The organism is Blautia sp. OM07-19 (genome assembly GCF_003481595.1).
Taxonomy (GTDB): Bacteria; Bacillota; Clostridia; order Lachnospirales; family Lachnospiraceae; genus Blautia_A; species Blautia_A intestinihominis.
Map to the genome: position 1 here is coordinate 1 of NZ_QULA01000005.1, position 57,671 is coordinate 57,671.

At 44.5% G+C, this 57,671-nt stretch carries 51 protein-coding genes and 1 pseudogene (1 of these 52 running past the window's edge); 44 read left to right on the forward strand and 8 right to left on the reverse strand.

Annotated elements, in window-relative coordinates; all coding sequences use genetic code 11:
* Positions 1–390 precede the first annotated feature (390 nt).
* The 4 genes from DXC01_RS05200 to DXC01_RS05215 all read left to right on the forward strand — a co-directional run bounded on the left by DXC01_RS05200 (position 391) and on the right by DXC01_RS05215 (position 2,600).
* The gene (locus DXC01_RS05200; protein ID WP_118698448.1) at positions 391–798 is read left to right on the forward strand and encodes a DUF5300 family protein; all 408 of its coding nucleotides are present in this window, start codon (positions 391–393) and stop codon (positions 796–798) included.
* Between the two features lie 120 nt (positions 799–918).
* Positions 919–1,623: an HAD family hydrolase gene (locus DXC01_RS05205; protein ID WP_118698449.1), complete on the forward strand. Its 705-nt coding sequence runs from the start codon at positions 919–921 to the stop codon at positions 1,621–1,623.
* A gap of 36 nt (positions 1,624–1,659) precedes the next feature.
* Positions 1,660–2,079, forward strand: coding sequence for an SseB family protein (locus DXC01_RS05210; protein ID WP_022214110.1), 420 nt, complete (start codon positions 1,660–1,662; stop codon positions 2,077–2,079).
* A gap of 62 nt (positions 2,080–2,141) precedes the next feature.
* Positions 2,142–2,600: a ferritin-like domain-containing protein gene (locus DXC01_RS05215; protein WP_022214109.1), complete on the forward strand. Its 459-nt coding sequence runs from the start codon at positions 2,142–2,144 to the stop codon at positions 2,598–2,600.
* 62 nt (positions 2,601–2,662) lie between these two features.
* Here DXC01_RS05215 and DXC01_RS05220 read toward each other — a convergent pair whose 3' ends face one another.
* Positions 2,663–3,625 carry an aldo/keto reductase gene (locus DXC01_RS05220; RefSeq protein ID WP_118698450.1) on the reverse strand — a complete coding sequence of 321 codons (963 nt, stop codon included), beginning with the start codon at positions 3,623–3,625 and terminating at the stop codon, positions 2,663–2,665.
* 220 nt (positions 3,626–3,845) lie between these two features.
* On the opposite strand from DXC01_RS05220, the gene DXC01_RS05225 reads away from it, so the two are divergent.
* From DXC01_RS05225 to DXC01_RS05250, 6 genes are all read left to right on the forward strand, one after another.
* On the forward strand, positions 3,846–4,709 hold the full coding sequence (locus tag DXC01_RS05225; protein ID WP_118698451.1) for a substrate-binding domain-containing protein: 864 nt from the start codon (positions 3,846–3,848) through the stop codon (positions 4,707–4,709).
* A gap of 83 nt (positions 4,710–4,792) precedes the next feature.
* A complete protein-coding gene (gene pstC / locus DXC01_RS05230) occupies positions 4,793–5,650 on the forward strand; it encodes a phosphate ABC transporter permease subunit PstC (RefSeq protein WP_022214106.1) in 858 nt (285 codons plus the stop codon).
* A gap of 31 nt (positions 5,651–5,681) precedes the next feature.
* Positions 5,682–6,545, forward strand: a complete 864-nt coding sequence (gene pstA / locus DXC01_RS05235; protein WP_118698500.1) for a phosphate ABC transporter permease PstA — start codon at positions 5,682–5,684, stop codon at positions 6,543–6,545.
* A gap of 6 nt (positions 6,546–6,551) precedes the next feature.
* Positions 6,552–7,310 (forward strand): phosphate ABC transporter ATP-binding protein PstB, encoded by a 759-nt coding sequence (pstB, locus tag DXC01_RS05240; RefSeq protein WP_118698452.1) that lies wholly within the window; start codon positions 6,552–6,554, stop codon positions 7,308–7,310.
* Between the two features lie 2 nt (positions 7,311–7,312).
* Positions 7,313–7,975, forward strand: a complete 663-nt coding sequence (gene phoU, locus DXC01_RS05245; protein WP_118698453.1) for a phosphate signaling complex protein PhoU — start codon at positions 7,313–7,315, stop codon at positions 7,973–7,975.
* Entirely contained in the window at positions 7,972–9,645 is a 1,674-nt protein-coding gene (locus DXC01_RS05250; RefSeq protein ID WP_118698454.1) for a sensor histidine kinase, read from the forward strand. Before phoU ends, DXC01_RS05250 begins: the two co-directional genes overlap by 4 nt.
* 50 nt (positions 9,646–9,695) lie before the next feature.
* Here the strand turns inward: DXC01_RS05250 and DXC01_RS05255 are convergent, their stop codons facing one another.
* Positions 9,696–9,884: a hypothetical protein gene (locus tag DXC01_RS05255; RefSeq protein WP_022214101.1), complete on the reverse strand. Its 189-nt coding sequence runs from the start codon at positions 9,882–9,884 to the stop codon at positions 9,696–9,698.
* Positions 9,884–10,744 (reverse strand): class I SAM-dependent methyltransferase, encoded by an 861-nt coding sequence (locus DXC01_RS05260; RefSeq protein WP_118251883.1) that lies wholly within the window; start codon positions 10,742–10,744, stop codon positions 9,884–9,886. The genes DXC01_RS05255 and DXC01_RS05260 overlap by 1 nt, the downstream gene beginning before the upstream one ends.
* 317 nt (positions 10,745–11,061) lie before the next feature.
* Here DXC01_RS05260 and DXC01_RS05265 point away from each other — a divergent pair, with 317 nt between their 5' ends.
* From DXC01_RS05265 to DXC01_RS05290, 6 genes are all read left to right on the forward strand, one after another.
* A complete protein-coding gene (locus DXC01_RS05265; RefSeq protein WP_022214099.1) occupies positions 11,062–12,351 on the forward strand; it encodes a transcriptional regulator in 1,290 nt (429 codons plus the stop codon).
* Between the two features lie 24 nt (positions 12,352–12,375).
* The gene (locus DXC01_RS05270) at positions 12,376–13,788 is read left to right on the forward strand and encodes a L,D-transpeptidase family protein (protein WP_118698455.1); all 1,413 of its coding nucleotides are present in this window, start codon (positions 12,376–12,378) and stop codon (positions 13,786–13,788) included.
* Between the two features lie 77 nt (positions 13,789–13,865).
* Positions 13,866–14,900, forward strand: a complete 1,035-nt coding sequence (locus tag DXC01_RS05275; RefSeq protein WP_022214097.1) for a D-alanine--D-alanine ligase family protein — start codon at positions 13,866–13,868, stop codon at positions 14,898–14,900.
* A 13-nt stretch (positions 14,901–14,913) separates the two neighbouring features.
* Positions 14,914–16,284 carry a UDP-N-acetylmuramoyl-tripeptide--D-alanyl-D-alanine ligase gene (locus DXC01_RS05280; RefSeq protein ID WP_118698456.1) on the forward strand — a complete coding sequence of 457 codons (1,371 nt, stop codon included), beginning with the start codon at positions 14,914–14,916 and terminating at the stop codon, positions 16,282–16,284.
* Between the two features lie 237 nt (positions 16,285–16,521).
* Positions 16,522–17,142 carry a hypothetical protein gene (locus tag DXC01_RS05285; protein ID WP_118698457.1) on the forward strand — a complete coding sequence of 207 codons (621 nt, stop codon included), beginning with the start codon at positions 16,522–16,524 and terminating at the stop codon, positions 17,140–17,142.
* Between the two features lie 190 nt (positions 17,143–17,332).
* Positions 17,333–18,403, forward strand: a complete 1,071-nt coding sequence (locus DXC01_RS05290; RefSeq protein ID WP_022214094.1) for an acyltransferase — start codon at positions 17,333–17,335, stop codon at positions 18,401–18,403.
* Positions 18,404–18,464: 61 nt separating this feature from the next.
* On the opposite strand, the gene DXC01_RS05295 is transcribed toward DXC01_RS05290, so the two are convergent.
* Both DXC01_RS05295 and DXC01_RS05300 read right to left on the reverse strand, forming a co-directional pair.
* Entirely contained in the window at positions 18,465–18,731 is a 267-nt protein-coding gene (locus DXC01_RS05295; RefSeq protein WP_022214093.1) for a hypothetical protein, read from the reverse strand.
* Positions 18,732–18,830: 99 nt separating this feature from the next.
* Complete coding sequence (locus DXC01_RS05300; RefSeq protein ID WP_118251851.1) at positions 18,831–19,334, reverse strand: DUF6548 family protein; 504 nt, start codon at positions 19,332–19,334, stop codon at positions 18,831–18,833.
* A 199-nt stretch (positions 19,335–19,533) separates the two neighbouring features.
* Here DXC01_RS05300 and DXC01_RS05305 point away from each other — a divergent pair, with 199 nt between their 5' ends.
* The 3 genes from DXC01_RS05305 (at position 19,534) to DXC01_RS05315 (ending at position 25,030) form a co-directional block, all read left to right on the forward strand.
* Positions 19,534–21,792 carry a hydratase gene (locus DXC01_RS05305; protein WP_022214091.1) on the forward strand — a complete coding sequence of 753 codons (2,259 nt, stop codon included), beginning with the start codon at positions 19,534–19,536 and terminating at the stop codon, positions 21,790–21,792.
* 1,270 nt (positions 21,793–23,062) lie between these two features.
* Positions 23,063–23,767, forward strand: a complete 705-nt coding sequence (locus DXC01_RS05310; RefSeq protein WP_118698458.1) for an RluA family pseudouridine synthase — start codon at positions 23,063–23,065, stop codon at positions 23,765–23,767.
* Between the two features lie 141 nt (positions 23,768–23,908).
* Complete coding sequence (locus DXC01_RS05315; RefSeq protein WP_118698459.1) at positions 23,909–25,030, forward strand: substrate-binding domain-containing protein; 1,122 nt, start codon at positions 23,909–23,911, stop codon at positions 25,028–25,030.
* Positions 25,031–25,116: 86 nt separating this feature from the next.
* Here DXC01_RS05315 and DXC01_RS05320 read toward each other — a convergent pair.
* A pseudogene (locus DXC01_RS05320) lies at positions 25,117–25,958 on the reverse strand (IS982 family transposase).
* Positions 25,959–26,234: 276 nt separating this feature from the next.
* On the opposite strand from DXC01_RS05320, the gene DXC01_RS05325 reads away from it, so the two are divergent.
* From DXC01_RS05325 to DXC01_RS05340, 4 genes are all read left to right on the forward strand, one after another.
* The gene (locus DXC01_RS05325) at positions 26,235–26,486 is read left to right on the forward strand and encodes a helix-turn-helix domain-containing protein (RefSeq protein ID WP_118251850.1); all 252 of its coding nucleotides are present in this window, start codon (positions 26,235–26,237) and stop codon (positions 26,484–26,486) included.
* 31 nt (positions 26,487–26,517) lie between these two features.
* Positions 26,518–26,697 carry a hypothetical protein gene (locus DXC01_RS05330; protein ID WP_118251849.1) on the forward strand — a complete coding sequence of 60 codons (180 nt, stop codon included), beginning with the start codon at positions 26,518–26,520 and terminating at the stop codon, positions 26,695–26,697.
* Between the two features lie 102 nt (positions 26,698–26,799).
* On the forward strand, positions 26,800–28,290 hold the full coding sequence (locus tag DXC01_RS05335) for a sodium-dependent transporter (RefSeq protein ID WP_420314286.1): 1,491 nt from the start codon (positions 26,800–26,802) through the stop codon (positions 28,288–28,290).
* Between the two features lie 62 nt (positions 28,291–28,352).
* On the forward strand, positions 28,353–29,546 hold the full coding sequence (locus DXC01_RS05340; RefSeq protein ID WP_118251848.1) for a pyridoxal phosphate-dependent aminotransferase: 1,194 nt from the start codon (positions 28,353–28,355) through the stop codon (positions 29,544–29,546).
* 145 nt (positions 29,547–29,691) lie between these two features.
* Here the strand turns inward: DXC01_RS05340 and DXC01_RS05345 are convergent, their stop codons facing one another.
* Positions 29,692–30,393, reverse strand: coding sequence for a GTP pyrophosphokinase (locus tag DXC01_RS05345; protein WP_022214085.1), 702 nt, complete (start codon positions 30,391–30,393; stop codon positions 29,692–29,694).
* A gap of 506 nt (positions 30,394–30,899) precedes the next feature.
* Here DXC01_RS05345 and adhE point away from each other — a divergent pair.
* The 3 genes from adhE (at position 30,900) to add (ending at position 36,146) form a co-directional block, all read left to right on the forward strand.
* Entirely contained in the window at positions 30,900–33,509 is a 2,610-nt protein-coding gene (gene adhE / locus DXC01_RS05350) for a bifunctional acetaldehyde-CoA/alcohol dehydrogenase (RefSeq protein ID WP_118698460.1), read from the forward strand.
* A gap of 264 nt (positions 33,510–33,773) precedes the next feature.
* Positions 33,774–35,078 carry an AI-2E family transporter gene (locus DXC01_RS05355; protein WP_243111553.1) on the forward strand — a complete coding sequence of 435 codons (1,305 nt, stop codon included), beginning with the start codon at positions 33,774–33,776 and terminating at the stop codon, positions 35,076–35,078.
* A gap of 90 nt (positions 35,079–35,168) precedes the next feature.
* Complete coding sequence (add, locus tag DXC01_RS05360) at positions 35,169–36,146, forward strand: adenosine deaminase (protein WP_118698461.1); 978 nt, start codon at positions 35,169–35,171, stop codon at positions 36,144–36,146.
* Between the two features lie 136 nt (positions 36,147–36,282).
* Here the strand turns inward: add and typA are convergent, their stop codons facing one another.
* Positions 36,283–38,115 carry a translational GTPase TypA gene (gene typA / locus DXC01_RS05365; protein WP_022214081.1) on the reverse strand — a complete coding sequence of 611 codons (1,833 nt, stop codon included), beginning with the start codon at positions 38,113–38,115 and terminating at the stop codon, positions 36,283–36,285.
* 196 nt (positions 38,116–38,311) lie between these two features.
* On the opposite strand from typA, the gene DXC01_RS05370 reads away from it, so the two are divergent.
* From DXC01_RS05370 to DXC01_RS05455, 18 genes are all read left to right on the forward strand, one after another.
* Complete coding sequence (locus tag DXC01_RS05370) at positions 38,312–38,938, forward strand: single-stranded DNA-binding protein (RefSeq protein ID WP_022214080.1); 627 nt, start codon at positions 38,312–38,314, stop codon at positions 38,936–38,938.
* Between the two features lie 115 nt (positions 38,939–39,053).
* Positions 39,054–39,566 (forward strand): cob(I)yrinic acid a,c-diamide adenosyltransferase, encoded by a 513-nt coding sequence (locus tag DXC01_RS05375; RefSeq protein ID WP_022214079.1) that lies wholly within the window; start codon positions 39,054–39,056, stop codon positions 39,564–39,566.
* A gap of 57 nt (positions 39,567–39,623) precedes the next feature.
* The gene (gene dapA, locus DXC01_RS05380; protein WP_022214078.1) at positions 39,624–40,517 is read left to right on the forward strand and encodes a 4-hydroxy-tetrahydrodipicolinate synthase; all 894 of its coding nucleotides are present in this window, start codon (positions 39,624–39,626) and stop codon (positions 40,515–40,517) included.
* Positions 40,518–40,541: 24 nt separating this feature from the next.
* On the forward strand, positions 40,542–41,300 hold the full coding sequence (gene dapB / locus DXC01_RS05385) for a 4-hydroxy-tetrahydrodipicolinate reductase (protein ID WP_118698462.1): 759 nt from the start codon (positions 40,542–40,544) through the stop codon (positions 41,298–41,300).
* A 368-nt stretch (positions 41,301–41,668) separates the two neighbouring features.
* Positions 41,669–42,664, forward strand: a complete 996-nt coding sequence (locus tag DXC01_RS05390; RefSeq protein ID WP_022214076.1) for a BMP family protein — start codon at positions 41,669–41,671, stop codon at positions 42,662–42,664.
* A gap of 84 nt (positions 42,665–42,748) precedes the next feature.
* Positions 42,749–44,278, forward strand: coding sequence for an ABC transporter ATP-binding protein (locus tag DXC01_RS05395; protein ID WP_022214075.1), 1,530 nt, complete (start codon positions 42,749–42,751; stop codon positions 44,276–44,278).
* Positions 44,275–45,345, forward strand: a complete 1,071-nt coding sequence (locus tag DXC01_RS05400) for an ABC transporter permease (RefSeq protein ID WP_022214074.1) — start codon at positions 44,275–44,277, stop codon at positions 45,343–45,345. Before DXC01_RS05395 ends, DXC01_RS05400 begins: the two co-directional genes overlap by 4 nt.
* 2 nt (positions 45,346–45,347) lie before the next feature.
* Entirely contained in the window at positions 45,348–46,268 is a 921-nt protein-coding gene (locus DXC01_RS05405; protein WP_022214073.1) for an ABC transporter permease, read from the forward strand.
* A 129-nt stretch (positions 46,269–46,397) separates the two neighbouring features.
* Complete coding sequence (locus DXC01_RS05410) at positions 46,398–46,841, forward strand: hypothetical protein (RefSeq protein WP_022214072.1); 444 nt, start codon at positions 46,398–46,400, stop codon at positions 46,839–46,841.
* 161 nt (positions 46,842–47,002) lie between these two features.
* A complete protein-coding gene (hisA, locus tag DXC01_RS05415) occupies positions 47,003–47,770 on the forward strand; it encodes a phosphoribosylformimino-5-aminoimidazole carboxamide ribotide isomerase (RefSeq protein ID WP_022214071.1) in 768 nt (255 codons plus the stop codon).
* Positions 47,771–47,910: 140 nt separating this feature from the next.
* Positions 47,911–48,999, forward strand: a complete 1,089-nt coding sequence (locus DXC01_RS05420; protein ID WP_022214070.1) for a class II aldolase/adducin family protein — start codon at positions 47,911–47,913, stop codon at positions 48,997–48,999.
* 12 nt (positions 49,000–49,011) lie between these two features.
* Complete coding sequence (locus tag DXC01_RS05425) at positions 49,012–49,533, forward strand: nitroreductase (protein ID WP_022214069.1); 522 nt, start codon at positions 49,012–49,014, stop codon at positions 49,531–49,533.
* A gap of 211 nt (positions 49,534–49,744) precedes the next feature.
* On the forward strand, positions 49,745–51,136 hold the full coding sequence (locus tag DXC01_RS05430) for a radical SAM protein (RefSeq protein ID WP_118698463.1): 1,392 nt from the start codon (positions 49,745–49,747) through the stop codon (positions 51,134–51,136).
* Positions 51,137–51,314: 178 nt separating this feature from the next.
* Positions 51,315–52,091 (forward strand): glucose-1-phosphate cytidylyltransferase, encoded by a 777-nt coding sequence (rfbF, locus tag DXC01_RS05435; protein ID WP_022214067.1) that lies wholly within the window; start codon positions 51,315–51,317, stop codon positions 52,089–52,091.
* A 17-nt stretch (positions 52,092–52,108) separates the two neighbouring features.
* Positions 52,109–52,288, forward strand: coding sequence for a DUF6472 family protein (locus DXC01_RS05440; protein WP_022214066.1), 180 nt, complete (start codon positions 52,109–52,111; stop codon positions 52,286–52,288).
* 15 nt (positions 52,289–52,303) lie between these two features.
* A complete protein-coding gene (locus DXC01_RS05445) occupies positions 52,304–53,137 on the forward strand; it encodes a DNA-3-methyladenine glycosylase family protein (RefSeq protein ID WP_118698464.1) in 834 nt (277 codons plus the stop codon).
* A gap of 11 nt (positions 53,138–53,148) precedes the next feature.
* Complete coding sequence (locus DXC01_RS05450; RefSeq protein WP_118698465.1) at positions 53,149–54,738, forward strand: inositol monophosphatase family protein; 1,590 nt, start codon at positions 53,149–53,151, stop codon at positions 54,736–54,738.
* 218 nt (positions 54,739–54,956) lie between these two features.
* A protein-coding gene (locus DXC01_RS05455) for a penicillin-binding Tp47 domain C-containing protein (protein WP_118698466.1) crosses the window boundary here: on the forward strand, positions 54,957–57,671 show its 5' portion. It continues 1,002 nt past the right edge of the window; only the first 2,715 of its 3,717 coding nucleotides appear in the window; its start codon is at positions 54,957–54,959; its stop codon lies off the right edge, out of view.

Below are 57,671 nucleotides of genomic sequence, written 5' to 3' on the forward strand. Positions count from 1 at the left end.
AAAAGGCGGTATCCCGCCAGATTTCAGATGCTCTGGTAACTTGTTGCCGAGTAGTTCACCATAAGGGAAATATAGTAAAAATGTAATGAAACTGGAAAGATACACAGGCCTGATTGTTCGTTCACAGTTGACGCTGTGAAGTATAACACTGCAATTTTCAGAAAACAATAGCATTTACTGAGGTTTGACGGACATTTTACAGAATCTTAAAAATACTTCATGTTTACGATTTTCTGTGATATTTGGTGTGGGATTTTGTCTATTTCGTGAATAGGAAAATGTTCTGTGAAGTGTTATGATAGTACATGTAGCATGTATAATGATTTTTTGATTCAATACAAGTATCAATAAAACAAAAAATTAAAATAATAGAAGGAAAGATGAGTATTCATGAAGAAAAATTCAAAGATTTTAGCATTACTTCTGGCAGTTGCATTCATTGCTTTCTGTACAGTAAGTACAAGGGAATCCAAGGTCGTTCAGGCATTTGACACAGAAGCATCTTATATCACGATCAAAAACAGTACAGCTTTTACCCTGGAAAATATACACGTAACCTACAATGGGGATAAAGAACTTGAGGTTGGAGACATCCGAACAAGCAGTTCAGAAACAGCAGAAATCCTTCCAGATGACAGACAGATCACAGAGGTAAAGATTTCAGGAGAGATCTTTAATGGAAGGAAATTCAGCGGTACATTCAGTGGACTTGTAAACAATGATACTCTTCTGACAGTAGATATGGACGAAGATTTTTCCCTGTTTGTAACATCCAATATTGATAATTTTGATTATTGATTTAGAAAGGAGCTGACGCTTCAACGATTAAAAAATCGTGAAGCGCCAGCTCTTTTTTTTCTTGGAAACATAGAGGATATATGTTATGGTAAATGTAAAAAAGTCAAGAGGAAAGACAATATGAACCATGAGATAAAAGTCCTCTTTCTGGACATTGACAATACGCTGCTGGATTTTGACGCGGGGGCTGCGTGGGGGATGGAGCAATGTTTTCAGAAGGCAGGACTGGAATACAGAACGGAAATGTTTTCTGTTTTTACAGAGGAAAATAACAAGATCTGGCAGAAGATTGAGCGTAGAGAACTGACAATGGATGATCTTTTTTATGTACGTTGGCAGGCGATCCTTGCACATCTTGGATTGCAGGCGGATGGTGTAGAGATGGAAAAAGAATTCCGCAGACTGCTTCATCTGACCGCCGTTCCGGTAGAAGGTGCGAAAGAAATTCTGGAATATCTATATAAAAAGGATTACTTCTTATGTGCCGCAAGTAATGGCCCTTATGATCAGCAGATCAACCGTCTCAGAAGCGCAGATATGCTCAGATATTTTTCTCATTGTTTTGTATCAGAAAAGATTGGTGCGGATAAACCGGGGAAGCAGTTTTTTGATGGATGCATGAAAGATTTTTCCGGAATTCATCCATCAGAATGTATGATGATCGGAGATTCTCTGACAGCAGATATTGCCGGTGGACAGGCATATGGAATGTCCACATGCTGGTTTGTGCACTCTGGGGATAAGTCCATGAATACGAGAGAGAATGGTGGAAAAGTGGCAGATCACATCATTTACAAACTGGAAGAATTAAAAAATATTTTGTAACTACCAGGTAATTATATAAAAAGAAGGAAAAGAAACATGAACAACAACACAGACAAAGGCTTACAGGGCAACGAAAAAATAGAAGAGGCAATTGCAGGGCTTCAAAAGGAAACCACGCAGGAGATGCTGGCGCATGCTCTTACCGTGATCCGCCGCCGAATGAAAGAAGGCGGCCAGCTCATCATCGCGGTAGAACCGCCAAAAGGCGACGACCAGATCCGCCTGGAAGCGATCAAAACAGATGATGGCAGAAACTGGTGGGCAGCATTTACCAGCTTTGAAGAAGAACTGAAAGGCGGCGGCAGCGTCAAATCCACATTTCTGACGGACATCGACAAATTGTTTGAGACCGCACTCCGGACTGATGGGATCGAAGGTGTGATCCTCAACCCATGGAACCGCACGATCATGCTGGATAAGCTTCTTATTAAAATTATCCTTGGAAAAAACGCATAAAATCTCCCATCACGGCAGATACTGTCATCGTATTGCAAAATGAAAGAGAGGAAGCAGATACGATGATATTAAAAGAAAAAGAACGCACAACGATCCAGGATCTACAGACACAGGAAAAAAGCTGTATTGAGAAATACGGAAGATATGCACAGCAGGCCAAAGATCCTGAACTGAAAAATCTTTTCCAGACGCTGCAGCAGAAGGAGAGAGAGCATTACGATTCACTGGAACGTGTACTGAACGGCGAAGTGCCGCAGTGCAACTGCAACGACAGTGACGGAAGAGATTACCAGCCAAAAGCAACCTACACAGCCATGAGTTCCCCGGAGGACAAACAGCAGGATGCTTTTCTGGCAACAGACTGTATTGCAACAGAGAAACTGGTATCAGGAGAATATAATTCAGAAGTTTTTGCTTTCGGTGACAGCGGCGTGCGTAAGCTGCTTGCTGATATCCAGGTAGAAGAACAGAATCACGCAGAAATGCTGTATAAGTACAAAACAGTAAACGGTATGGTCTGAAATAAAAGAACAGAGCCCGCAGTTCAGAAGAGAATGGAACTGCGGGCTTTCTTTCTATATTATTATACTTCCGGATAATATTCTTTAAGGAATGGAATAGAGAAGGTTTCCATTGCTTCCCTGAGGTCCTCTGCATTTCTCGGTCCATAGAGCGGCAGGCAGGTGAAATCACGGCAGGTGAGATAACCAAGGACTGCCTGTGTAAGAGAAATCTGGTATTCCTCCATCAGTCCGTGGAGCCCTTCAGCAGCCTTAAGATTCTCAGAAGTGTAGTATTCAGAATTTCTCACAGCATCAGCCCCGCCTGCATATAATTTGTGGAAAAATCCACTGCAAACGGACATATACGGCATAGCCAGATTCTGCGGATTTTCGACATGATATTGCTGCATTTCCTGATTCATGACAGCCAGGGTATCATCTGCGAGCGGACGCATGGAAGCAGAACCAATGTTGAACAGAGCTTCGTTTGCGACAAATCCACGATATCCTTTGGAAGCGGCGTAAGCATCTGCTTCTTTCATGCGGGCAGTGCTCCAGTTAGAGCATGCGTAGTAGCGGATTTTGCCTTCTTTGCGGAATTCTTCCATGATCTCGATCAGTTCTCCGGCAGGAATCGCCTCATTATCTCTGTGATAAAAATAAATATCAATATAATCTGTACCAAGTGCAGTAAGAGAAAGTTCCAGATCCTTACGCATATTTTCGGCAGAAATCCTGGAAGCGTGCATATCCGGGACAGAAGGAGTCATATCCGGATGACCGCCCTTGGAGAGAAGGACGATGTCGTGACGCTTTTCACTCTGGCGGAGCCACTGACCAAGGACACGTTCGCTGCGTCCGATCTCAGATGGGATCCAGTCAGAATATACACGGGCAGTATCGTAAACAGTACCGCCCATATCAAGAAAAGCATCAAAAATCCTGAAAGCATCCTCGCCATCCCATTTGATCCCGGCATTCACACATCCCATTCCCATAGGTGAAAGTTCAAGGTCTGTGTTCATAATCGTTATTTTTCTCATAATAATAAGTACCTTTCCTGTTATTTCATTAAAAGTAGAATCAGATATAGCTTCATTATAACGATATTTGAGATGCAGGTCAAAGATTTTTACCCGGAGCTTTTTACAAAGATTTTACAAGGTTACGATTTTGCATTTTACTTTGCGTTCATATAATTGCAGTTGTCAATGAGGAAAACAAAAAATTAAATAAAGCAAAATAAAGAGGAGATTTATTATTATGAAGAAAAAATTTCTCGCAATCGTAACAGCAGCACTTATTGGAACAACCGCATTTGCATCTGTAGCAAGCGCAGCAAGCGGAACAATTGATGTAATTTCCCGTGAAGACGGTTCAGGTACAAGAGGAGCATTTATCGAACTGTTTGGAATTGAAGAAAAACAGGGCGATGAAAAAGTAGATATGACAACAGAGGATGCAAGCATCACAAACAGCACTTCCGTTATGATGACAACAGTAGCTGGTGATGAGAATGCGATCGGATACATTTCCCTTGGTTCTCTGAATGACACAGTAAAAGCAGTCAAGATCGACGGTGCAGAAGCATCCGCAGAAAACGTTGCAAACGATACATACAAAGTATCCCGTCCGTTCAATATCATAACAACTGACAGCCTCAGCGATGCAGCTCAGGATTTCGAAAACTACATCATGAGCTCTGACGGACAGCAGATCGTAGAAGACAACGGATACATCAAAGTAGCAGATGATGCAGCAGCTTACGAGCAGAGCGAGGCAGAAGGTAAAGTTGTTGTAGCTGGTTCTTCTTCTGTAACACCGGTTATGGAAAAACTGAAAGAAGCATACGAAAAAGCAAACGGCGGAAAGATCACTGTAGAAGTACAGCAGAGCGATTCCACAACAGGTATCACATCCGCAGCAGAAGGAATCTGCGACATCGGTATGGCATCCCGTGACCTCAAAGATGAAGAGACAAGCGAAAACCTTACAGCAACTGAGATCGCAAGAGACGGTATCGCAGTTGTAGTAAACACTTCAAACGATATTGATGATCTGACCAGTGATCAGGTGAAATCCATCTTTACAGGTGAAACCACCACTTGGGAAGACCTGGCTAAGTAAGACAGAAGATACAGAGTGACAGAACAGAGGCTCGGTTTGCCGGGCTTCTTGTATGTTTATTTAGGAGAGAGGAAGAGTCCTGTATGAATAAATTTAAAGAACAGGCTATGAAAGTCGTATTTATGGTCGCAGCCTGTGCATCCGTTCTGGCAGTATTTCTGATCTGTCTGTTCCTGTTTGCGAACGGACTTCCTGCCATCGCAAAGATCGGACCAGTGAAGTTCCTTCTTGGAACAACCTGGAAACCATCCAACGATAAATTCGGAATTTTCCCGATGATCATCGCCAGCATTTATGTAACAGGCGGAGCAATCCTGATCGGTGTTCCGATCGCATTGTTTACATCCGTGTTCATGGCACGCTACTGTCCACAAAAAATTTACCGGCCGCTGAAATCAGGAATTGAACTGATGGCAGGTGTTCCATCCATCGTATATGGTTTCTTCGGTCTGGTACTGATGGTACCGCTGATCCGAAACACCTTCGGTGGAACAGGAACAAGCTGGCTGGCAGCGTCCCTTCTTCTGGCGATCATGATCCTTCCGACGATCATTGGACCTACAGAATCTGCACTCAGAAGTGTACCGGAAAGCTATTATGAAGGCTCCCTGGCACTGGGTGCAACAAAAGAAAGAAGCATCTTTATGGTCATGCTCCCGGCAGCAAAATCCGGTATTCTCGCAGCAGTTGTCCTTGGAATCGGACGTGCGATCGGTGAGACAATGGCGGTCATCATGGTAGCCGGAAACCAGGCAAGAATGCCTGCAGGACTGCTCAAAGGACTTCGAACAATGACTGCAAATATCGTAACAGAAATGGGTTATGCGACAGGCCTTCACAGAGAAGCACTGATCGCAACAGGAGTGGTACTTTTTGTATTCATTCTGATCATCAACCTGAGTCTTTCTCTGCTGAACAGGAGGTCAGAACATGCAAACTAATGCAGCAGCAATAGATCCGACGGTGGAAAATATGAAAAAAAGAAATCAGACATCAACAGCGGACCGTATCCGTTCCTACCTGCGTCATCCAGGCTCAGGAGTGCTTGCACTTCTCACTGTAGGAGCAGCAATCGTTACTTTTTCCGTGCTGATCTTCCTGGTGGCATACATCCTTGTCAAAGGTATTCCATATCTGACACCAAGCCTTTTCAGCCTGGAATATACTTCTGATAATGTTTCTCTGATGCCGTCTCTGATAAATACCTTTATCATGACTGCTTTATCCCTCGTGATTGCCGCACCGCTTGGAATCTTCGCAGCAATCTACCTGGTAGAATATGCAAAAAAAGGAAACAAACTGGTACAGATCATCCGTATCACAGCCGAGACACTTTCCGGTATTCCGTCTATCGTATTTGGTCTGTTTGGTATGCTGTTTTTTGTAACAGCACTCCACTGGGGAATGTCACTCCTGGCAGGCGCATGTACCCTGGTCATCATGGTGCTTCCACTTATCATGCGTACTTCTGAAGAAGCATTAAAAGCTGTTCCGGACTCCTACAGAGAGGCAAGTTTCGGACTTGGAGCAGGTAAACTCCGTACTATTTTTACGATCGTACTTCCTTCCGCAGTACCGGGAATCCTTGCCGGTATCATTCTTGCAATTGGACGTATCATTGGTGAAACAGCAGCACTCCTCTATACTTCAGGAACGGTTGCACAGGTTCCGAATCTGATGGGATCCGGACGTACACTGGCACTTCATATGTATGTACTTTCCAGCGAAGGTCTTCATATGAACCAGGCATCTGCGACAGCAGTTGTGATTCTCTTATTTGTACTGCTCATCAACGGTTTATCCGGTATGGTGGCAAAATGTATCGCGAAAGGATAACAGAAAATGAGTGATAATATTAAACTTTCAATCGAAGATATGAACCTTTTTTATGGAAAATTTCATGCGCTGAAAGACATCAATATGCATATTCCGGAAAAAGAAATTACTGCTTTTATCGGACCGAGTGGATGTGGTAAATCCACACTTCTGAAGTCTCTGAACCGTATGAATGACCTTGTAGAAGGATGTAAGATCACCGGAAGAGTAGAGCTTGACGGCGAAGATATCTACGGTGATATGGATGTCAATGTTCTCCGTAAAAGAGTCGGAATGGTATTCCAGAAGCCGAATCCGTTTCCGATGAGCATTTACGATAACATTGCATATGGACCGAGAACACACGGGATCCGTTCCAAGGCAAAACTGGATGAGATCGTTGAAAAATCTCTCCGTGACGCTGCAATCTGGGACGAAGTAAAAGACAGATTAAAGAAAAGTGCCCTCGGAATGTCCGGTGGACAGCAGCAGAGACTCTGCATTGCAAGAGCACTGGCAGTACAGCCGGAAGTCCTTTTGATGGATGAGCCGACCTCCGCACTCGACCCGATCTCCACATCCAAGATCGAGGAACTTGCAATGGAACTGAAGGGCGATTATACGATCGTGATCGTTACTCATAACATGCAGCAGGCAACTCGAATTTCTGACAAAACAGCTTTCTTCCTTCTGGGAGAAGTGGTAGAATTTAATGATACAGATACCTTGTTTTCTATGCCGAAGGATAAAAGAACCGAGGATTATATTACAGGGAGGTTTGGTTGATCATGACAACACATTTCGAACGGCAGCTTGAAGAACTTCATGTACAGATGATCACAATGGGAAGTCTCTGTGAGAAGGTGATCTCACTTTCAAACAGAGCGATCCGTGGCGAGAACTGTATCAGAGAGATCTTCGATACAGACAGAGAAATCGATACAAAAGAGCGAGAGATCGAGAATCACTGCATGCGTATTTTGCTTCACCAGCAGCCTGTGGCAAGAGATCTGCGAGAGGTTTCAGCAGCACTCAAAATGATCTCAGACATGGAGCGTATCGGAGACCAGGCGGCGGATATCGCTGATCTTTCTCAGTTTATCGAGACGAATCATGTGGAGGTTCCGGAACTGATCGGAAAGATGGCAGAAATGACTGTCCGCATGGTGACAGAAAGCGTCGATGCGTTTGTAAAAAAAGATCTGAAACTCTGCCGCAAAGTCATTGATGATGATGACCAGGTAGATGACGCTTTTAATCAGGTCAAGGAAGAACTGGCGACACTGATGTACCAGAACCTGGATGCAAAAGCAGGACTTGATCTCCTTATGACGGCCAAATATATGGAGCGTATCGGAGACCATGCGGTGAATATCGCAGAATGGGTTGAATATGCGATCACCGGCAGCCACAGAAACAATGAACATCAAATGGGAGGAAACCAGGCTTGACAAAAAAGATATTCAGATCAACTGTCCTGGCTTCAGCAATGATCCTGATACTGGGAAGTGCCTTTGTACTGGGCGTTTTGTATCAATATTTTGGAAAGCAGTTAGATGGGGAGCTCGAGAAAGAAGCTTCCTATCTGGCGTATGGGGTAGAACAAAGCGGCGTTGATTATCTGGAACAGATAAAGCAGAAAGACGCCCGTATTACCTATATGGATGCGTCAGGAACGGTACTTTATGACAGCCAGGCAGATGCATCTTCCATGGAAAACCACAACGATCGTAAAGAAGTTCAGGAAGCACTGGAAAATGGGAGCGGATATGCGGAACGAATGTCAAAGACACTGTCTGAAAAGACAGTTTATTATGCATTAAAGCTTACCAATGGTTCTGTCCTTCGTGTGGCAGGCACACAGTCTTCTGTCTTTGCACTGATGCTTCAGCTTGTTCCCCCGGTTCTTTGTATTGCAGTCATAATGTTGTTCCTTGCAGGATTCGCAGCGGCGCGTATGTCTGCAAATATCGTTAAACCGATCAACGAACTGGATCTGGATCACCCGGAAGAAAACCAGATCTATGAGGAAGTGGGTCCGCTCCTCAGCAGGATCCATAAGCAGAACCGCCAGATCCAGACACAGCTTGAAACGGCACGCCGAAACCAGGAAGAATTCCAGATCATCACCGAAAACATGCAGGAAGGACTGCTGGTCATTGATGCATATACGATCATTCTTTCTGGGAATTCCAGTGTATGGAGAATGTTCCAGGTACGGGAACCAAAGACAGGAGAAAGCGTTTATTCTCTTGACAGGAATGAGGATTTCCGCAAGGTGATCGAGGAAGTCCTGGGCGGTCGTCATGGCAGTGCGATGCTGCAGCTGGATGGCGAATATGTTCAGCTTATCGCCAATCCGGTATTCAGAGATACTAAAGTTGCAGGTGCAGTTCTGCTTCTTGTCAATGAAACCGAAAAGATGGAGAGGGAGAACCTGCGGAGAGAATTTTCTGCAAATGTATCACATGAACTCAAGACACCATTGACATCTATCTCTGGTTTTGCAGAGATCATAGAGGGCGGTCTGGTACAGGAAGAAGACATTCGGAAGTTTGCCGGAAGGATTTACCGGGAAGCACAGAGACTGATCCATCTTGTGGAAGATACCATCAAGATCTCACAGCTTGACGAGGGAGAAAACCCATATGAGTGGGAAAAAGTAGATGCATATGCCGTAGCAAAGAATGTCTGCGGAAACCTGAAAGAAATCGCAGCAAAGAAGAACGTACATCTCTTTATTGACGGCGAGAAACTGGTCTTCTGTACAGTTCGCCCGATACTGGAAGAAGTGATCTATAATTTGTGTGATAACGGAATCAAGTATAACAGAGATGACGGTACGGTAAGCATCCATCTGCAGGATCTTGGAGAAAGCGTAGAGATCCGCGTCAAAGACAACGGCATCGGAATCCCGAGAGAAGACCGCAGCAGAGTCTTCGAACGCTTCTATCGCGTAGACAAAAGCCACTCCAAATCCATCGGCGGCACTGGACTGGGCCTGTCGATCGTGAAACATGGCGTTACCTTCCTCGGCGGCACACTCAAGATGCTCAGCGAAGTTGGCAAAGGAACCGAGATCACCATGACCTTCCCGAAAGAACGCAAAACAAATTTATAAAAAACAGGAGATGCTGACGATCGATCATGTCAGCATCTCCTGTTGTGCTATTAGTAGCAATACGCGCCTTCGTAACGTCCACAGGCGTCTTTTTTGTGAGAAAGTTCTTTGCAGGAACTGCAGCGATCGCAGAATTCCTGCTCGTAACAGGTTGCACAGACACAGTTCCCACAACTGCTGCGGTCATAAGCCGGAGTACAGGTGTAGGGAAGAGCGTCCTTGGATTTTTCTTCCTTCATTATTTCGCCTCCCAGCGTCCGGAAGCACCACATGGAAGTACCAGTCCGTTGGAGGTTACCGGAAGTCCGATCTCCTGGGAGTCAACATGTCCGTCGAAGTCTTTCAGCTCGGTTGCCAGCATATAAGTCAGTACGGCAGGAGCCAGACCTGTGGTGTAGGAGTTGATGAGGAAAAATAGCGGGTTCGGGCTTAAAAGTTTCACGCAGAGCTTGATCAGAGGATGGATCGCCTCCTCGATCTTCCAGATCTCACCCTTCGGTCCACGTCCGTAGGACGGCGGGTCCATGATGATCGCATCGTAGTGATTGCCACGACGGATCTCACGCTCCACAAATTTCACACAGTCGTCCACCAGCCAGCGGATCGGTGCGTCAGAAAGTCCGGAAGCGGCAGCGTTTTCCTTCGCCCAGTTGACCATTCCTTTGGAAGCGTCTACGTGGGTAACCTGTGCACCGGCAGCAGCGGCAGCCAGAGTTGCACCGCCTGTGTAGGCAAAAAGGTTCAGCACTTTGATCGGACGGCCTGCATTACGGATCTTGTCACCAAACCAATCCCAGTTGACAGCCTGCTCCGGGAAAAGTCCGGTGTGTTTGAAACTGAACGGTTTCAGATGGAAAGTAAGATCTTTGTAATGGAGATCCCACTGCTGAGGGAGGTCAAAGAATTCCCATTCACCGCCGCCTTTTTTGCTTCTGTGGTAGTGGGCGTTCATGTTTTTCCATCCACGGCTTACCTTCGGAGTGTCCCAGATAACCTGCGGATCCGGACGGACCAGAGTATATTTACCCCAGCGTTCCAGCTTTTCTCCACAGGAAGTGTCAATTACTTCGTATTCTTTCCAGTCATTTGCAATCCACATATATATGATAACCTTTCTTTTATTACATTTAATAGAAACATTCAGGATATTCCTGCCTATTCAGTATAGGTGAAACAACGAAATTCTGCAAGTAAAACTGTGGCGTTTTGTGTATAAGCAGGGGACTTTATGCAGAATTCACACTTTATCACACTGATTCGAGAAAATTTTTTTTAAAATACAGGGGCAGCAGGGCTTGACAAGCGGGAATTTAGCATACTAAAATAGACGGGATAGTAATATTAGATATCAAAAGAAAAAAGAAATTTATATTATGCCGGTACAGGATTCTGGAAGCGGCACGAGGAGGACAAATTATGCAGAAGTACAGTGAAATGAGCAGAGAACAGCTTCTTGCTCTGAAGAAGGAACTGGATCAGCAGTATGCAGAGATCAAGGCACAGGGACTTGCCCTGGATATGTCTCGTGGTAAACCGGCGGCTGACCAGCTTGATCTTTCCATGGGATTGATGGATGTTCTGTCAAGCAGCGCAGACCTGAAATGCGAAACAGGTGTAGACTGCCGTAACTACGGTGTTATGGATGGTATCCCGGAAGCCAAACGCCTTCTTGGAGAAATCTCTGAAGTATCTCCGGAGAACATCATCATTTATGGTACTTCCAGTCTGAACGTTATGTTTGATACCGTAGCACGTTCCATGACTCATGGCGTTATGGGAAACACTCCATGGTGCAAACTTGACAAAGTAAAATTCCTCTGTCCTGTTCCGGGATATGACCGTCATTTCAAAGTTACAGAATTCTTCGGAATCGAGATGATCAATGTTCCGATGACTCCACAGGGTCCGGACATGGATATGGTTGAGAAACTTGTAAGCGAAGATCCTGCGATCAAAGGTATCTGGTGTGTTCCGAAATACTCCAACCCGCAGGGCTACACTTATTCAGAAGAAACAGTTAAGCGCTTTGCACGCCTGAAACCGGCAGCACCGGATTTCCGTATCTACTGGGACAATGCTTACAGCGTACATCATCTTTATGATGGAGAAGAGAAACAGGATTTCCTTCTTGAGATCCTGGAAGAATGTGCAAAAGCAGGCAATCCTGACATTGTTTACAAATTTACTTCCACATCCAAGATCAGCTTCCCGGGTTCCGGTATCGCAGCAGTAGCAGCATCCAAAGCAAACCTGGATGATTTCCGCAAATATATGACTGTTCAGACGATCGGACATGACAAACTGAACCAGCTTCGTCACGTAAGATTCTTCAAGAACCTGGACGGTGTTCATGCACACATGAGCAAACATGCAGCAATCCTTCGCCCGAAATTCGAGATGGTAGAGTCCACCCTTGAAAAAGAACTCGGCGGACTTGGAATCGGAAGCTGGACAACACCGAAGGGTGGATACTTCATTTCCTTCGAATCCATGGATGGCTGTGCCAAAGCAATCGTTGCCAAAGCAAAAGAAGCAGGCGTTGTCATGACAGGTGCAGGAGCAACTTATCCATATGGCAAAGACCCGAAAGACAGCAATATCCGTATTGCACCGTCCTTCCCGCCAATTGACGAACTTGCCAAAGCAGCAGAAGTATTCGTTGTCTGCGTCAAACTCGCAAGCGTAGAGAAACTTTTGGCTGAATAAGACAGGAGCTATAAAGGAGGCATCATGGCAGAAGAAAACACAGGGATGAGCAGAGAAAGAAAGATACTGGTAGGCTTCATTGTTGTGCTGTTTTTACTGACCATCGGTGCCTACTTTTTTGGAGTATATTATTTTACAGAACATTTCCTGCCGGGAACACAGGTAAACGGTTTTAACTGCTCTTACATGACACAGGAAGAAACAGAGAAACTTCTGGCAGAAGAAACCAGTGTATATATTCTGGCTATTCAGACCAGAGGAAACGGTCGGGAGAGTATTTCAGCAGATGAGATCGATCTGAAATATACTTCTGATGGAAGCGTGAACCGAATGCTCCATGAACAGAAGCGCTTTCAGTGGTTCCTCGCATTCAGCCAGCACAAATCCTGGGAGGTTCCATCATCTGTTACTTATGATCAGGACAAATTTGAGCAGGTCATCGATAGTCTGAACTGTATGAAGGACAATCAGGAACCTTACGATGCATACATAAAGCAAAATGATGACGGATTTGAGGTCGTACCGGAAGTAGAAGGAACAAAGATCGACAAAGAAAAATTGCAGAAAGACATTTCCAATGCAGTTACGACAGGAAGAACGCTGGTAGATCTTGATGTGGATGGCTGCTATGTAGATCCTGCAGTATATGGTGATGAACTGACAGAAGACTGCGAGCAGATGAATGAGCTTACTGATGTTGTGGTCACCTATGATTTCAGTGACCGCAAGGAAACGGTTGATCGTACCTTGATCAAGGAATGGCTCAGCCGTGATGAGGATGGAAATCTGATGCTGGATCACAGCGCAATTGCATCTTATGTTGGACAGCTGGCATCAAAATATGATACAGTGGGTATAGAGCGTTCTTTTTCAACTTATGACAACAGAGAGGTCACCGTATCCGGTGGCACTTATGGATGGCTGATCGACCAGCCGAAAGAAGCGGATGCTTTGTATCAGGCGATCATGGATAAGAAAACACAGGTGAGAGAGCCGGTATATGCACAGGAAGCGGCGAGCCGCGACACGAATGATATCGGATATTCTTATGTGGAAGTCAATCTTACTGACCGCAGGCTTGTACTTTACAAGAGTGGAAATCCTGTTGTAGATACCGGGATCGCGATCAGCAGCAGTACACCGGATGGAGTTTATTCGATCGAAGAAAAGAAAAACCAGCAGGCAGTTGGAAATATGACGGTGGATTGCTGGATGTCTTTTACAGATGATCTTGGAATCTATGGTGATCCGGGATTTGAACCTGGGACGGCAACGGAAAGTGAAGCAGACAGTTTTGGAAGTTCGTCAGAGACAGATTTCAGTTCAGATATGACGGACTGGAGCAGTACAGAGGGCTGTATTGTCCTGTCTGAAGAAGCGGCACGGGAGTTGTATCAGAACGTAGAAACCGGTATGCCGGTGGTTATTTATAAATAAGAACAGGTAAAATGCTGCAGAGATTCTGAAGTGAATTTTTGCAGCAGTTTTTGCTTTCCTTAAGGAGATGGAAGAATATGAAAATTGTTGTATTAGCAGGTGGAACCAGTACAGAAAGAGATGTTTCTATCGTATCAGGAACAGGAATCTGCCAGGCACTCAGACAGAAAGGACATCAGGCGATCCTGGTGGATGTATTCTGTGGCCTCGAAACCGTAAACTGGGAAGATCCGTTCCCGGCGGAATACGATGTCGAAAAAGCAGCAGAGTATATCAAGGGCTTTAATCCGCAGATGAAAGAATTAAAGAAAGCCCGCAGAGATTTCTTCGGGTCAAATGTCATCGAACTCTGCAAAAAAGCCGACTTTGTTTTTCTCGGACTTCACGGTGCAAACGGAGAGGACGGCAAGTTACAGGCAGCATTTGACCTGATGGGAATTCCTTATACCGGAACCGGATACTTAAGCAGTGCGATGGCAATGGACAAAGGCGTGACCAAAGCAATGTTCCAGATGAGAGGCGTAAGCACACCGGGCGGAAAAGCCATGAAGAAAAAAGACCGTCAGGACTCTCTTGCGGCACTTGGCATGGAATTTCCTGTAGTTGTCAAGACATGCTGCGGTGGTTCCAGCATCGGTGTCTATATCGTAGATAATCAGGAAGATTATGTCAAAGCACTGGATGAAGCTTTTGAATACGAAAACGAAGTTGTCATCGAAGAATTCATCAAGGGTGTGGAATACACAGTTGCGGTCGTTGACGGAACTGCCTACCCGGTAGTCCAGATCGTGCCGAAAGAAGGCTTTTACGATTACGAGAATAAATACAAACCAGGTGCAGTACAGGAAACCTGTCCGGCTCCGATCTCAGAGGAACTGACAAAACGCCTTCAGGAAGCAGCAGTGGACGGCTATCATGCACTGGAAATGGAAAGCTACGCAAGACTTGACTTCATCGTGACCGAAGACGAAAAGATCTACTGCCTGGAAGCCAACACCCTCCCGGGAATGACCCCGACCAGCCTGATCCCGCAGGAAGCAGCCGTTCTCGGAATGGATTACCCGACACTGTGTGAAGAACTGATCCGCGTTTCACAGAAAAAGTACAACTAAAGAGGAAATCGATATGAAAAATCTTACTATAAAGAATCTTACCGAAGTCTGCTCCGGTACATACCATGGTCCGGAAAACGTGATGGACAGGGAAGTTTCCTCCATCACTACAGACAGCCGCAAGATTGAAAAAGACAGCCTGTTTGTTCCAATCGTAGGAGAACGTGTAGATGCACACCGTTTTATCCCGGATGTCATGAGCAAGGGTGCGCTTGTCACACTTTCAGAGAGAGAACTGGAGAATGCAGATTTTCCATATATCCAGGTAGGATCTTCTCTTCAGGCAGTGAAGGATATCGCAGAATTTTATCTGAAACAGCTTCAGATCCCGGTTGTCGGGATCACCGGAAGTGTTGGCAAGACCAGCACAAAAGAAGTGATCGCTTCTGTACTTAAAGAAAAATACCGCACACTCAAGACACAGGGAAACTTTAATAATGAACTGGGTCTTCCGTTGACTGTTTTCCGCCTGAGAGATGAAGATCAGATCGCAGTTCTGGAAATGGGAATCAGTGATTTTGGCGAGATGGCCAGACTGACAAAGATCGCCAGACCGGATACCTGTGTGATCACAAATATCGGAACCTGCCATCTCGAAAATCTCGGAGACCGCGATGGTGTGCTCAAAGCCAAAACAGAGATCTTTAAGTCCATGAACCCGAAAGGACATATTGTTCTGAATGGTGATGACGATAAACTGGCGACAGTAAGTGAATACAATGGCGTCAAACCGGTATTTTTCGGACTCAATGCAGAGCGAGATGTATATGCGGATCAAATCGAGAGCAAAGGACTCAAGGGCGTTGCCTGCCGTATTCATCTTGGCGAGGATGCTTTTGATGTGCTTGTTCCGACACCGGGGATCCATATGGTCTACAATGCACTGGCAGCAGCTGCTGTAGGACGCATTTACGGGCTTTCCATCGAGGAGATCAAGAGAGGTATCGAAAGCCTGGAGACGATCCGCGGACGTTTCAAAATGATCGAGACAGACAAATTCCTGGTAGTGGATGACTGCTACAACGCAAACCCGATGTCCATGAAAGCTTCCCTTGATGTTCTTCACGACGGAGAAGGACGAAGAGTGGCGATCCTTGGAGATATGGGAGAACTTGGAGAAAATGAGATCGCGCTTCATGAAGAAGTCGGAACTCATGCAGCACAGTGCGGAATTGATGTCTGCATCTGTGTTGGTGCGCTTTCTGTGCATATGGCAGAAGCTGCACGCAAAGCAGATCAGGAATTTAAAGTAATTTATGAAGAGAGCCGGGAATCTCTCCTTGAGCATCTTGGAGATCTTGTCCAGGAGGGAGATACGATCCTTGTAAAAGCATCCCATTTCATGCAGTTTGAAGAGGTTGTCAAGGCACTGGAAGAAATGTAAATATCAGGTTATGAAAGATCCAGACAGAATATAAAACGACAGAAATTCCTCATGGGAGGTTGAATTATCACGAAAAGCAGATAAATCAGCCGTTCAGAGGAGTTTTTCGCATTTTCCAGGGAGAATTTGACGAACGATTTTTGTTTCCAGCAAGTTCATACGGGTGTAGAATGGGAATTAACAGCAGAAGAAAAGCCGAGAAGGTGTCGGAGAGATTGTAAAAGCAAGGAGGGGCTTATGCTGGAGCGAATCATGAACCTGCAGATACTGCTTTGCATCATGGCAGCCGCCGGAGCTTTCGGAGCGGTTGGCATGCTGGCAGTACACCTTACTTACAGAAGAACTCTGCGAAGAACAAATGCAGTCACAAGCCTTAAGGAAAAATGGCTGAACCTCTGGAAAACAAGAGATAAACTGCTGAACAAGATGAACTTTCTGGTCTGGCTGCCGTCGCTTCTGTCAACGTTGTGTCTGGGGCTTGCAATCCTGTTTGTGACAAAGCTCAAGTGGACAAGTGGGCTGCCGCTTAGGTATCTTTATCTGGGAACGGTGATCCCGGTTGCATTGATGATTCTGAGACAGGCTCTGGATTTTGCTTACCGGGAAGAGCTTGTGATGAATTCTCTGGCAGACTATATCCTTTCTGCACGGACCAAAAGAGAGGAGACAGTCACACCGCGAAAGGCGGAACCAGTCGCACCGCCGCCCAGGATGGACCCCGTTCTCCAGGAAGAGATGGTGGAGAAGATCACGGCAAGCATCCGCCAGACAGCGGCGACCGGAAGCCATTTCAGCAAAATGCTGAGCCCGGAGGAAGAGGAGATCATGCGTGAGATCATCCGGGAATTTATGGAATGACAGATCGTGGAAGAAATATTGCTTATAGGAAGGCAGTTCGTTTGTTATACTTTCAGAAGGATCTGAGAGTTACTGTGAACGGAGCGAACAGTAACATCTGAGAAACTTGAAATATGTAATTGTGAAGAAATAAGATAGTTGCGGATACACAAAATTAAGGAGAAATGGGGGACAGCCCCACGAAACAAAAATGAATAAAAAGAGAATTACATGGATAGAACTCCTGCGAATTGCAGCCTGCATCGGTGTGATCGGCATTCATGCCGGGTCACAGCATTTCCGGGATACACCACTGGATTCCAGTATATGGAGAATTTCGAATTTTTACCATGGAATCAACCGTTTTGCAGTGGCATCGTTTATCATGATCAGCGGAACGCTGTATCTGGATGGTAAGAGAAACTGGTCACTCAAGAAACTCTGGACCAGGAATATTTTTCAGATAGCAGTGGCGTATGTGTTCTGGCAGATTTTTTATGCGGTATACAGGATCGTAATGGCGGGGAAACCAGCGATAGGATCTGTATCGTTTTTTAAGAAAATACTGATCTATTGCAGTGAATCCTATTTCCATCTGTGGTATCTTCCTATGTTAGCAGGACTCCTGATAGTGACACCGCTTTTGTGGGAAATCGTAAACTGTGAACGAAGTAAGAAATGGGAAGAATATCTGATCCTGATGTTTCTGCTCATCAAGATCATACCATACACAGTAAACTGTTTTTCGTTCCCGCTGAAGGAATACGTCATGAATGTGATGCATACGGTTCAGCCGGGAATGGTCGTGGACTATGCAGGATATTTTATCCTGGGACATTACCTTTCACATTATGAGATTTCCAGGAAGCTGGAACGAACGATTTATATTCTGGGAATTTCACTGATCCTTGCGGCAATCCTGCTCAGTCAGTACATGTCACCGAGAGTGGGAAGAGAACTCCAGTCCTATTATGAAAACTTTACGCTTGCGGGATTTTTCTGGGGAAGTGCGATTTTCTTATTTTTCAAAAATCATGTGTCCAAAATACATTGGAGCGAGAAACAGGAAGAGATCATATGTCGGTTGGGAGGTTATACGTTCGGAATCTATCTGATCCATGCATTTTTCCGCGACATCCTGCACAGAGCTGGAATAGACAGCATGATGATCGGAAATACAGTGATTGCGATCCCGATAGTCATGGTGTGTATCTTTGGACTTAGCTGCCTTGCGGTAATACTTATCAAAAAAATACCGGTATTGGGTAAGTGGATTGTCTGATACGAAAAAATGCCGCTTGCAGCAAACTGTTATTATCAGTGAAGCTGTGAGCGGCACTTTTTTAATCTTCCTCGATCACCTGAATCTCCAGGTAATCAAATTCAATATGTTCAATAAAACTGTCCTGGCGGAACCGTGTTCTGGAATGGCGTTTGAAATCCGTGACATTGCTGTCCAGCCAGATCGGATTTTCCAGGTCAAAATCATAGCAGATCTCCTGCAGTGCACGGAAGATCTTGTGTGTCCTTGTATCTTCTGAGTCGTCATCAATGACGAGATCTTTCAGCATGTGGTTGTCTTTCCACAGTTTTCCCCATAAACGAAACATAGTGTTCCTACCTCCCTATCAAAACTGCCACAGGTGACAGAAATATTTGAGTGCTAAGTGATTTTAAGTATAATGGCTTTTAATATGCAAGTAAAGATGTTATAAGTTCATATTTATAAGTGAAAAAACGATTAAAATTATAATAATTATGCCAGCTATGATACTGATAACTGCCAGAGGTCCATGTGATGAACTGCCATTAGAAGTGTCAGGTAACTGAGTATGAAAGGAGTTATCTGAAGACTTTGGCGGAAAATAATAATTGTTATTGGCATAGGTTTTTCTTTGTTCTGCTTTTCTTAAATGTGAGAAAGGATCATTTTGATTTATGATTCGATCATAAAATGCATTTGTAAATTCCAAATCAGCTTCTGTGCTGAATGGAGCGTCTGAGATATCATGGGCTATTTGATTTCTGACCCAGCGGATATGCTTCAACATTTTATAATCTTTTTCCCAATTGGTAACTGTATACTGCGCCTGAGGAGTTTTATCCATTTGCTGAATATATTCACTAACACCATTTTGGCAGTTGAGAATATCTCTGCAAAGCCGGTCAAGACGTTTATAAGCTTCAAAAAAAGTATTATCTCTCTGATTCAAATTTATCCCCTGTTTTTTACATCAATAGTAGGTGTTTGCTAATGGCATTGTAGTTATCAGTTATTATTTTGTCAAGAATTTTTATATATCTTCTTGTGAAATGTCGTTGCAGATTTTAGCGAGATAAAGTATAATTAATATACATTTTGCAAAAACACAGAAGCGTGCAATGCATAATTTATATGAATGGAGGATTATTATGAAGCTATACGACGGTGGCGTTTACCTTGTAAATGGCAGTGACATTGTTGAAGAAAGCAAGTTTGATCAGCCGGTATCCAGAGAAGACGCAGCAAAGAACACCATGGCATATGATATCCTGGAAGCACACAATACTTCCGGAAATATGCAGAAATTACAGATCAAGTTTGATAAGTTAACATCCCATGATATTACTTTTGTAGGAATCATCCAGACAGCACGTGCTTCAGGACTTGAGAAATTCCCGATCCCATATGTGCTGACAAACTGTCACAACTCTCTGTGTGCAGTAGGCGGAACAATCAACGAAGATGACCACATGTTCGGACTTACCTGTGCAAAGAAATATGGCGGAGTATATGTACCTCCTCATCAGGCAGTCATCCATCAGTTCGCACGTGAGATGCTTGCAGGCGGCGGCAAGATGATCCTGGGTTCTGACAGCCACACCCGTTATGGTGCACTTGGTACCATGGCCATGGGCGAGGGTGGCGGTGAGTTGGTTAAGCAGCTCCTTTCCCAGACTTATGATATCAATATGCCGGGCGTAGTTGCGATCTACCTCAAGGGACAGCCGAGACCGGGCGTAGGACCGCAGGACGTTGCTCTGGCGATCATCGGCAAGGTATTTGCCAATGGATACGTTAAGAACAAAGTTATGGAATTCGTAGGACCTGGAGTTGCAGGTTTAAGTGCAGACTTCCGTATCGGAATTGACGTTATGACAACAGAGACAACCTGTCTTTCTTCTATCTGGCAGACAGATGAGACCATCGAAGAATTCTACGAGATCCATGGCAGAAAAGAAGACTACAAAGAACTCAAACCGGGCAAGGTTGCATACTATGACGGCTGCGTAGAGGTTGACTTAAGTGAGATCAAACCGATGATCGCAATGCCATTCCACCCAAGCAATACCTATACTATCGATGAACTCAAAGAAAACCTCTATGACATCCTTGATGATGTAGAGAAAAAGGCTCAGATCAGTCTCGACGGCAAAGTTCCATATTCTCTCAAGGACAAAGTCGTTGACGGTAAACTTTATGTAGAGCAGGGAATCATCGCCGGATGTGCAGGCGGCGGATTTGAGAATATCTGTGCAGCAGCAGACATCCTCCGCGGAGCAAGCATCGGTGCAGACGCCTTTACACTCAGCGTTTACCCGGCAAGTACACCGATCTATATGGAACTTGCAAGAAACGGTGTCCTGGCTGACCTCCTTGCAACAGGGGCAGTTGTCAAGACTGCTTTCTGCGGACCGTGCTTCGGTGCCGGAGACACACCTGCAAATAATGCGTTCAGTATCCGTCATACAACGAGAAACTTCCCGAACCGTGAAGGTTCCAAGGTCCAGAACGGACAGATTTCTTCCGTTGCACTTATGGATGCGAGATCCATCGCAGCAACAGCAGCAAACAAAGGCTTCCTGACTTCCGCAGAAGAATTTACCGGAAGCTACAGACATCAGAAATATTTCTTCGACAAAACAATTTATGAGAACCGTATCTTTGACAGCAAGGGCGTTGCAGATCCAAGCGTTGAGATCCAGTTCGGACCAAACATCAAAGACTGGCCGGAGATGCCTGCGCTGGCAGAGAACCTTGTTCTCAAAGTTGTTTCTGAGATCCATGATCCTGTTACAACAACAGACGAGCTGATTCCTTCCGGTGAGACTTCCTCTTTCCGTTCCAATCCGCTTGGACTGGCAGAGTTCACTCTTTCCAGAAGAGATCCGGAGTACGTTGGACGTGCCAAAGAGATCCAGAAGGCACAGAAGGCGATCGAAGCAGGAGAATGTCCGGCAGAGGCAGTTCCGGAACTGAAACCGGTTATGGAAGCTGTTAAGAAACAGTTCGCAGATATCAGCAAAGAAAACGTCGGAGTCGGAAGTACGATCTTCGCTGTAAAACCTGGTGATGGCTCTGCACGTGAGCAGGCCGCTTCCTGCCAGAAGGTTCTCGGCGGATGGGCAAACATCGCAAACGAGTACGCTACCAAACGTTACCGCTCAAACCTTATCAACTGGGGCATGCTTCCATTCCTGATCCCGCAGGGAGAGCTTCCGTTTACCAACGGTGATTTCCTGTTCTTCCCGCATATCAGAGAAGCTGTTGCTGATAAAGCCGACAGCATCACCGGATATGTAGTCAAAGAAGACGGACTTAAGGAGTTCCAGGTAACACTCGGAGAACTGACCGATGACGAACGTGAGATCATCCTCAAAGGATGTCTGATCAACTACAACAGAAAATAAGACTGGTTCTGGCACCCCACATACAGAACCAACCCCTGTTTGTGCAGTCCCGCAGGATGGCTTACCACAGCCTCCCGCGGGACTGCTTTTTGTATGGAAGAGGAGTTTTATAATATGTTTAAATTATCAGAAAATAATAAAAAATACACACAAATAAAACAAGAATAATATTATAAACACGAAAAATATACAATAAATTAAAAAATAATCGAAAAATGTGTTGACAAATACACTATACAGTGCTATTATAATGACATCAAAAGAAAACAAAAACAAAACACAAAAGAAACTCATTCAATTCATAGTATAGAGAACATGAAAGGAATGAAAATCAAAAGAAAGGCAAGGGTGATACCGTTGGGACAGTAGTTACTAATCACAATCAATATAAGAAGTGATAGGAATCGAGTTTCCTGCAAGAAAGACCTGATACATATTAGCCCATTAATTTAAGAAATAATCATATTCTTAGAGAAGAAAGATGAAATTTACAGCCTGGTGAACAGGACTTCATGAAAAGAAATGATCGTTTATCATAAGTATTACAGGTATATAGAATCGATTACTTATATTGAATAACTATCACGCACCTGATACAGAGACTTTCGAAAATGTGTAAAGAAACATTTTTGAAAAAGTATAACTCCTTATTTTAGAGCATCGTCTGGAAGCAGAGATCCAGAGAAGCTTGAAGATAAATAAGCAAGATACTTTGAGATGCATATAAGATTTATTCTAATATGGATTGAAACTTTGCATCAGAAGAACATCTCCTCACAACAGATGTTAAGAAGAGATTATAAGGAATCTTATTTCAAAGGAAAACAGTTTGGAATTTAAGAAGTTAAGTTTGGAGCTGCTCTAATCCAATGAAAAAGAATATCCTAAGTTTCTCAATAAATTATAATTCGTAGATTATAATTTAAAATCTATAAACTTTCTAAATAGACGAAGTGATAAAAATCGTATCGTTTATGAGCAGGGAATAAAACAATCGCAACCACAAAATAAGACATCAATATGATATCGAAATTAATATAAAAACTAAATACAGAGAATTGGATCAGAGATATATGATGTAGATATATCACAGGAATTCAATTAGCAAACAAGACGATAAGTTTTGAAAGAACTAAGAGGTTATTAAAAATTGAATAGTGAAGAGTGTTAAGACGACCATCCTTTTATAAATAATTCGCGAAGAATAAATAGAAGTGATGGTCGTCTTACGTGTTGTATGTTATACTCTCCTCAAAAGGAGAGATTTTTTATGCAAAGTTTTAATATACAGGATTGTATTCTTTATGAAGATAAGGATATTCTGGTGTGCCATAAACCGGCGGGCGTTGCCGTGCAGAGTGCCCGCTTTGGAATGGCAGATATGGAAAGCAGCCTTAAGAATCATCTGGCACTTAAGACACCGGGCAAGATGCCGTATCTCGGGATCATACACAGACTGGATCAGCCGGTAGAGGGCGTTCTGGTATTTGCAAAAACGCCAAAGGCTGCCGCCGAACTGAACCGACAGATCACGTCTAAAACTGTCACAAAAGAATATCTGGCAGTAACCGCACAGCTGCCAGAGGAAAAGCAGGGGCATCTGGAAGATTACCTCAAAAAAGATAACCGGACAAATTCTTCCTCCGTGGTCACTCCGAAGACTCCCGGAGCAAAGAAAGCCAGCCTGGATTACAGTATTCAGGAAGAAATCAAAGACGAACGCACCGCAACAGGAAAAAGGATCCTTGTTAAGATCATCCTGGATACAGGACGACATCATCAGATCCGTGTGCAGATGGCTCACAAAGGCATGCCGCTCCTTGGAGACCGGAAATATAACGCCGCAGATAAGTCTGGCCTTCCGTTAGGATTATGCTCCTGCCATCTGGCTTTCCGCCACCCGGCAAACGGAAAAAAAATGGAATTTAAAGTCACACCGAAAGGTGAGACATTCAAAGGCTTTTTGACACTGTAAAGCATATCAGCAAGAATGTATTATTTTCCGCTCAAATAATGAAAAAACTATGAAATCTATGGACGCAAAAAAGAAAATGTGTATAATGTAAAAAAAGAAGCGCATTTGTATGAAGTTTGGATTAAGAAAAGAGGGAAAATAATGAGAAAAGCGGCTGCAGCCGGAATTATCCTTGCTGGTGCCATACTGGTGGCAGGGGGACTCGACAAAGAAAGCGGCTCTGAGAATTTTGTGGCGGATGTGCAGGCAAATGACGAGACAGCACAGACAGAGGAAGAGACAGATTCAGATCCGGAATCAGAGGAAGAAGCTGCACTGGCAGCACAGATCGATACTTCTGCACCCGTAACGAAGGGAAGTAGAATTGCAGTTGTAAGTAAGAGCGTGGATGGTGAGTACTGGAAGGCACTTCATTCCGGTATGGAAGATGCGATTAAGGATGTCAATGCGGCATACGGTTTTACATCCGATGACCAGATCACGATGACCTTTGAAGGCGCAAGTGATGAGCAGGATGTGGAGAAGCAGGTTAATACACTGGATGCAGTTATTGCAGAGAATCCAACGGTATTATGTCTTTCAGCAGGCGACGAGGATTCCTGCCAGGCACAGCTTGAGGCAGCCAGAGAGAATGACATTGCAGTAGTAGCTTTTGACTCCAATGTAAGTGACAGTGATATGATCGCCGTTTTCCGCGGAACAGATAATGTTTATGTAGGAAAGATGGCGGGAGAGAAATTAAGCGATGCGATCGGAAAAAGCGGTAAAGTCGCAATTTTTTCCGCTCAGGAGAAGACAGAGAGCTCTAAGAAACGTGTAGAAGGATTCAAGGAAGCTCTCGCAGAATGTCCGGACATTACAGTTGTTCAGGAATTATATACAGATCAGGTGGATGACATGAAAACTGCCATGGAAGATGCTCTTCGGAGATATCCGGATCTGGCAGGCGTGTTCTGTACGAATGCAGATGTATCTGATCTTTATCTCGATATTGAGAAAGCAGAGGGTACAGCACCGGTCATGGTTGGAGTGGATGCAACTACCAAACAGCAGGACGCAGTTCGTAATGGTTCAGAGGCAGGCATTGTTTCACAGTCCCCGTATCAGCTGGGATACCAGACGATCCTTGCAGCCGTACAGCTGACCGTTCCGTATGAGAAAGTTTCCAGCGGTCTGGAGAAATTTGTATACTATGATCCTGTATGGATCGATACCACGAATCTGGATGCTCCAGAGTACAGCTCTTATCTGTATGGGAAATAAATTAACCTGTTGTGCTATTTCAAATAAAACGTTTAAAACTTGTAAAAACCGCAAAGAATCCCTGTTATTATTGATAAATAAATTTTTTAGAATATCAATTCTTTGATTTTTCCAAGTTCGCAGGTTTCGCCGAAAATACTGTTTAATGCAATGCAGAGGTTGTATGCCAATACTTTATTAACCAAACGGGTGCATAAGCCCTGAAAGCTTTTGACCAGTTTTCTTTACCGTTGGAACGCTTGAGTGCAAAAAGACAGATCGTTTGTTCCTTCATTTCCTGCATGAGTTTTTCGCCAACATATCCTTTATCTGCTAAAATTGTAATATTTGAACAATTATCCGCCAGATCCCGTAATCCTTCGCGGTCATCTGTGGATGCCGGCGTAATCTCAAATGCAGTAATGTAACCTTCTAATGTGACCAGGGTATGCACTTTATAACCAAAGTAAGTTTCCTTTTTAGAAGGACACTTTCCGTAATCAGCATCCTGGCTGCGAAATGTTTTGCAGTATCGTGCACGTCCAAATTTACAGACTGCAAGCGGAAAACTATCAAGAATGCAATAAGAACTGACCGGAACCGGAAAAACAGAGCGCATTTTTTGTCTTAATAATTCGGTTATCTGCATCAGAGCACGCCTTGTTCTGTTAAAACGGCTTCTGCTGCAAAGCTGTGGGAAAAGGTGTCGGTAATTCTTTTTTACAAAAGAAAACCAGGCATTTTCAGAATCAATACCGACCAACTCTCCACAGAGAGCAATCGTAATGATTTCGGAATCAGATAGTTTTGCATCCAAAACATGGCGACGTTTTCTGACTTCCGAAGGTGCAAAGCGGTGATACAATTCATCAATAATAACGTAAGTGGTCAAAATAAAGTCTTCAAAAGTTGCGATAATCGTGGTATCATTATTTTGAAACTTCAACATGATGATGCCCCCTTTCAAATTTGTATGTCCTACAAATAAGATAGCACATTTTGTTGAAGTTTCTTTATATTTTATTTTATCTAGCACAACAAGTTAATTTAACAAATGTAGTAAGGATTCCCTCACCTATAGGTGAAGGGATGAATTGACCTTTGAGCATATCTGCTCGAATAATTCATAAAAGCACTTGTTCTTATAAAACAAATATATTATAATGAAGCAAGAACAATGTGTTCATAGAAATAGAATCAATCCGTCAGTATATAGAAAGTCAGGGTGAGAAAAGTAAACCGGGCAGTAAAAATAAGAATCTATCCAAATAAAGAACAGATATCTCAGATAGAGAAAACAATCGGTTGCTGCCATTTTCTTTATAACCAGATGCTTGCAGATAAGATCAGTCATTACCAGAAAGAAAAAAAGATGTTGAAAAATACACCGGCCGGATATAAAAAAGAATATTCATGGCTGAAAGAAGTAGACCTTCGAACCGCATATCGTATCCTGCCCGTACTTTACCGTAGATAAGCTCGTTCTCGACGGACAGCACGTCAAAAAAGTGTTCGGCGAGATCGACAAGACTTCCTTCGTAAGCATTCTCGTCATGGAAGGAAAAGGTACGATCCGCGATAAGGAAGAAACCCTGACTTTCAAAAAAGGAGACAGCCTCTTTGTCACAGCCAATATCGGTGAGTATGAACTGGAAGGTGCTTTTGAGGCACTTGTAACGACCGTATAACATCTTGCCTGATATAACTATATATAAAACTTCAAATTGAAATCCCAATTCCTGCAAGGACAGTTCACATCGGACTGTCCTTGTGTTATAATAGATAAGTTAATGAAAATGGAGGAGGAAAATCTTTTGAAAGAAAGAGAAACATTTGGATCAAGACTTGGATTCATCCTGGTTTCAGCAGGATGTGCAGTAGGTCTTGGAAACGTATGGAAATTTCCGTACATGACAGGTAAGTACGGCGGTGCCGCTTTTATCCTGATCTATCTTGGCTTTCTTGTACTGCTTGGACTTCCGATCCTTGTAAGCGAATTTGCAGTAGGACGAAGCAGCAGACTGAGTACGGCAAGAGCATTTCACAAACTGGAGCCGGAAGGTTCTAATTTCCATAAATACAGCTATATGGGAATGATCGGTAACTACATGCTGATGATGTTTTATACGATGGTTGCAGGATGGATGATGTACTATTGTTATGTTATGGCAACCGGGAAACTGAGCGGAGCTTCTTCCGAAGAAGTGAGCAGATTTTTCTCAAATCTGATGACATCTACAGGAACGATGACTGGATGGATGATCGCAGCGGTCCTGCTGGCATTTGGTGTATGTTCCCTGGGACTTCAGAACGGAATCGAGCGTATCACTAAGATTATGATGATCTGTCTGCTGGCACTGATCGTTGTACTGGCAGTTCACTCCGTAACACTGGATGGAGCAATGGAAGGTGTGAAATTCTACCTTGTACCGAATCTTGACAATATCCGCGAGGCAGGAATTGGAAATGTAATCTTTGGGGCACTGTCACAGGCATTCTTTACTTTGAGTATCGGTATCGGAGCGATGGAGATCTTCGGAAGCTACATGGGCAAAGAACGTACCCTTGCAGGAGAAAGCATCAACATCCTGATCCTGGATACCTTCGTAGCACTGATGGCAGGACTTATTATCATTCCGGCGTGTTTTTCATTCAATGTAGAGCCGGGAGCAGGTCCGGGACTTGTGTTCATCACTCTGCCAAATGTGTTCAATCAGATGGCTGGCGGAAGACTCTGGGGAGCACTGTTCTTCCTGTTTATGTCTTTTGCGGCACTGTCTACAGTAATTGCAGTATTCGAAAATATCCTGTCCTTTGCAATGGATCTGTGGGGATGGAAACGCAACAAGGCTGTTGCATTTAATATCGTTCTGATCATTATCCTTTCCATGCCGGCAATCCTTGGCTTTGGACCATGGTCCGGAATCCAGATCCTTGGTGAAGGAACAACTATCATGGATCTTGAGGACTTTATTATCTCAAACAACATCCTGCCGCTTGGATCTGTAATATTCGTGATTTTCTGTACATCTAAGAACGGATGGGGATGGAAGAATTTCCTGAGAGAAGCCAACACAGGAAAAGGAGCGAAATTCCCGGCATTCATCAGAAATTACATGCTGTGGGTGATCCCGGTCGTTGTAGCGATCATTTATCTCAAAGGTTACTATGACATGTTCCAGCCAAAGGGAAATGCTTATCTGATCCCATGGATGATCGTCGGTATTGCCATGCTGGCACTGACAGGATGGATCTCATTCGGACACAGCAAAAAGAAATAAGATACCACGGAACAATCCGTAAGTATCGCAAACAATAAGAATTAAGAGGAGGCACAAGTATTATGATAGCAGAAAAAATGAAACCTTTCGTACAGAACAATTCAGCAATCCGTATGATGTTCGAAGAAGGAAACCGTCTCCGGGCAAAGTACGGTGCGGACAAAGTCTATGACTTCAGCCTTGGAAATCCAAGTGTTCCGGCACCGGACTGTGTACGCGAAGCAATCATAGATCTTGTAAACAACGAAGAACCGACTGTCCTTCATGGATATATGAGTAACGCCGGGTTCGAGGATGTCAGAGAGACGATCGCACAGTCTCTGAACCGTCGTTTCGAAACTGCTTTTTCTGCACATAATCTGATCATGACTGTTGGTGCTGCCAGTGGCCTGAACGTGATCCTCAAAACGATCCTGAATTCTGGAGAGGAAGTGATCGTTTTTGCACCGTATTTCCTGGAATATGGTGCATATGTCCGCAACTATGATGGCAAGCTTGTGGAAATCTCACCGAACACAGAGACCTTTCAGCCGAACCTTAAAGAACTGGAAGAAAAAATTACAGTCAACACTCGTGCAGTGATCGTAAATACACCGCACAATCCGACAGGTGTCGTTTATTCCGAGGATACTATCAAAGAACTTGCAGCGATCCTGGAGAAAAAACAGCAGGAGTTCGGTTCTGTGATCTATCTGATTTCTGATGAGCCATACAGAGAGCTGGCTTATGACGGCGTAGAAGTTCCGTATCTGACGAAATACTACAAGAATACGGTTGTAGGATATTCCTACAGTAAATCTCTGTCTTTGCCGGGTGAGCGTATCGGTTATCTGGTCATTCCGGATGAGCTGGAAGACAGCGCAACCGTCATCACAGCAGCAGCGATCGCAAACCGTGTACTCGGAAGTGTCAATGCACCGTCCCTGATGCAGAAAGTCATCCAGAAATGCGTAGACGCAGAAGTAGATGTTGCAGCTTATGACAGAAACCGTCTGGCACTTTACAATGGACTGACAGAATGTGGATTTGAGTGCATCAAACCACAGGGAGCTTTTTACCTGTTCGTGAAATCTCCGATCGCAGATGAGAAGCAGTTCTGTGAGGCCGGCAAGAAATACAATATCCTCATGGTTCCGGGAAGCTCCTTTGCCTGCCCGGGATATGTGAGGCTGGCATACTGTGTTTCCTATGAGACGATCCAGAATTCCCTTCCGGAGTTTAAGAAACTGGCTGCGGAGTATGGACTGGGCAAATAATCCACATGAAACAACAAAAGAATGACAAAAAAATAACAATATAAAACACTATTTATACAGGATTTTAGATAAAACCACAAAAACAGGAGCCCCTCTTGTAGAAATACAAGGCAGAGGCTCCTGTCTACGTTTACATGGCATTATATCAGATCTTATCAATTTTCTTGCGGATCGCCAGCATCTTCTGATCGAGCTGGCTGATCATAGAGGCACATTGCTGCAGTTCCTCATTGATAACGGCAGCCTGTTTCTGACCTCTCTTATAACGGAGCTGGTGGTCGAGGTTTGCCCAGTAATCCATTGCAGCCGTCCGGAGCTGAAGCTCCAGTTTGACCCATTGATTCTCATTCTGGAATGGAATTGCGATCTCCAGGATCAGATGCAGGCTCTGATAGCCGGATTTCTTGGGCTGCTTGATATAGTCCTTGATCTTGATGATGCGGATGTCCTGCTGTTTCTGGATCAGGTCAGCCACCTTGTAGATATCGTCCACATAAGCGCACACAGCACGGACCCCGATCAGGTCGTTGATCTTTTCCACTGCCTGCGCGAAATTCATATCGAGGCCTTTTTTCTGCATTTTCTTGCAGACACTGTCGTAGCTCTTGAGTCGTCCGGTCTTCATCTGTATGTAGTTTCGTCCGGTCTTCATCAGCAGAAAAGTGTTGATGATATCGATCTTGGTCATCATAAGATTGATGGCACATTGTCCCTGGATGCTGAACTCGCTGTCGGTCAGCATATTCTTTAATAGTTCTTTCTTTTTCAATTTCTGTCTTTCTTCCTCTAATTGTATCAGTGTGAATGTTTCTGGTTCTGTTACCCGTATTGCATTACCGCTTCCCATTAGAATACTCCTTCAATAATAAATCTGTAGATTGATCGTGTTAAAAGAAAGTAAAACAGAAGAGAATCGCAGAACAGGGAATAGTTCTGTGTCATCTCTTATCCTCTAATCTATGCAGGATAAAATAGGAATATGACAATATATTCTGATGTATTATTCTATTATATACAAAATAACTAATTTGTACAGAGAAAAACAAAAAAACTTATATAAAATACCATATAAAAATAAAATGCAAAATAAGTAACCATAAAATATGATAAATATATACAAAAATGCCCCGGGTAGAGTTGTGCAAATTACATAAAAAGAATAAATAAAAAGGGATTTAGTGGATTTTTTAGGTGGTTAAAATATATTGACAAATGATTAACAATCTAATACAATAGCCTCATCAGCAAGATTGATAAATAATTAACGTTAATCCATTAACACACACAACCATCAAACACACTACTAAAACCAGAAAGAATCAAATCACAAGAGGAAAACAGGAGGATTCAGAAATGGCAAAGAAAGAAACCCACATCCCGGCAATTATCGACACTCCAGAGGCACTTGAAGCCAAGATCGCTGCGATGAAAGAAGCTCAGAAAATTTTTGCTACCTATACTCAGGAGCAGGTAGACAAGATCTTCAAAGCAGCCGCAACAGCAGCAGACAAAGCCCGTATCCCGCTTGCAAAAGCAGCCGTTGAAGAAACAGGAATGGGTATCGTAGAAGATAAAGTCATCAAGAACCATTACGCAGCAGAGTACATCTACAATGCATACAAAAACACCAAGACCTGTGGTGTACTGGAAGAAGATCCGGTTTATGGAATCAAGAAAATTGCAGAACCGATCGGTCTGATCGCAGCAGTTATCCCGACAACAAACCCGACTTCCACAGCAATCTTCAAAACCCTGATCGCTCTGAAGACAAGAAACGCAATCATCATCAGCCCACATCCACGTGCAAAAGGAAGCACTATTGAAGCTGCCAAAGTTGTTCTTGAAGCAGCAGTAAAAGCAGGTGCTCCGGAAGGAATCATTGGCTGGATCGATGTACCAAGCCTTGAGCTTACAAACCTCGTAATGAAGGAAGCTGACATCATTCTTGCAACAGGTGGTCCTGGAATGGTTAAAGCAGCATACTCCTCCGGAAAACCGGCACTTGGTGTTGGAGCCGGAAATACACCGGTTATCATCGACGACACAGCAGATGTCCGTCTTGCAGTAAACTCCATCATCCATTCCAAAACATTTGATAATGGTATGATCTGTGCTTCTGAGCAGTCCGTAACTGTTCTTGAAGGCATTTACAAAGCAGTAAAAGAAGAGTTCCAGTACAGAGGATGCTACTTCCTTAAGAAAGACGAAATCGAAAAAGTAAGAAAAACAATCCTGATCAACGGTGCACTGAATGCCAAGATCGTTGGACAGAAAGCAGCTACGATCGCTGAGATGGCAGGAGTTACTGTTCCGGCAGAAACCAAGATCCTGATCGGTGAAGTAGAATCTGTAGATATCAGCGAAGAGTTCGCACACGAGAAACTTTCTCCTGTACTTGCAATGTACAAGGCAAAAACCTTCGACGAAGCTATCGCAAAAGCAGAACAGCTGGTAGCTGACGGTGGATATGGACATACATCTTCTCTGTACATCAACGTAAATGAGAAAGAAAAGATGGCAAAACATGCAGCAGCAATGAAGACCTGCCGTATCCTGATCAACACTCCATCTTCTCAGGGTGGTATCGGAGATCTCTACAACTTTAAACTCGCTCCGTCTCTGACACTTGGATGCGGTTCCTGGGGTGGAAACTCTGTATCTGAAAACGTTGGTGTTAAACACCTGATCAATATCAAGACTGTTGCTGAGAGGAGAGAGAACATGCTCTGGATGAGAACCCCGGAAAAAGTTTACTTCAAAAAAGGCTGCCTGCCGGTTGCTCTTGATGAGCTGAAAAACGTGATGGGCAAAAAACGCTGCTTCATCGTAACGGACTCCTTCCTTTACAAGAATGGATACACCAAGAAGATCGAAGACAAACTTGACGAAATGGGAATCGTTCATACATGCTTCTCTGATGTAGAACCAGACCCGTCCCTCGCTTCTGCAAGAGCAGGTGCTGCAGCAATGCGTGCATTCGAACCAGACTGCATCATCGCAATGGGTGGTGGATCCGCAATGGATGCTGGTAAGATCATGTGGGTTCTCTATGAAAACCCGGATGCAGACTTCGATGATATGGCAATGGACTTCATGGATATCCGTAAGAGAATCTATACATTCCCGAAAATGGGTAAAAAAGCTTACTTCATCGCCGTACCTACATCTTCCGGTACAGGTTCTGAGGTAACACCTTTCGCCATCATCACAGACAAAGAAACAGGAATCAAATGGCCTCTGGCTGACTACGAACTGTTACCGGATATGGCGATCGTAGATACAGACAACATGATGAGTGCACCAAAAGGACTGACAAGTGCTTCCGGTATCGACGTTATGACACATGCTCTTGAGGCATATGTATCCATGATGGCTTCTGACTACACAGACGGTCTTGCACTCCGTGCAATCAAACTGGTATTTGATTATCTGCCAAGAGCATACAGAAACGGAAATGATGTAGAGGCAAGAGATCATATGGCAAATGCTTCCTGCATGGCTGGTATGGCATTCGCAAATGCATTCCTCGGAGTAAACCACTCCCTGGCTCACAAACTGGGCGCTTTCCATCACATCCCGCACGGTATCGCAAACGCTCTGGTACTTACAGATGTTATGCGCTACAATGCAGCAGAAGTTCCGGCTAAGATGGGTACTTTCCCGCAGTATCAGTATCCGAAGACACTGGCTCGCTACGCAGAGGTTGGCCGTTTCGTAGGACTGACAGGAAAAGATGACAAAGAAGTATTTGAGAAACTTCTGGAGAAACTCGAAGAACTCAAGAAGATCATCGAGATCAAACCTACCATCAAAGATTACGGTGTAGACGAGAAATACTTCATTGAGACTCTTGATGAGATGAGCGAGCAGGCATTCAACGACCAGTGTACTGGTGCAAACCCGAGATACCCACTCATCGCAGAACTCAAAGAAATCTACCTGAAAGCTTACTATGGTAAATAATTAAAACGATATATTTTCTTCCATAAAATATAAATAATATAAGCGGCGATTGCCCCGGCATTACAGGAACGTAGTGCCGGGGCAGTTGCTTTATGGCAGTTAAGATTTGTTTAAGATTTGCGCGGACAAATTTAAGACTTTGTGTGTTGAAAAGAAAGAACACGAATGTTACAATAAACACCAACAGATATGGTAAAATCAAACAAAAACCACATACATCTTATGTGGAACAAAGGAAGCGTTAAGCTTCAGGGGGCATGATTATTGAAACAGAATGAAAACACAAAATACGTGAAACTTGGAATTACAGGTGCAGCAGTCCTGGCGTTTGGATTTGCGATCATGTATATCCTGAACCAGAGCCAGAGTATCGCAGCAGGAATCCGCGTGATCTTTAATATCCTGAAACCATTCCTGTATGGCGCACTGATCGCTTATATCCTTGCACCGATGTGCAACCGGATGGATGACAGATTCCTGAAATGGTTTCCAAATGCAACTGAGAAACAGAAAAAGGGAATGAAGTTTCTTTCCATTGCAATAGCGATCATATGTGCAGTGACTCTCGTAGTTCTGCTGATCCTGCTGATCTTACCGCAGGTATGGGACAGTACGATCAAAATCATCCGTATCCTTCCGGCACGGCTTGCATACTGCAATCGTATGATAGATCAGGTGCTCCAGGATCAGCCGCAGCTTCAGGCATATTTTAATCATTTTTCTTCACAGATTGAAAGTGGTCTGAATGACATTCTGAGTGCGAATTCCAGTATGATGCAGACAATTCAGGGGATTATAGGGAATCTTACCGTACAGTTGATTGAAGTCCTGAGTGTATTCAAGAATATGTTCCTCGGATTTTTGATTGCAGTATATCTCCTTGCCAGCCGCAAACTGTTTGGCGCACAGGCGAAACTTCTCCTGTATGGTATATTCCCGAACAAATGGGCACAGATCATCGAGGAAGAAGTCCATTACACAGACAAGATGTTCAATGGATTCTTTGTTGGCAAGATCATCGACTCTGCAATCATCGGTGTGATCTGTTTTGCAGGGACAACGTTGTTGGGATTTGAATCTGCAGCGTTTATCAGCGTTGTCATCGGTGTGACGAACATCATACCGTTTTTCGGACCTTTTATCGGTGCAATCCCGTGTGCATTACTTCTTCTTCTTGACAACCCGTGGCAGGCATTGTATTTCCTCATCTTTATCGTGATTCTTCAGCAGGTAGATGGAAATATCATTGGACCGAAGATCCTCGGAAACACAACAGGCGTTTCCAGCTTCTGGGTGCTGTTTTCCATTCTTCTGTTTGGCGGATTATGGGGACTTGTGGGAATGGTCATTGCGGTTCCGCTTTTTGGCGTACTCTATGATATTATCAGGAAACTGACAAACAGAGGACTTCAGAAGAACCACAAAGAAGACATGAGAGAAGAATACGATAATAGCTTCCACAAGCCGGAACCACTGAAGGAAAAATCTTCCGAGCCGAAACTTTCCAGAGAGAAACTTCTTGAGGCAAAGGTTCAGCTTCTGAAGAAAAAGAAACAACAGAAACATTGATTCAAAGTAATTAAGAACTGATTCAGGTGCAGTCTCGTGATGCCCGCCGGATCAGTTCTTTTCAGAAATGGAAGGAAAAGGAGAATGAATATGACGAAAGAAGAACTGAAACAACTGCCAAAAGTAGAGCTGCACTGTCATCTGGACGGTTCACTCAGCAGAGAATTTATAGAGAAAAGACTTGGAAGACAGGTCAGCCAGGAAGAACTTACAGTTTCTGACGACTGTACGAGTCTTGCCGAATATCTTGAGAAATTTGACATCCCGGGCCGATGCCTCATGGACGAACAGGGACTTGCGGAAGCCGGTTATGATGTACTTCGCAGCATGAGCCAGGAAAATGTCTGCTATGCAGAGATCCGTTTCGCTCCGCTGTTCTCAGAGACAGAGGATATGAACTGCAGCAAAGTGATCGAAGCACTTCTTAGTGGTCTGGAACGCGGCAGGAAAGATTTTGGAGTAGAGTACGGAGTACTCACCTGTGCAATGCGCCATCATAGCGAGGAAGAGAATTATCGTATGCTCAAGGCGGCAAGGGAATATCTCGGTTCCGGTGTATGCGGAGCAGACCTTGCTGGAGCAGAGGCAGCATATCCAATGTCGGAGTTCATGGAACTGTTTACAAAAGCGGGGAAACTGGGGATACCTTTTACTCTCCATGCAGGAGAATGTGGAAATCCTCAGAATATCATAGATTCTGTGCAGGTCGGAGCAAAGAGGATCGGACATGGTATCGCCATGCGTGGTCATAAAGAACTTGAGAGAGCACTTGCAGAGAAAAACATAGGAATCGAAATGTGCCCGATCAGCAATCTCCAGACAAAAGCAGTCAACAGTACCGCAGAATATCCGCTCCGTGAATTCCTGGATGCAGGACTGAAGGTATCGATCAACACCGACAACCGGACAGTCAGCAATACAAATCTGACCAAAGAACTGGATTTCATCCAGAGAACCTACGGGATCCGTGATGAAGAACTTCCGCTCCTGATGAAGAATGCAGTGGACACAGCTTTTGCAGCAGATGAGGTGAAAGCAGCACTGTACCGGAAACTGGGAATCCGGTAAATTTCAGGTATGACTGCCGATAATTGAATTTTTACAAATAAAACCGCCCTGAGCCGTTAAAATGTTACGACTCAGGGCGATTCTTTTATTGCTCTGTATATCAGGGAACGCCAGCGGCGTGTCCTGTGATTTACTCTTACTGCTTACGGAATGCAGCACGTTTTCTTTCTCTGGGATCAAGAATTCTCTTGCGGATACGAAGGCTTGATGGTGTAACCTCAAGAAGCTCATCCTGGTCGATAAACTCGATCGCCTGCTCAAGACTGAGAACCTTAGGCGGTGTCAGTTTCAGAGCTTCATCGGCGGAAGAGGAACGTGTGTTGGTCAGATGTTTGGTCTTGCAGACATTCAGTTCGATGTCTTCAGCTTTACCATTCTGTCCGATGACCATACCGCTGTATACTTTTTCGCCAGGTCCAACGAAAAGTGTTCCACGGTCCTGTGCGGAGAACAGACCATATGCAACAGCTTCACCTGCTTCGAATGCGATCAGGGAGCCCTGTTTACGGTACTGGAAATCTCCTTTGTATGGAGCATATCCATCGAAGGTTGTATTCAGGATACCGGTACCCTTGGTGGAAGTAAGGAACTCTCCACGGAAACCGATCAGTCCACGGGACGGGATATGGAATTCCAGGCGGACAGAACCATCGCTGGCTGTGCTCATTCCCTGGAGTTCACCTTTACGCTCGCTCAGTTTCTGGATAACGGTACCGGAAAATTCTTCCGGAACATCAACGTAAGCGATTTCCATTGGTTCAAGTTTCTTGCCGCGTTCGTCTGTGTGATACAGAACTTCCGGTTTACTTACTGCGAATTCATAACCCTCACGGCGCATGTTCTCGATCAGGACAGAAAGGTGAAGTTCACCACGTCCGGAAACCTTGAAACATTCGGTAGTTTCAGTATCTTCTACACGAAGGCTGACATCTGTATTGAGCTCACGGTACAGACGGTCACGCAGATGACGGGAAGTGATGTATTTACCTTCCTGTCCTGCAAGCGGGCTGTCGTTTACGAGGAAGTTCATGGAGATCGTAGGCTCGGAGATCTTCTGGAATGGAATTGCCTCCGGGTTGTCGCCGCCGCAGAGAGTATCACCGATATGGATATCTTCGATACCGGAGATCGCTACGATGGAACCTACAGATGCTTCTTTAACTTCAACTTTGTTCAGTCCGTCGAATTCATAAAGTTTGCTGATCTTGACTTTCTTGCGTTTGTCAAGGTCGTGATGGTTCAGAAGGGTAAGTTCCTGGTTTACTGCGATCTTACCGTTCTCTACTTTACCTACACCGATACGTCCTACATATTCATTGTAGTCGATGGTGCTGATAAGAACCTGTGTGTCAGCTTCCGGATCACCTTCCGGAGCCGGGATATATTTCAGGATTGTCTCAAACAGCGGAGCCATATTCTCCGGTGTATCTGCGAGGTCAAGAACTGCATGGCCTGCTTTTGCAGAAGCATACAGGAACGGGCAGTCAAGCTGCTCGTCAGAAGCTTCAAGGTCCATAAGAAGTTCCAGAACTTCATCGATAACTTCATCAGGACGTGCTTCCGGACGGTCGATCTTGTTGATGCAGACGATAACGTGCAGGTTCAGCTCCAGAGCTTTCTTCAGAACAAATTTAGTCTGAGGCATAGCACCCTCAAAAGCATCTACCAGAAGAATAACGCCATCGACCATTTTCAGTACACGCTCTACTTCGCCGCCGAAGTCTGCATGGCCTGGGGTATCGATGATGTTGATTTTTACTCCTTTGTAGTGGACAGCAGTGTTCTTGGACAAAATAGTAATTCCGCGCTCACGCTCAATGTCATTGGAGTCCATGACACGTTCCTGAACTTCCTGGTTTTCACGGAATACACCGCTCTGCTTCAGAAGCTGGTCTACCAGGGTGGTTTTGCCGTGATCGACATGGGCGATAATGGCTACGTTGCGTACATCTTCGCGTTTGATATTCATAAAAATCGAAATCCTTTCTTTTTTCTTCTATATTAATGTGTTTTTTCCATGATACGACATTCCAGTTTACCACATTTTTCGCAGATTACAAGGTGTTGAGAAAAATTTTTTTTAAAAGTAGTTCTAAATCTGCATAAGCCTTCATATTCATAGTTCTATAAAAAACAAAATACCCAAAGAGGAAGGAGAACTATTTATGGCAGACAAAATCATTGAAAACAATCAGGTATCGATCATGGGAAAAATTGATACAGGCTTTACATTCAGTCATCTGGTGTTTGGCGAGGGCTTTTATACAATGGAGCTGATCGTCAAGCGTCTGAGTGATTCTGAGGACAGGATCCCGGTCATGGTGTCAGAGCGTCTGATCGATGTCACACAGGATTATATAGGAGAGTATATTGAAATCCATGGACAGTTTCGTTCCTATAACCGCCATGAGGAGAAGCACAATCGACTGGTGCTCTCTGTCTTTGCGCGTGAAGTGAAGTTTGTGGAGGAGGACGATGAAAATGTTCCGGTCAACCAGATCTTTATGGATGGCTTTATATGCAAACCGCCGGTTTACCGCAAGACTCCTCTTGGAAGAGAAATTGCAGATATCCTGCTGGCAGTGAACCGGCCTTACGGAAAATCAGATTACATACCATGCATCTGCTGGGGCAGAAATGCGCGATATGCTTCGGCGTTTGCAGTAGGCGGACATGTACTTCTGTGGGGCAGGATCCAGAGCAGGGAATATATGAAGCGTATCGGTGAGAATCAGTCCGAGAAGCGCATAGCGTATGAAGTATCCGTGAGCAAGTTGGAGTACGTAGATTAGGAAATATCTGGGAAACGTCCGGAGGACAGATACAGCTTGCTTTTTTGCCGGAACTGAGGTAAGATAAAACCATTAATGCAAGGATTAGTTTTACCAACGTTAAGAGGAAGTAGTTATGGAAAGAGAATTAACAGAAGTATACTGTGGAAACGGAAAGGGCAAGACCGCACTCGCGATCGGACAGAGCATCCGTGAAGCGGTGCAGGGCAAGAGTGTGATCGTTATCCAGTTCCTGAAGGGATGTGAGAAGCGTTCACTGGATTTTCTGGAGGATCTGGACAATCTGGATTTCAAGATTTTCCGTTTTGAAAAGAGGGACTGCTGTTATGAACAGCTCACTGAGGAAGAGAAAGCGGAGGAGAGATCCAATATCCTCAACGGATTGAATTTTGCCCGCAAGGTTGTTGTGACACAGGAATGCGATTTTCTTTTGCTTGATGAGATTCTGGGACTTCTGGATCGTGGGATCGTCACGGTAGATGCCATTATAGACATTCTGAAACAGAAGGACGAGTCCATGCATATAGTAATGACCGGCTGGAATTTTCCGGAGGAACTTAAGCCATATGTGGATACGATAACCACACTGAATTCCGAGGAAGTCCATCACTCCTGCGAACAGCAGTGAGCATCCGGCAGATTATCAGAATATATTAAATTACAGAAGAATAAAGGAGGAGTTCAAATGGCAATTTTTAAAGGTGCAGGTGTAGCGATCGTTACCCCTATGTATGAAGACGGAAAGGTGAACTACGACAAACTGGAAGAACTGCTCGAGTATCAGATTGCCAACAGCACAGATGCGATCATCATCTGCGGTACCACAGGTGAGTCTGCAACCATGACACATGGAGAGCATCTCAAAACTATCAAATTTGCAATTGACAAAGTAAACAAACGTGTTCCGGTTATCGCAGGAACAGGTTCTAATTGCACAGAAACTGCGATCATGATGTCCAAGGAAGCAGCATCCTACGGAGCAGACGCTCTGCTGGTAGTAACTCCTTATTATAATAAGGCAACTCAGAAGGGACTCATCGCTCACTATACTGCAGTAGCAAACGCAGTACCGGAGACACCGATCATTATGTACAACGTTCCGAGCCGTACAGGATGTAATCTTCAGCCGGCAACTGTTGCCACTCTTGTTAAGAATGTCAAGAACATCGTAGGTCTTAAGGCTGCAAGCGGAGACCTTTCCCAGATCGCCAAGACAGTTTCGCTGGCTGGCGAAGACCTGGAACTGTATTCCGGAAACGACGATCAGGTACTTCCGATCCTTTCACTGGGCGGACTGGGTGTTATCTCCGTACTTTCCAACGTTGCACCGAAGGAAACTCATGATATGGTAATGAAATTCTTTGAGGGAGACACCAAAGGAGCTGCCAAGATCCAGATCGATGCGATCCCGCTGATCAATGCACTTTTCTGCGAAGTAAACCCGATTCCGGTCAAGACTGCTCTGAACCTTATGGGAATGAATGTAGGACCGCTTCGTATGCCGCTTTGCGAGATGGAAGAAGCAAGCAAGGAAACACTGATCAAAGCAATGAAAAATTTTGGAATCAAACTTGCTTAAGATACCCCGGAGGAAACTAAGATTATGGTAAAAATTATTATGCACGGATGCTGTGGACATATGGGTCAGGTAATCTCTGATCTGGTTGCGAAGGATGCAAATGCAGAGATCGTTGCCGGAATCGATATTGCAGACAAAGGAAACACCACATATCCGGTATTCACAGATATCAAAGCATGTCAGACAGAGGCAGATGTAGTGATCGACTTTTCTTCAGCCAAGGCAGCAGATGCACTGCTGGATTTCTGCGTAGAGCGTAACCTTCCGGTTGTACTCTGCACAACAGGACTTTCTGAAGAACAGCTTGCCAAAGTAGAGGAGACAGCAAAGAAGATCCCTGTCCTCAAATCCGCAAATATGTCCCTTGGCATCAACACCCTGCTCAAACTGATTCAGGATGCTGCCAAAGTTCTTGCAACAGTAGGATTTGACATGGAGATCGTAGAACGTCATCACCGTCTTAAAGTAGATGCACCGAGCGGTACAGCTCTGGCACTTGCAGACAGCCTTAACGAAGCTATGGATAACCATTATCACTATGTCTATGACAGAAGCCAGAAGCGCGAGATGCGTGACGATAAGGAGATCGGTATCTCCGCAGTCCGTGGCGGAACTATCGTAGGTGACCACGAAGTGATCTTCGCAGGTCCGGATGAAGTGATCGAATTCAAGCACACTGCATATTCCAAAGCTGTTTTTGGCAAAGGCGCAGTAGAGGCAGCCAAATTCCTCGCAGGCAAACCGGCAGGAAGATATGATATGGCTGACGTGATCGAGGGCTAAATAACATCAGGACGCTTTTTTGACATGCCAAAAACTAAAAAAAGTTCTTGCAATCAAAAAAATATTGTGCTATTATGACCTCATCAATCAAAGAACAATCGAATTTACAAAGGCGTAAACATCATATGGTGTTTGCGCCTTTTTGCATTTGGCGTAACTTTGACTGAACAGGCCTGTTGAAAATGTCGAAAAACTAAAAAAGTAGACAAAAAACTATTCGACTAATTGTACAAAAATATTATTGAACTCTCAAAATTTTTGTGATATAGTAACTATATCAAAAGTCGTGTATTAAATAAAAAACAAAAAAAGTTACTGAAAAGTGACACATCAGCCGGAGAACTGAGGGAAAAAGGAGGAAATTCAATATGAAAAAAGCATTAGCAGCAGCACTTTGTGGAGTATTATTCACAGCAACTATGACAGTTCCGGTACTGGCAGACGATGCAGATTATGCAGGAATGAAGATCGTTCTGATCCTTCCGGGAAGCATTGATGACCAGAGTTGGAATGCAAGCAACAATGCAGGAGCGAAAGAATGTGACGAGGAGCTTGGCACCTCCATCGAAGTTGTTGAATCCGTTCCGGTAGAAGAATTTGAATCCACCTTTACAGAATATGGCGAGAAAGGCTATGATCTGGTAATGGCAGCAGGAAGCCAGTTTGATGAGGCTAGTGCAGCAGTAGCACCTCAGTATCCGGACACTGTATACACTGTTATCAATGGTACAGCAAGCGATTCTGACAACATGGTTCCTGTATTCCCGAAAGAATATGAAGGTTCCTATCTTGCAGGTATCATCGCAGGATACACAACAGAAAATGGTAAATTTGCAACAGAGGGCGGCGAGTCCAATGCAGCAATGGTCAAACTTCTTGATACATACGAAGGCGCAGCCAAAGAAGTTGCAGAAGAAAGAGGAATCGAAGGTGCAGAGGCAAACAGATCCTTCCTGAATACATGGACAGACGTTTCCGTAACCAAATCCATGACAGACCAGATGATCGACAATGGTGCTGATACCGTATTCTGCTATTCCAACGAAGGTGCATCCGGTGCTGTTCAGTCTGCAGAAGAAAAAGGTGCCAAATTCGTTGCATTTGCAGCTAATAAGAACGACGAGAGCGACTGTGTAGTTGCTTCTGTAAATATGAACTGGTCAAATGTTTATCCTTGGATCGTTGAAGGAATCGCTTCCGGTGAACTGAAAGGTGCTCAGGAAGTCGGCGTAGCAGAAGGCGTATTTGAAGCAATCTATACAGATGCAGTTTCAGATGAATGCAAGAGTGCAGTTGAGCAGGCAACACAGGATATCACAGATGGCAAGATCGATTTCACACAGTATTTCTCTGAAGCAGAATAACAATCGTTGATGAGAATATGAGTTTCCAGATTGACAGTGCCTTTTGGCACTGTCAATTTTATAAGGAAAGGGGATGGCGAAATCATGAATGAGCCTGTTATAGAACTGAAACACATTACCAAACGCTTTGCCAAAGTACTGGCAAATGATGATGTTTCCATCACGATCCACAAGGGCGAAGTTGTAGCTCTTCTGGGAGAGAATGGAGCCGGTAAGAGTACGATCATGAAGATTTTGTATGGCCTGTACCACGCAACATCCGGAGAGATCTGGATCGACGGCAAAGAACGCAAGATCGCAACACCAAAAGAAGCAATGGACGCTGGTATCTCCATGATCCAGCAGCATTTTTCACTGGTTCCGGCACATACAGTTACAGAGAATATCATTCTCGGAAACTGTAAGGGAAAGCTGGATATCAAGAAAAAAGAAAAAGAGATCCAGGCGCTTGCAGAGCAGTACGGATTTCAGGTTCCGGCAGGAGAGTATGTAAAGAATCTTTCCGTAGGAACTCAGCAGAAAGTTGAGATCCTCAAGGCGCTTTATCTCAATGCCAGAGTCCTGATCATGGATGAGCCTACTGCTGTACTTACGCCTCAGGAGATCGATACGCTGATGGAGTTTGTCCGCCGCTATGTTGAGAAAGGCAATTCTGTAGTATTTATCACGCACAAGATGCGTGAGGTTATGGCGGTTTCTGATACGATCGTTGTTATGAGAAACGGAAGCATCTGCGGTACTGTAAAGAAGACAGATACTTCTGAAACAGAACTTGCACATATGATGATCGGTCATGAACTGGAAACCCTGGAAAAACCAGGAACCGAAGATATGAGCAATCGCAGAGTACGCCTTGCGGTCAAAGACTTAAGCATTAAGCCGAAGGGCCATACACCGCTTCTGGAAGACATCAATTTTGAGATCCATGAGGGAGAAGTTCTTGGATTTGCGGGAGTTTCCGACAATGGACAGCAGGAACTCTGTGAGGCGATCTACGGAGGAATCCCGATCACATCCGGCAGGATCGAACTGGACGGAGAGGATGTCACAAACGAATCTGTCAAAGACAGGATCAAACTTGGTATGGGATATGCGGCAGCAGACCGTTATCGTTATGGAATGGTTGCAGAGATGTCCATGTCCGAAAACATGCTCCTCAAATCCAGTTACCTGAACAAATGGGTCAATCACGGACTGATCCGCTGGTCAGCACTTCACCGTTATACAGAAGACAGCATCAAAAAATATGCGATCAAAGCACCGGACCACACTGTTACGGTAGGAAGCCTCTCCGGTGGTAACCAGCAGAAGATGGTCGTTGCCCGTGAAGTTGATATGGGTGACAAGCTGATCATTTTTGACCAGCCAACCCGTGGACTTGACCTTGGTGCGATCAACTATGTACATAAGACGATCCTTGGGGAAAGAGACAAGGGAAAAGCAGTTCTTCTTGTTTCGACAGAACTTTCAGAGATCTTTGCACTTTCCGACAGGATTGCGGTTCTCTATAAAGGAAAGATCATGGGAATCTTCAAAAACGGAGAACTTACAACAGAAAAGATCGGATTGCTGATGGCTGGTGTACAGCCTGAGAAAGAAGGTGCAGAATCATGAAACAACAGAAAAAAGTAGCAGAGCTTCTGCTGTGGACCGTTCTGGCGATCATCCTTGGACTGGTGATCAGTTTTGCATTTTTGCCGCTGCTTGGTGTAAATCCGGTAGAATCTCTCAAGATCATGCTTTCAGAAACGTTTGCAGATAAATTTTCCATGGGAAATATCCTGGTAAAGACAACACCTCTGATCCTTACCAGTCTTGCATTCGCTTTTACATACAAAGCAAACCTTTATAACATCGGTGCACAGGGACAGTTTTATGTTGGATGTATCTGTGCGGTTGCAGTGACACTGCAGCTCCAGACCAAAGTCCCAGGACCGGTCGTTCTGATCACTGCCTGCCTTGCAAGTATGATCGGCGGCGGTCTTACAGGATTCATCATTGGATTCCTCAAAGCGAAATTCAATGCAAATGAGTTCCTTGTAAGTATGATGTCTACCTATGTTATTACTTATGTTATGCAGCTCCTTCTGAGAACTGTTCTCCAGGAGTCAAAGCATGAATATTTAAAAACAGACTACATTGATAATTCCGCATGGCTGCCAAAGATCATCAATGGAACTTCTGTTTCACTTGGTATCGTGATCGCGGTTGCAGCAGCGATCGTGATCTGGTTCATCCTGTACCGTACTTCCATGGGATATCGTATCCGTGTTATGGGATTCAATCAGGATGCAGCGGCAATGTCGGGTATCAATCCGAAAACACAGTGCATGCTGGCTTTCTTTATCAGTGGCGCAGTTGCAGGTCTTGCAGGTTTCACTGAGATCAATGGCATGCAGCATATGCTTCTTACCGGACTGGAATCCGATATCGGTTCTTATGGAATCGGTATTGCGATCATGGCAAATGCCAACCCGATCGGTGTCATCTTTGCGGCACTGCTGTTTGGTACTCTCCAGGTCGGAGGTACTGCACTTGGCCATTCTACAGATGCGCCGGCAAGTGTTATTGATGTAATGCTCGGTTTCGTAATGCTGTTCGTACTGATGTCCTTCTTTGTAAGAAAGAAACTGGAAGTCAGAAGCATGAAGAAACAGAAGATCCAGAAAGGAGAGGTTTGAGTATGCAGATTTTTGTGAATTTGATTACAAGAGCTATTTTTATGAGTACGCCTCTTGTTCTGGGCGCATTAGGTGAGGTTCTGGCAGAACGTACAGGTATGATGGTAACGGCGATCGAGGGTATTTTCCTCGTTGGCGCGTGGGGAGGATTTATCGGAGCTTATCTTTCCGGAAATCTTCTGATCGGATTTTTGCTTGCGATGGTATGCGGACTGATCGTGTCACTGCTTTATGGCGTGACGACGATTTACATGCATCAGCACCAGATCGTAATGGGAACTGCTGTTGCGATCCTTGTGACAGGATGCTGTACATTTTTCTACCGTGTGATCTTTGGTATCCAGACAGTACCGCTTAAGGTAAACATCCTCAAGACGATCAAGATCCCGCTTCTGAGTAAGATCTCGATCATTGGACAGGCGATCTTTTCCCAGAACCTGGTAACCTATTTTACGTATATTCTGGTGCCGATCATTTTCTTTGTGATATACAAGACTTCTCTTGGTCTGTCCATGAGATCCTGTGGTGAAAACCCGGAGGCAGCAGATGCGGCCGGTATCAATGTAACACGTACACGTTTTCTTGCAGTAGCAGTAGCCGGATGCCTTGGCGGTATCGCCGGAGCTTACTATCCGCTGTGCAACGTCGGCATGTACAATGCAGAGATCATCGGCGGACGTGGATGGATTGCATTCGGTATCTGTTTCCTCGGAAACTGGAATCCGGTCGGCGCGCTGATCTTTGGAATCATCTTTGGTATTTCCGATGCACTTGGTATCTTCGTCAGAGCGATGGGAACTTCCTCTGTTCCGAGTGAGCTGTTCAGTGCACTGCCGTACATTCTGGTCATCGTACTGACCGTATGTAGAAAACAGTTCAACGTACCTGCAAAACTCGGTGCAAATTATGTAAAAGAAGATTAAAATTTCATGGGCATGTGTCTTTTGTGGCACATGCCTTTTTATGTAATTCCAGTTTCTTCCAGAATAGGATCTCGAAATCCGGTACATATTATTACCACAAGATAAAATCCATGGTAAAGGAGAATGACAATGAAAAAATTCAAAGGGATCCTGACAGGTACATTGCTTATCATGACGCTTGGAATGCTGACTGCCTGTGGAAACAATAATAATGCAGCCGATGAGACCGGAACTGTGACGGAAGAAAATGATATGATGGGCGATAATGCGGATGATACTACGGCAAACGACAATGTCAATGGAAACAATGCAGACGCAAACTCTGGTGCAGACGATGCTGCGATAGACAATGGCGATACGATGTCAGAAGGAACCGGGGATAACGGAACCGTGACAGAAAACGGAGCCGGAACAGCAGAAAACAATACAGAAAATATGAATAATAATGCAGACAACAACGACGATACAGTATCAGGTGCACTCGGAAACGGAGTCAAAGATCTCGGCGACGGCGTGGGTGACGCGGTGGAAGATGTCGGCGATGCCGTTGGAAATGCAGTAGAGGGACGATAAGATCTTATATCGGTTTTAATAATTTAGCATGATAAAGTAAAAACGCTTGCATGAAACAGAAAACCATATTATGATATCCTCAGGAAAACCTGAACAGGATCATGCAAAACCCCTGGACCTATCAGAATCCGGGGGTTTTATATTGAAGGGAGAAACAGACTATGAAATTTCGTCCATGCATCGACATACATAATGGAAAAGTAAAACAGATCGTAGGCGGCAGCCTCAAGGATGCCGGAGACCAGGCAAAAGAAAACTTCGTATCCGGACAGGATGCGACTTTTTATGCAGAATTATACAAAAACGCCGGACTGAAAGGCGGACATGTCATCCTTCTGAATGGAAAAGATTCTGAATACTACGAAGCCACCAGAAACCAGGCACTTAAGGCTCTCAGGGCATATCCGGGAGGGCTCCAGATCGGAGGCGGTGTCTGCCCGGAAAACGCGCAGGACTATCTGAACGCCGGAGCAAGCCATGTGATCGTCACCTCCTATGTTTTTAAGGACGGCAGACTTTCCTGGGAAAACCTCGCCAGGATGGAACAGGCAGCAGGCAGAGAACATCTCGTACTTGATCTCAGCTGCCGCAAAAAAGACAACCAGTACTTCATCGTCACAGACCGCTGGCAGAAATTTACCGACGTACCGGTAACCCTCGAAGTGATGGAAGAACTCGGAAGCCATTGCGATGAATTCCTCGTTCATGCAGTAGATGTAGAAGGCAAGGCAAACGGCATCGAGACAGAACTCGCGGACCTCCTTTCCGCATACCAGAAACGCCCGATCACCTATGCCGGTGGTGTAGGAAGCATGCAGGACATCAAACTTTTGAAGCTTCACGGCAAAGGCAGACTTGATGTGACCGTCGGAAGTGCCCTGGATCTGTTTGGCGGAACGATTCCATTTGAAACACTTAAGAATCTGTAAGTTTGGATGATTAGTAGAAAATTCTATGAATAATCTGTAAAATAACATCCCAGAAAGTCTGTTTATGTGCTATGATAGATAGCAGATATGGTATTAGCAAAAACCTATTATAATGATAAAAAAACGGAGGAATTTCAATTATGGATCTTTCAACTTTAGTAAAAATGTCCAACACATACGGAAGTAATCCGGCTTATGTTCTGGCTGGTGGGGGAAATACTTCTGTCAAGGATGACACAACACTTTATGTTAAGGGCTCAGGCACACAGCTTGCCACAATCAAGGCAGAAGAATTTGTTGAGATGAGCAGAGCACGCCTGAATGAAATCATGAAAACAGAGTATCCGTCCGATGACGTGAAACGTGAATCTGCATACCTTGCTGATGTCATGGCGGCGGTGACAGACGATGACAAGACCAAACGTCCAAGCGTAGAAGCACTGCTCCACAATTTATTTGCCTATACTTATGTACTGCATGTTCACCCGACTCTTGTCAACGGCCTGACCTGCGGAAAGGGCGCACAGGCACTTTGCGAGGAACTTCTGGGCAAAGATGTTCTCTGGATCGATATCTGCAAACCGGGATATACACTTGCACGCATCTGTTACGAGAAAATGAACGCCTACAAAGAAGAAACCGGAAAGGATGTTCAGGTTCTTCTGCTTCAGAATCACGGCATTTTTGTTGCGGCAGATACTGTGGAGGAGATTGGCGTTTTATTTGACGGCGTCATCAGTAAGTTAGAGAAACAGGTTAAAAGAACCGCTGACGTAAGCGAAGCTGTCACACCGGAGAAAGAGCAGGCTGCGCAGAAACTTTCCGAATTACTGGGACATGCGGTGGAAGTTGTGCCGGCAGCAGAAATGGACAATTTCGTAAAGGACAAAGCATCAGCAGCACCGCTTCTGAAACCATTTACTCCGGATCATATTGTGTACTGCGGACCATATCCGTTATTTGTAGAGAATATCGATCAGGCAAAAGAAGCACTGGACGCATTTATGAAAGAGAATGACAAAGAACCACGCCTCATTCTGGTACAGGGCGTTGGCGGCTTTATCATGGAAGATGACAAGGGAAAAGCTGCAAAAGCACAGCTCCTGGTCAAAGATGCCATCAAACTTGCAGTATATGCAGAGAGCTTTGGCGGAGCACTGCAGATGACAGATGACATTACATATTTCATTACACACTGGGAAGCAGAAGCATACCGCAGCAAGAAATAGGAGGTAAAAAACATGAGTGACGTACTTGAAACGATCAAAAGCAGAAGAAGCATCCGCAAATACAAAAGCGACATGATCCCGCAGGACAAACTTGAGAAGATCATCGAAGCAGGAACCTACGCGGCAACAGGAATGGGTAAACAGTCCCCGATCATCATTGCTGTGACAAACAAGGAGCTCCGCGATAAACTTTCTGCCATGAATGCAAAGATCATGGGAGTTGAGATCGATCCGTTCTACGGCGCACCGGTCGTTCTGATCGTGCTGGCTGACAAGGCACGTCCGACATACATTTATGACGGAAGCCTCGTTATGGGAAATCTGATGCTGGAAGCAGAAGCACAGGGAATCGGAAGCTGCTGGATCCACAGAGCCAAAGAAGAATTCGAGAGTGAAGAAGGCAAAGAACTCCTCAGATCTCTTGGAATCGAGGGCGATTATGAAGGAATCGGACATTGCATCCTCGGTTATGCAGACGGTGATGCTCCGAAGGCCGCACCAAGAAAAGCTTCTTATGTTTATTACGTAGAATAACAAAGAAAATACAATACCTTACAGATCAGGTCGGTGGTAAGATAATTTACCATCGACCTCTTTTTGTCCATTGAAAAAGGAAAGAATCCGCGAATATAATATAAGAAATAAAAAATAACAAGCACCTGAGGGCTTTCTTCCATTTTGAGGAATGCGGATCCAGTAAATCGGATAAAGTAATAGGGAAGATGGAACAGAGGAGGAAATTGTAATGAATAAGCTTACACATGCAGCTGCCAAGACCGTTTTTTCAGGAGTAGTTGATTATGCAATTGGACAGGTAAACAAGAACCCGGAGGAAGCATACGAAAAGATCATTGACACTGCAGAGAAACATATGAAAGATTTTCAGACAGGAGTAAACTGGGATTATCTGAGACGAGTTGCCTGTAATCCGGAATACACACTGAACCGTTACGTGACATCGATCGTAAAGGATCTCCACCCGAATGTACTCAAGACCACACTGATGAATCTTGGATTTGAGGCTCTTTACAATGGAACCAAAACCATCCGTGAGATGAGAAAGATCCATAACTGCAACATTCCGTGGATCATTCTGATGGACCCGACCAGCGCATGTAACCTGCATTGTACAGGATGCTGGGCAGCAGAATACGGAAATAAACTGAATCTTTCTTTTGAGGATATGGATTCTATCGTAACACAGGGTAAAGAACTGGGCGTTTATTTCTACATGATGACAGGCGGAGAGCCGATGGTAAGAAAGAAAGATATCATCGAACTTTGCAGAAAACATAACGACTGTGTCTTCTTTGCATATACCAACGGTACACTGGTTGACGAAGCACTCTGCAAACAGATGCAGGAAGTCGGAAACCTGTTCCTTGGCTTAAGCGTAGAGGGTGAGCCGGACGTAAACGACATGCGTCGTGGAAACGGTGTATACAACAAAGTTATGCATGCGATGGACCTGCTCAAAGAGCACGGACTTGTATTTGGTACCTCTATCTGCTACACAAGCGCAAACTACAAGAGTGTTACCAGTGAAGAGTTCATCCAGATGCTCATCGACAAAGGATGCCGTTACGCTCTGTATTTCCACTATATGCCGGTTGGAAACGCGGCTTCCGTTGATCTGCTTCTGAATCCGGAACAGCGTGTTTATGTGAAAAATCGTGTAAGAGAGATCCGTAATATGGAACACGGCCCTGGAATTTTTACCATGGACTTCCAGAACGATGGTGAATTCGTAGGAGGATGTATCGCAGGTGGAAGAAACTACTTCCATATTAATGCAAACGGTGATGCAGAACCATGCGTATTTATTCATTACTCTAATGGAAATATTCACGAGAATACAATTCTCGAGATCCTGAAACAGCCGCTGTTCATGGCTTACCATGACAACCAGCCATTCAATGACAACATGCTCCGTCCATGCCCGATGCTGGAGAATCCGGAGATCCTGCAGCGTATCGTCAAGGAATCCGGTGCACATTCCACAGACCTCCAGTCCCAGGAAACATCGGAACATCTCTGCAGCAAATGCGTACATTATGCAGAAGAATGGGCTCCTGTAGCAGACAAACTGTGGGAGGAAGAAAAAGCAGCAAAGGCAGCGAAAGCCGCAGCAAAATAATCTGCACCTCGATAAAATAAAAATCCTCAAACCGTCTTCTTGTATTCCTGAGACCAGGGATGTGAGAAGGCGGTTTTTTACTTATAAATGTCAGGAGGAATGCTTTCTTTTTTGCGGGGATTGTATTAGAATATAGGATATCATACGCAAAACAGATAAAACGGATTGGAGAATAAATATGAAAGTTGTAATTTTAGCAGGCGGTTTTGGTACCCGTATCAGCGAGGAGAGCCATCTGAAGCCGAAGCCGATGATCGAGATCGGGGAGAAGCCGATCCTCTGGCATATTATGAAAATGTATTCTGCTTATGGATTTAATGAATTTGTTATCTGCTGTGGATACAAACAGCATGTGATCAAAGAATGGTTTGCAGACTATTATCTTCACAACAGCAACATCACTTTTGATTTTACCCAGGAAAATAAGATGATCGTGCACAACAATGTCCTGGAACCGTGGAAAGTCACCCTGGTCGATACAGGACTCAATACCATGACCGGCGGACGTATCAAACGTGTGAAGGAATATCTCGATGGAAATACGTTCATGCTGACCTACGGGGATGGCGTGGCTGATGTCAACATCAAAGAACTTCTCGAGTATCACCGCTCCCACGGCAAAATGGCGACGATCACAGCGGCACAGCCGGGAGGACGTTTCGGTATCCTTGATATTGAAAACGATGGAACGATCACCAACTTCAAAGAAAAGAAAAAAGAAGACGGCGGTTGGATCAATGCCGGATTCATGGTCCTGGAGCCTTCGATCATGGATCTGATCGAAGGGGATGATACTGTGTTTGAGAAATATCCTCTGGCAGAGGCTGCCCGCATGGGACAGTTAAATGCCTACCGCCACAAGGGCTTCTGGCAGTGCATGGACACCCTTCGTGAAAAAAATCTCCTGGAAAGTCTCTGGCAGAGCGGAAATGCACCGTGGAAGATCTGGGAATAGAAAAGAGGAAATAACAGATGAAAGCAACAAGCTGCGATTACTGCGCGAATTATGTATATGACGAAGAAAGTGAAAGTTATTACTGCGATGTAAATCTGGACGAGGACGAGTATTACCGTTTTATCAGCACAGAATATAAAGAATGCCCGTATTATCGCAATGGAGATGAATACAGAGTAGTTCGGCATCAGATGTAGGGGACGGAGAAAAATATGATTACAGTAGAGCTGGATAATTTCAGCCTGAAACAGATCTGTCAGTCCGGTCAGTGTTTCCGGATGAGAGAGACAGAAGAAAACACGTATGAACTGATCGCAGGAGATCAGTATCTCAAGCTTACACAGGAAGGGACGATCGTAACTTTTCATTGCAGTGATGTGGAATTTCTCTGTTACTGGGTTCCGTACTTTGATATTGATGCGGATTATGCAGGCTATATCGAGAAGATCAATCCACGTGACCATTACCTGAGTGCGGCGGCAGAGTGCGGGAGCGGCATCCGGATCTTGCGTCAGGATCTGTGGGAGATGATCATTACGTTTCTGATCTCACAGCAGAATAATATTTCCAGGATCCGTGGATGCATTGACAGATTATGTAAACGATACGGTGAGCAGAAATATTCCGAGGAAGGCGTGGAATACTGGACTTTCCCGACAGCGGAACAGCTGGGAACGGCGACGGAGGAAGAACTCCGGGCACTCGGAATGGGCTATCGCGCGAAATATCTGGTGGAAACGACACGAAGTATTCTGAGCGGAGAGGTCTCGCTGGAGAAACTTTACCGCATGCGTTATTATCGCAGGGCAAGACAGGAATTGATGAAACTCAGCGGCGTGGGAGAGAAGGTTGCTGACTGCATCTGTCTGTTTGCACTTCACCACATGGATGCATTCCCGATCGACACACATATCCGCCAGGTTCTGGACATACACTACAAAAGAGGATTCCCGAACCGCAGATATCACGGACTTCGGGGAATCATGCAGCAGTATATTTTTTATTATGAACTGACTGGTGCGGCGGATATTCACCGCACGAAATGAGGAGACAGACTATGGAATATGTTGTAAAAATCATCGCAGATGTTCTGGCAGCGCTCTACCAGACAGCGGGAGCATCCCTTCTGCTGGCGGCACTTGTCATGTGCGTCTATATGCTTGGCAGGAAACAGGGAGCCGGTCCAGTGGTTCGGGCATGGATCCGTCAGTTCCGCACAAGCGGCTGGTTCAGGAAACATTTTTTCCTGGTATTTTATGTAAGTATGATGCTGTTTCGGACACTTTTGTGCCGGACAATCTGGGGAAATCCTCTGGATCATGTGCTCGGCATCTGGAGTTTACATAATAATGGAGAGCTTTACACAGAGAATTTTGAAAACCTGATCCTGTTTCTTCCGTTCATCGTCCTTTTGTTCTGGGCACAGGAAGAAAGAGACCATTATAAGGAAAAAAGTATTCAGGATGTCCTGATCTTAAGTTTCAAGATCAGTTTCCTGTTTTCGCTCGGCATCGAGTTCTGTCAGTTGTTTTTCAAACTGGGAACCTTCCAGCTTGCAGACCTGTTCTTTAATACAGTGGGCGGACTTCTCGGTGGAATCTGGTACTGGGGATTTGACAGAAGCCGCAGAAAGATTGAGAGTGCGATTCGCAGATTTGGCGGCTGGGATGTGACACCATGGAGATCCGCGGATGAGGAGCAGAAATCTTCCGGTACATATGCAATGACGGAGAATCCATCCATGGACCGCTCTGTTTCAGAAGCAATGGGAGAAAATGCCACACCTGAGATCAAAGAAGATCCGAAGGAACGAATGGATTCCAGATACCGTGCGATCGAGCGTCTGATCCGCGAAGCCGGCAAAAAGATGGTCAAGGCCAGACCATCCGATGCAATGATCCATCAGAAAGAGGGGCTTGCGAACTTCTGCACCGATTACGATATGGAGATCCAGAGGTTCCTGATCAAAGGATTCAGCGAGATCCTTCCGGGAGCAGCTTTCTTCGGAGAAGAAGATACCGAGGGAAATGCCGGTGCACAGGCAGATGGCGAGTTTACCTTTTATATTGATCCGATCGATGGCACGACGAATTTTATGTTTGATTATCATCACAGCTGTATTTCTGTCGGGCTTGCACATAAGGATCAGATGATCGCTGGTTTTGTCTATCATCCGTACATTAATGATATGTATATTGCGATCCGCGGCAAGGGAAGTTACCTTAATGGCAAACGGATCCAGCTTGCGGATAAATCCGTCACGGAGGGAATCGTGGAGTTCGGCTGTGCAAGATACAACGAAGCCGGAATCGACTGGCTGTTCCGTGTGGTCAAAGATATGTTCCAGAACAGCCTTTCCATCCGTTGTGGCGGTTCAGCGGCATTGGGACTCTGCCGTGCGGCATCTGGAAGCAATACGGTCTATCTGGAACTGAAACTCCAGCCATACGATTATGCGGCGGCATCCGTGATCCTGGAAGAAGCCGGCGGCGTGATCACACAGATCGACGGAAGTCCGATCACACTCCACGAAGGCTGCTCGATCATCGGCGGCACACCGAAAGCGTGGAAAGAAAGCAAAGAAGTTTTTGAGAGACTGAGAGACAGTTCGGCAGAAGGGACCACAAAAGTAAAACTGAATAAATGACAAATAATATGCACCTGCTGTATCGGGAATGTTTACCTGGTATAACAGGTGTATTTTGTTATACTTTTATTGAAAAAGAATTATCAATAAGATGTTAAATGAGAAAAAAAGTCAATTCACAGGTTAGAAAATTCTAACTGAAATATAGACAGGAATATAGGTTTGTGGTATAAAATAATAGTTAGAAATACCTAACGGAAAGAAAGAGGAGGAAGAAGATGGCAAATCAGAAATTGTTAAAGAAAGTAGCTCCGGTAGTGCTCAGTGCAGCTATGGCAATGACAAGTATGCCGACAGTTGCAATGGCGGCTGATTTTTCAGACAGTGATGTAGTTTCAGATGCTGTAGAAGTAGAAGAAACACCGGATGCGGAGACTGAGACAGAAGTAGAGGTAGATACAGAAGAAGTTGCTGATGATACTGCAGATGTAGATGTGGTAGAAGATGAGGATGCAGACACAGCAGAAACTGATTCTGAGGAAGATCTGTTCAGTTCCGAGTTAACAGAGGACGAGTTTTCTGATCAGGCAGGCGATGACCAGATAACAGGCGAAGCATACGTTCTCATGAACATTCCTTATGACGATTTCTATAAGGCAGAATTAAAGAATAACGATGTCAAAGTCGATGCATTTACCTCTGCCACATTGAACAAATCCAGAACAGCGGGTATGATGAATGGAAATTCAGCTTATCATACAGATGTAGAAGGAACAAATCTGGCAGGTGTCACCTTCCCTGTTAAAGTAAGTGATCTTGCACTTCTGAAGGATCAGAAAAAGGTGACAGACGATGATTCCGTAACGATCACAGTCACAAACAAAGGACAGACAGCAAGCAATACTTATACAGGAAAAGATTCTCTGATCGAGAATGCTTCCTACTCTTATTATGTACTGTCAGAAGTTCCGGGTTATTATAAAGAACTGACAGTAAATGAAGATGGAAGCTTTACCTTCAGTGATGTTAAGGGTGCACAGGAGAAAACAGTTGAAGCAACAGCAGAACTGAAAACACAGAGCAAATATGGAGATTATCAGCTGAAGATCAATAATGAAACCTTCTCTTCCCTGATCAGTACAAGCACGGATAAAATCTATGGTGCAACGGTTAATACAACAGATGGTACAGAGTACGGTATGCGTCATCTGGAAAATATCTGGAAAGGCTATGAACTGGCATGGTGCACAGGTTTTACTACAAGTGTTCATGGATGCCCGACATCATCTGAACATTATAAATCCATGATGGGAAAAACCATTGACAGTGTTACTTATTACACTGACAAGGGAATCATCACATTTGATGTTAATGATGAAAAGGTTCTGACAAAAACAGGCGTAAAAGCAACAGTTGCAAACATTCATACAACAGATACAGAAGCAGCAGTCACTCTGGATGGCACTCTTCCGGAAGGTTTTGCAGCAAAATATACTGTTGACGGAACAGAAGTTGCATATGCAGATGGCAAGATCACAACCGGAACACTGGCAGCAGGTTCCCATACTCTGGTTATCAGCGATGAAAATGGCGAATATGCACCGATCCAGGCTTCTTTCTATGCAAAAGAGGCAGCTGTACCGGCAGCTTACGATGCTGAAAACAGTAAACTTGTACCGGCAGAAGGCTCTACAGAAGAGCAGCTGACAGCTTACATCAAGACAATCACTGCTGTAACAGTAGGAGATAAGACTTATCAGGCCACCGGAAAAGGTTCAAAAGTGATCGTCAAAGAAGACGGAACACTGGATCTTACAGGTATTGAAGTAACAAACGGAACTAAATTTGTTGTAACTTCCAGCGGATATGATGATTTTGCGTTCGATTATGAAGTTGCAGAATATAAATATGTATATGCAGGACTTACCTGGGCTCAGTACTGGGCAGCAGAAGGTGTATATGCAGCAGGTGATGCAACTGCTTCAGCAGACAAAGATACAAGAGGTGAGGCAGACCTTGGAGCGTTTGATACTGTAACAAGAGCAACTACAAACCACGGTCTTCACAGAGGAAGCTTCCAGACAACTGCAATTATTAAAGGTGAGAAAGGTTCTTATGCCGTTTCTTACTGGGAAGGACAGACAACAGTTGTATTCACAGACGGAACAAAAGCTACATATAGCAGGGGAACTCTTACATTTGAAGATGGTACAACAGATGAAATGCTTGACTATGAAGTAAGCGGTCTGAAATATGTACCGGTTAAAGTAAAAACTTCGGATTATGAAGATTTCAAAAAGGCTTATACAGTAGTAGAAAATGATGGAACACTGGTTGGTGGATACGGAGAAGTTAATCTTCGGTCTTATAATCTGACAGCAGATGTTACGGCAAATACAAATGGTCTTAAGACAGCTACAAAGAATGAAGATGGTACATTCAGCTTCAGCGCAAGAGCAAATGGAACAGATTCAGGTGTTAAAGATGCAGCCCTCAAAAAAGCAGAAAATATTACCACAACTGTAAAAGAAGCAAGTGGCAACTATGGTGAGTTCCTGAGAGTTGACCTTACAGGAGATGGATACGGAGATCTTGGTGCTGCAATGCAGGCTGTTAAATGGACATACTATGGAAACGACAGCACTTGCACAAATGCACTTCAGACTTACGGAACAAAATTTGCAGCAGATAACTGGATGCACAAATCTATGGGTATTCAGCTTGGCCTTACAAAATCCCTGCGCTGCCAGCTTCCAGAAGGATACGACGGAACAGGATACTGGACACTGACCGTATATGCTCTTGGATACGAAGACTTTACTGTACAGTTCCAGGCAACAGATGCAAATATTGTAAAACCAGCAAAAGAAGAAGTGGATACAACTGCACTTGAGGCAGTGATTGCAGAAGCAAAAGCACTGAAAGAAAGCGACTATACTCCGGCAAGCTGGGTAAATGTTGCAAACGAACTTGAAGAGTGCGAAGAAATGCTT

What these genes read in the sequence shown, in the direction of transcription:
- DXC01_RS05200 (WP_118698448.1), top strand. Translation starts at nt 391, where the DNA reads ATGAAGAAAAATTCAAAGATTTTAGCATTACTTCTGGCAGTTGCATTC.
- DXC01_RS05205 (WP_118698449.1), top strand. Translation starts at nt 919, where the DNA reads ATGAACCATGAGATAAAAGTCCTCTTTCTGGACATTGACAATACGCTG.
- DXC01_RS05210 (WP_022214110.1), top strand. Translation starts at nt 1,660, where the DNA reads ATGAACAACAACACAGACAAAGGCTTACAGGGCAACGAAAAAATAGAA.
- DXC01_RS05215 (WP_022214109.1), top strand. Translation starts at nt 2,142, where the DNA reads ATGATATTAAAAGAAAAAGAACGCACAACGATCCAGGATCTACAGACA.
- DXC01_RS05220 (WP_118698450.1), bottom strand. Translation starts at nt 3,625, where the DNA reads ATGAGAAAAATAACGATTATGAACACAGACCTTGAACTTTCACCTATG.
- DXC01_RS05225 (WP_118698451.1), top strand. Translation starts at nt 3,846, where the DNA reads ATGAAGAAAAAATTTCTCGCAATCGTAACAGCAGCACTTATTGGAACA.
- pstC (WP_022214106.1), top strand. Translation starts at nt 4,793, where the DNA reads ATGAATAAATTTAAAGAACAGGCTATGAAAGTCGTATTTATGGTCGCA.
- pstA (WP_118698500.1), top strand. Translation starts at nt 5,682, where the DNA reads ATGAAAAAAAGAAATCAGACATCAACAGCGGACCGTATCCGTTCCTAC.
- pstB (WP_118698452.1), top strand. Translation starts at nt 6,552, where the DNA reads ATGAGTGATAATATTAAACTTTCAATCGAAGATATGAACCTTTTTTAT.
- phoU (WP_118698453.1), top strand. Translation starts at nt 7,313, where the DNA reads ATGACAACACATTTCGAACGGCAGCTTGAAGAACTTCATGTACAGATG.
- DXC01_RS05255 (WP_022214101.1), bottom strand. Translation starts at nt 9,884, where the DNA reads ATGAAGGAAGAAAAATCCAAGGACGCTCTTCCCTACACCTGTACTCCG.
- DXC01_RS05260 (WP_118251883.1), bottom strand. Translation starts at nt 10,744, where the DNA reads ATGTGGATTGCAAATGACTGGAAAGAATACGAAGTAATTGACACTTCC.
- DXC01_RS05265 (WP_022214099.1), top strand. Translation starts at nt 11,062, where the DNA reads ATGCAGAAGTACAGTGAAATGAGCAGAGAACAGCTTCTTGCTCTGAAG.
- DXC01_RS05270 (WP_118698455.1), top strand. Translation starts at nt 12,376, where the DNA reads ATGGCAGAAGAAAACACAGGGATGAGCAGAGAAAGAAAGATACTGGTA.
- DXC01_RS05275 (WP_022214097.1), top strand. Translation starts at nt 13,866, where the DNA reads ATGAAAATTGTTGTATTAGCAGGTGGAACCAGTACAGAAAGAGATGTT.
- DXC01_RS05280 (WP_118698456.1), top strand. Translation starts at nt 14,914, where the DNA reads ATGAAAAATCTTACTATAAAGAATCTTACCGAAGTCTGCTCCGGTACA.
- DXC01_RS05285 (WP_118698457.1), top strand. Translation starts at nt 16,522, where the DNA reads ATGCTGGAGCGAATCATGAACCTGCAGATACTGCTTTGCATCATGGCA.
- DXC01_RS05290 (WP_022214094.1), top strand. Translation starts at nt 17,333, where the DNA reads ATGAATAAAAAGAGAATTACATGGATAGAACTCCTGCGAATTGCAGCC.
- DXC01_RS05295 (WP_022214093.1), bottom strand. Translation starts at nt 18,731, where the DNA reads ATGTTTCGTTTATGGGGAAAACTGTGGAAAGACAACCACATGCTGAAA.
- DXC01_RS05305 (WP_022214091.1), top strand. Translation starts at nt 19,534, where the DNA reads ATGAAGCTATACGACGGTGGCGTTTACCTTGTAAATGGCAGTGACATT.
- DXC01_RS05310 (WP_118698458.1), top strand. Translation starts at nt 23,063, where the DNA reads ATGCAAAGTTTTAATATACAGGATTGTATTCTTTATGAAGATAAGGAT.
- DXC01_RS05315 (WP_118698459.1), top strand. Translation starts at nt 23,909, where the DNA reads ATGAGAAAAGCGGCTGCAGCCGGAATTATCCTTGCTGGTGCCATACTG.
- DXC01_RS05335 (WP_420314286.1), top strand. Translation starts at nt 26,800, where the DNA reads ATGAAAATGGAGGAGGAAAATCTTTTGAAAGAAAGAGAAACATTTGGA.
- DXC01_RS05340 (WP_118251848.1), top strand. Translation starts at nt 28,353, where the DNA reads ATGATAGCAGAAAAAATGAAACCTTTCGTACAGAACAATTCAGCAATC.
- DXC01_RS05345 (WP_022214085.1), bottom strand. Translation starts at nt 30,393, where the DNA reads ATGGGAAGCGGTAATGCAATACGGGTAACAGAACCAGAAACATTCACA.
- adhE (WP_118698460.1), top strand. Translation starts at nt 30,900, where the DNA reads ATGGCAAAGAAAGAAACCCACATCCCGGCAATTATCGACACTCCAGAG.
- add (WP_118698461.1), top strand. Translation starts at nt 35,169, where the DNA reads ATGACGAAAGAAGAACTGAAACAACTGCCAAAAGTAGAGCTGCACTGT.
- typA (WP_022214081.1), bottom strand. Translation starts at nt 38,115, where the DNA reads ATGAATATCAAACGCGAAGATGTACGCAACGTAGCCATTATCGCCCAT.
- DXC01_RS05370 (WP_022214080.1), top strand. Translation starts at nt 38,312, where the DNA reads ATGGCAGACAAAATCATTGAAAACAATCAGGTATCGATCATGGGAAAA.
- DXC01_RS05375 (WP_022214079.1), top strand. Translation starts at nt 39,054, where the DNA reads ATGGAAAGAGAATTAACAGAAGTATACTGTGGAAACGGAAAGGGCAAG.
- dapA (WP_022214078.1), top strand. Translation starts at nt 39,624, where the DNA reads ATGGCAATTTTTAAAGGTGCAGGTGTAGCGATCGTTACCCCTATGTAT.
- dapB (WP_118698462.1), top strand. Translation starts at nt 40,542, where the DNA reads ATGGTAAAAATTATTATGCACGGATGCTGTGGACATATGGGTCAGGTA.
- DXC01_RS05390 (WP_022214076.1), top strand. Translation starts at nt 41,669, where the DNA reads ATGAAAAAAGCATTAGCAGCAGCACTTTGTGGAGTATTATTCACAGCA.
- DXC01_RS05395 (WP_022214075.1), top strand. Translation starts at nt 42,749, where the DNA reads ATGAATGAGCCTGTTATAGAACTGAAACACATTACCAAACGCTTTGCC.
- DXC01_RS05400 (WP_022214074.1), top strand. Translation starts at nt 44,275, where the DNA reads ATGAAACAACAGAAAAAAGTAGCAGAGCTTCTGCTGTGGACCGTTCTG.
- DXC01_RS05405 (WP_022214073.1), top strand. Translation starts at nt 45,348, where the DNA reads ATGCAGATTTTTGTGAATTTGATTACAAGAGCTATTTTTATGAGTACG.
- DXC01_RS05410 (WP_022214072.1), top strand. Translation starts at nt 46,398, where the DNA reads ATGAAAAAATTCAAAGGGATCCTGACAGGTACATTGCTTATCATGACG.
- hisA (WP_022214071.1), top strand. Translation starts at nt 47,003, where the DNA reads ATGAAATTTCGTCCATGCATCGACATACATAATGGAAAAGTAAAACAG.
- DXC01_RS05420 (WP_022214070.1), top strand. Translation starts at nt 47,911, where the DNA reads ATGGATCTTTCAACTTTAGTAAAAATGTCCAACACATACGGAAGTAAT.
- DXC01_RS05425 (WP_022214069.1), top strand. Translation starts at nt 49,012, where the DNA reads ATGAGTGACGTACTTGAAACGATCAAAAGCAGAAGAAGCATCCGCAAA.
- DXC01_RS05430 (WP_118698463.1), top strand. Translation starts at nt 49,745, where the DNA reads ATGAATAAGCTTACACATGCAGCTGCCAAGACCGTTTTTTCAGGAGTA.
- rfbF (WP_022214067.1), top strand. Translation starts at nt 51,315, where the DNA reads ATGAAAGTTGTAATTTTAGCAGGCGGTTTTGGTACCCGTATCAGCGAG.
- DXC01_RS05440 (WP_022214066.1), top strand. Translation starts at nt 52,109, where the DNA reads ATGAAAGCAACAAGCTGCGATTACTGCGCGAATTATGTATATGACGAA.
- DXC01_RS05445 (WP_118698464.1), top strand. Translation starts at nt 52,304, where the DNA reads ATGATTACAGTAGAGCTGGATAATTTCAGCCTGAAACAGATCTGTCAG.
- DXC01_RS05450 (WP_118698465.1), top strand. Translation starts at nt 53,149, where the DNA reads ATGGAATATGTTGTAAAAATCATCGCAGATGTTCTGGCAGCGCTCTAC.